Here is a 57,671-nt window from a genome sequence, read left to right on the forward strand (position 1 = left end):
TCGTTAGCTGCCCTCGCCAAAGGCAGGTCCGGGTTGATCGTCGACGATGTCGCCGGCCACCGGCGCCTTGCCAGGCGAAGTGCAATCTCCCGGGTAGCCGGCCCGAAACGTCTTGTTTACGGGCAAAACCGGGGACTGTATGACGAGCTGAAGGCCAACTCTGCCAACGCGCAGAAGGTCGGCGGCATCCTCGACAAGAACCTGACCGAGCGCCGCGAAACCTCGGCCCAGCAATGGGCGGAGACGGTGCAGGCGGCTGACGACGCCATGCGTAGCATTGGCGATGCCATCCGCCCGGCCACTGACATGGCGGCCAGAGGATTGACCGCTGTGGCCCAAGGCATCACCAAACTGTCGGACGGGTTCCCGGCGGTCGTGATAGGCATTGGCGGCGTTGTGGCGGCCATTCTGGCGTTCAAGACAGCGTCCAGTGCCTTCAAGATCGGGCGGGGTGTGCTTAATATCGCGTGCGGCCGCCGGCTGGGGCGTGCCGCTCATGAAGACAACGCGGTCACAGACTTGCCTAAAACTGGCAGCAAGGTGATCGACGCTGGTCTGGGTGTATTGGGCAATGGCTCACTGCCTTGGGTGGGGTAAGTAACAGGTAACTGACCGCTGCGCACAGGCAGCTTCCTTGATAGGCCTCTTTCACTGGCGCTTCCGTGCAGGTGGGAAGCGCCAGCGTAACTGCCCCGGCTTGATCCGTCGACTGGCCAGGGCGGCCTGTTGGCCGCTTTTCAGTGCTGCGCGCTATCCACCGCGATGCTTTCACCGGAAACGTCGGCATACCTGGCACTGCGATCGGCTATGGCGTAATGAATCAACCCGCCCAAACTGGCGCCGAAGAACCACGAGAACTGCGACAGCGTGTCGAACGCTGGCACCAGCGCCAGCACGATGGCGATCAGCGCAGCGGGGATGAACGCCGCTACGGCGCGCAGGTTGACCCCGCCCTTGTAGTGGTAGGCGGCCTCGGTGCTTTCGCTGTACAGCTGCGGCAGGTTCACCCGGCTGCGACGCACCAGGTAGTAGTCGGTGACGATGATGCCGTACAGCGGGCCGAGCAGGGCGCCCAGGCCGCCGAGGAAATACACGATTACGGACGGGCTGTTGTACAGGTGCCAAGGCAGGATCACCACCGCGATGCCGGCGCTGAGCAGGCCCGCGCGGCGGAAGTTCAGCAGGTTCGGGGCCAGGTTGGCGAGCACGTAGGCCGGGGCGACGAAATTGGCCATGATGTTCACCGCCACGGTGACGATCAGGAAGGCCAGGCAGGCCAGCACCAAACCGGCGGTGCTGGGGATGGCGGCGACGATTTCGGTGGGGCCCTGCACCAGCTTGCCGTCGATGCTGAACTGCGCACCGGCGAGTACCACGGCAATCAGCGCGAAGCCGAGCATGTTCACGGGCAGGCCCCAGAAGTTGCCCACGCTGATGGTGCGCCGGTCTGGGCAGTTGCGGGTGAAGTCGCAGAAGTTGAGGATCATGGTGCCGTACAGCGAGACCCACAGGGCGGCGGCGCCTAGCACTTTCAGCCACATTGTCGAGCCGGTCGGGGCGTTGCCGCTGGACCAGGCAATCGACAAGCCACTGCGCCAGTACATCCAGCCCGCCAAGCAGGCGAATGCGACCAGAATGATCGGCCCGGTGATGGACTCGAAGCGGCGTACCATCTCCATGCCGTAGGCGAAGATCGCCACCTGCACGCACCAGATACCGAGGAAGGTGACCCAGCCCAGTGTCGACAGGCCAAGGGTTGCGTTCTGATCGTAGGCCTTGAGGTCTGGCACGATGGCGGTGAGCAGCACGCGCAGCACGACCGAGGCGAGGTACGTCTGGATGCCGAACCAGGCAATGGCGATCACCGCGCGGATCAGGGCCGGGATCTGTGCACCGTGGATGCCGAAGCTGATCCGGCACAGGACGGGGTAGGGTAGGCCGGTTTTCTGGCCCATGTAGCCGGACAGGTTCATCAGGCCGTAAATCACCAGCGCGCCGAGGGCGAAGGCGCCAAGGATTTGCGCGCCACTCATGCCCAGGGCGAACAGACCGATGGCGAAGGAGTAGTTGGCGATGTTGTGCACATCGTTGGTCCACAGCGCAAACAGGCTGTAGCGCCCCCAGGTGCGATTTGCCGCGCGGGTTGGCGCGAGGTCGGCGCTGTACAGGCGCGGGCTCAATGCCAGCTGAACGGGCTCGGCCGTTTCGACGGGTAGCGCGTCAAGGTGGCCAACATCGGAACGTGAAATCGACGCCATCGGAACTCCATGATGGTTGTGTACTTTTATTGTTGGATTTGTATACAAACAAGATTCGTACCAACCCGCAGGTTTCATGGGATTTGCCGTTTTCTCGATGTTTTGCTGCCTTTTGCTGCGATGGATCGGGCCTTGAAGTGGGAAGTTCGTGCACATTCGTGTGTGCAGTTGTTACCGCTGGCGCAGGTTGACGCAGTGAACGGCTGGCTTTACGGGGCGTGTTCCGACTAAGCTGGGGGCAGGGTTCCAAGGGGGCAATTCGATGTTGCATGTATCGCTCGGACTGGGTCTGTTAATGGCCGTCGCCTTGGTCGAAGCGGCTCCCCTGCAGGTCCCCACCCCGGCCCAACTCAGGAGCCAGCTCGACAGCCTCAAGCCTGGACAGTTTCTCTGGTACCCGCAGGTCTCGCCGGTGGGGCCGGTGACTGTCGTGGTCAGCCTCACCGAGCAACGTGCCTATGTGTACCGCAATGGCATCGCCATCGGCGTCAGCACCGTGAGCAGCGGCAAGCCTGGCCGGGAAACCCCCACCGGGGTATTCAGCATTCTGCAGAAAAAGGTTGAGCATAAATCCAGCCTCTACAACAGCGCGCCGATGCCGTACATGGAGCGCCTGACCTGGGACGGCATTGCCCTGCACGCTGGACACCTACCGGGGTACCCCGCCTCGCATGGTTGCGTGCGGCTGCCCATGGACTTTGCCAAGAAGCTGTACGAAGTGACCGGTTTCAGTTCGACCACGGTCATTGTTTCCGACACCCACAGTGCTCCGGTGGAGGTCTACCACCCCGGGGTACTGGCGCCCACGGTCAGCGATGGTAAAGCCCAAGGCCCGTTGGTATTGAGCAATCAACAGTTCTGGAACGACCCCGACCCGACGGCAGGGCCGCTGTCGATCCTGATCAGCCGCGCCGACTTGCGGGCCTACGTGTTTCGCGGTGGCCAGCTGGTCGGATCGGCACCGGCACTTTCGCTTGAAAGCAGCCCGCATCGCAGTGGCATGGCGGTGTATTCCCTGCTGCAAAAGCCATCCGCCCCGGCACTCGATGGCGCGCTACCCTTGCATTGGTCGGTGGTGGGCCTGAGCAACCCGGAGTACGGGAGCACGCCCTATGAACAATTGGGCCAATTGAGTATCAACCCGGAATTCCGCCGCCATTTACGGGCGGCGATGGACGTTGGCACGATGCTGGTGATCACCGACTGGGCATCCACCCGGGATACCCGTAGCAATGGACAATTCACGGTAATCAGCACCGAAGGCAGTGAAGACGTTAAACCATTGGTCAAGAAATGATCGGCAATGCTGCAGGAATCAAGCAAAGTAGCCGCTTTTGGCTGCAATCACGGCAACAACGGCCAGGTTTTCATCAGGGTAATCCATGTCGATCTTCAAACCATTGCGGGGAGCCGCGCGGCTCTCGTTGGCCAGTATTGGCCTGTTTTTTCTCAGCGCCTGGCAAGCTGCCCACGCGCAACCTCTGCCGAGTGCCGCCGAGCTGCAGCAGTTGGCACCGAGCGCCAGCCTGTCGACCCTGGCCCTGGCACTCACCGCCTATGCATGCGCCAGTCACAGCGATGCGCAGAAGTTGCTGACGGTGATCGATTACTCCAAGGCTTCGCGTGACAAACGCTTGTGGGTGTTCGACCTGCGTGCCAGGAAGCTGTTGTTCGAGGAATGGGTCGCCCATGGCAAGAACAGCGGCGCCGATGTACCGACGGCGTTCTCCAACGCGCCGAACAGCTACCAGTCGTCTATCGGCCTGTATGAGACCGGCCAGACCTACAGTGGCAAGCACGGCCGCTCGCTGCGCTTGCAGGGTCTGGAGCCGGGGTTCAATGACAACAGCATGTCGCGGGCGATTGTGATGCATGCCGCAGCGTACGCCGACCCCAAGGTGGTGCCTGGCCTCGGTCGTCTGGGGCGCAGCCAGGGGTGCCCGGCTGTTCGGCCGGCCATTGCCGGCAAGCTGATCGAGACGCTGCAACGCGGTAGCTATGTGTTCGCCTATTACCCGCAGCGGGACTGGCTGCAAACATCGCGTTTTCTTAACGCCCAGAGCTGCCCGCTGGCGAATCAGTCGATTGCCAGCAAGTAGGGGAAGTGGCGGGCCAATCCTGTCCGTCCAGCGTAATGAGCTGCATGAGCCCCTAAACGCTACGTGTCACGCCGCCATCAACCCTGATGTTCTGCCCCGTGATGTAGGCCGCGCCGTCGCTGGCAAGAAACGCAATGGTGGCGGCGATTTCCTCGCTGGTGCCATAACGCTTGAGCGGCACGCTGTCGCGGCGTTGTTCGGTGGCCGGCAGGCTGTCGATCCAGCCGGGCAGGACATTGTTGATCCGCACGTTATCCCCGGCGAAGTTGTCGGCGAAGATCTTGGTGAATGCGGCCAGGCCCGAGCGGAAAACGGCAGACGTCGGGAACAGCTCACTAGGCTCGAACGCCCAGGCGGTGGAAATGTTGATGATCACGCCACCCTTCTGGCGCTGCATGAAAGGCGTTACCAGACGCGTCGGGCGAATGACATTGAGCAGGTAAGTGTCCATGCCCTTGTGCCAGTCCTCGTCGCTGATCTCCAGGATCGGCGCGCGCGGCCCATGGCCGGCGCTATTGACCAGCACGTCGATACGGCCCCATTTTTCCACCACGGCGTCGACCAGGCGTTGCAAGTCTTCGACCGACTGGTTGCTCCCGGTTACACCAATGCCGCCAAGCTCGGTAGCCAGCGCCTCACCCTTGCCCGATGAAGAAAGGATGCCAACCTTGAACCCGTCAGCGGCCAGGCGACGTGCTGCTGCAGCGCCCATGCCGCTACCGCCGGCGGTAATAATCGCAACTTTTTCTACTGACATGCTGCCTCCAGAACTGAAATGGCTGATTGCTTAGGTGCACTTACCTTAGCAGTAGCCCCAGTGGCGAGGGAGGCAGGCGAACTTTATCGTGACAGTAGATTAACTATTGCCAACCTGCTGCCTTAGCCAGTGTTGAACCACGTCAAGCGACTCAGGCTGCTGCAGCTTGCGCGGCCACACCAGGTAGAACGACTTGTCCAGCCGGAGCGGCTGGTCGAAGACCTGAATCAGCCTGCCTGCGGCAATGTCGTCACCGACGAATGCCAGGCTGGCCAACGCAATGCCCTGACCACTGATGGCGGCATCAATAGCCAATGAAGTCTGGTTGAACCGCAGGTTTCTGGCGGTCGGTTGGGCGTGGTGTGGGAACACGGCTGCAAGGTACCGGGGCCAGAAGTCATGGGCATCGTGAAGCATGATGAACGCTTGCAGCTGTTCGAAGCAGGTGGGGATGTTGGTGCCCTCGAACAACGCTGGGCTGGCCACGGCGACGATGTGCTGTTCCATCAACAGTTCGCTGTTCAACCCCGCGCCAATTTCGGGCTTTCCATAGCGCACCGCGATATCTACGCCGTCGGTACTGAAGTGAGACAGCCGATCGGTGGCCAGGACCCGCAGATCGATGTCCGGGTGGCTTTGCGCAAAGTTGCCGAGCCTGGGAATAAGCCATTTCGAGGCAAAGGTGGGGGTAACGCTGACCGTCAGGTGAGACGTCTGCGGGCGCAACAGGCGGGTTGCCTCATCGATCATCGCCAAGGCACTGCGAATGCTGCCGCTATAACCCAGGCCCGCATCGGTCAGTGCCAGGCCCCGGGGCAGGCGCTCGAACAAACGAAGGTTCAGGCTTGCTTCCAGCCCGCGTATCTGCTGAGCAACGGCTGCCTGGGTCACCCCCAGCTCCTCGGCAGCCAAGCGGAAGTTGAGGTGGCGGGCAACCACTTCAAACACACGTAGCGCGTTGAGTGAGGGTAAGTCAGGGAAACCGTTTGGCATGACGATGGAGGTGGCCGGGCTGCAAAGATTCAATGCCGAGGCTACTCCCTGAGCACCATTAAAGAAACCCACGCCACCGCAGCCAATCCAGCGCTGTTTCCCTTAAGCCACGCCGTTATCGGCTGCACATTTGCATCGCTGTGCTTGACTCGTGAATTTTTTCATGTAATTTTTCATGAAAAATAACTCTAAAAATTTCACGGCAGTCCGAAACGATGAAGATGCACGAAGAGGTTGAAGCCCTCGCGATCCTTATTCACGACCTGCGCAAATTCAAGAACCTGACCCTGGGTGAGCTGGCCGAGCGCATCAACCGCTCGGTTGGGTTCCTCTCTCAGGTCGAACGCGGTGTTTCGCGCCCGACCGTGGCCGACCTCACCGCCATCAGCGAAGCGCTCGGCGTGTCGACCGCGTACTTTTACAACCTGAGCAAGCCCCGCAGCATCGGCTGGGTCACGCGCCCCCACGGGCGGCGCACGCTGTACCTGGAGTCGGGCATCACCGATGTGCTGGCGTCGCCCACCATCGCCGGCGCCTTCTCCATGCTCGACAGCCATCTTGAACCCGGCGCCACCAGTGGCGAGGCGTACCTGAGCGACCGTTCCGAGCAGGGCTGCTTCGTGCTCGAAGGTGAGCTCACGGTATGGCTGGACCAAGGCGAGGCCGTGACCCTGCAGGCCAACGACTGCTTCCAGCTGCAACCCCACGCGCAGTTCCGTTACGCCAACCTGACGGCAAAACCCACCCGCGTGCTCTGGGTCTTCAATTGAATTCGTTCAACTCACAAGGATAAGAAGATGAGTGTCATCTTTCCGGATCTGCTGACTGAAGTGCGCGCGTTCCGGGCGCAGCACCCGGCCATACGTTATGTCGACCTGATTGCGCTGGATATCCCCGGGCACTTCTACGGCAAGCGCTACCCCATGGACATGCTGGAAAAGGTCGCCGCCGGCGCCCCTCTGAAGCTGCCACAGAACTGCGTGCTGCTCGGTACCCAGGGTGGGCTCTACCCGATTGGTGACTACTGCTTCGCCGACGGCGACCCGGACGCCGCCCGGCGCCTGGTGCCCGGCACCCTGAAACCGGTGCGCTGGGAAAAGGAAGCGATCGCCCAGATGCTGATTACCTCCGACGGCACCGCCCAGCCGATCGAGTTCGAGCCCCGTGAGGTGCTGGCCCGCGTTATCGAACGCCTGGCCAAGCGTGACATTCGCCCGGTGGTGGCGTTTGAGCTGGAGTTCTACCTGTTCGACCGCCAGCTGGATAACGGCCTGCCGCAGTACCCACGTGACACGGCGACCGGGGATGAAGACGATCAGCCGAACATGCACATCGAGCGGCTGTCGCGTTTCTCGTCAGTGCTGCACGAAATGGTGGATGGCGCCAACGAACAGGGTGTGCCAGCGAACGTCATCACGGCGGAGCTGGGCCCAGGCCAGTTCGAGATCAACTTCTCCCACAGCGACGATGCCCTGAGTGCGGCGGACTGGTCGGCGCTGTTCTGCCGCAGCACCCGGGGTATCGCGATGAAGCACGGCTACCGTGCCAGCTTCATGAGCAAGCCGTACCTGGATGCACCAGGCAGCGGCATGCATGTGCACGTCAGCCTGTACGACAGCGCTGGCAATAACATCCTTGCAGGTGCCGAACAACGCAAGCTGCGCCATGCGGTAGCGGGGTGCCTGGAATTGCTGCCGCACTGCATGCCGATCTTCGCCCCCAACCACAATGCTTATCGCCGCTATGGCGCCATGGTCAACGCGGCGAGCAAGGCCAGCTGGGGCTTCGAAGACCGTGATGCGTGCATTCGCATCCCCGAGTCCGACCCGCGCAACCTGCGCATCGAACACCGCCTGGCGGGCGCCGATGCCAACCCGTACCTGGTGCTGGCGGCCATCCTGACCGGCATGGAGCATGGCCTGGACCGCGGCGTTGAGCCCATCGCCCCGCTGAACGACAACCGCCAGAGCGGCATCGACTTCCCCAAGGATGCCCTCGGTGCGTTGGCCGCCATGCGTCACCACCCGGCGGTCAACCAGGGTTTGGGCAGTGAGTTCGTGATGGTGTATTGCGAAAACAAATACCAGGAGCAACTGGACTTCATGCGCCACATCGATGCCCGCGAATACCGCTGGTTCCTGTAGCTGGCGCCGTTCGTACAGCGATGCCTTTCAACGTTCAAACACCACGCGCAATACCGATTTGCCGGAGGAAGATATGCCACGTGTGCCCGTTATTGGCATTACCGCATGCACCAGCATGATTGAGCAGCATGCCACCCAGACCATCGCCGAGAAGTATGCACGCGCGGCGGCCAAGGCGGCCTGTGGCTTGCCCATCGTGATACCCAGCCTCGGTGAGCTGATGGACAGCGCCGATATTCTCGACGTGGTGGACGGGCTGATCTTCACCGGCTCGCCGTCCAACATCGAGCCGTTTCACTACAACGGCCCGGCCAGTGCCGAGGGCACCCATCACGACGCTCTGCGTGATGCCACCACGTTGCCGCTGATGCGTGCGGCTATCGCTGCCGGTGTGCCGGTACTCGGCATTTGCCGCGGTTTTCAGGAAATGAACGTGGCACTGGGCGGCACCCTGCACCAGAAGGTGCACGAGGTCGGGGTGTTCATGGACCACCGTGAAGGCAAGGGCGAGCCCATCGAAAAGCAGTATGGCCCGCGCCACACCATGCATGTAGAGCCTGGTGGCCTGCTCGACCGCATGGGTTTGCCGGCGATCTTCGACGTCAATTCCATCCATGGTCAGGGCATCGATGTACTGGCCCCGGGGCTTAGGGTGGAAGCGCTGGCACCCGATGGCCTGGTGGAAGCCATTTCGGTCGAGAACGGCAAGGGTTTTGCCCTTGCGGTGCAATGGCACCCAGAGTTCCAGGTCATGGACAACCCGCACTACCTGACCCTCTTCCAGTCCTTCGGCAAGGCCTGCCGGCAGCGCTCGGTATTGCGCCAGAAGCTGTTGCTGTCTGCCTGAAAGCGACCTTTCCCAACTAGAAAACGTACCTGCGCAGCCTGGCTGCGCAACGCGATGGAGTGAAAGCAATGAGTGAACAGAATTCGCAAACCCTGGCCTGGCAGGCCATGAGCCGCGACCACCACCTGGCGCCGTTCAGCGATGTGAAGCAACTGGCCGAGAAAGGCCCGCGCATCATCACCTCGGCCAAGGGCGTGTACCTGTGGGACAGCGAAGGCAACAAGATTCTCGATGGCATGGCCGGCCTATGGTGCGTGGCGGTTGGCTATGGTCGCGATGAGCTGGCCGAAGTCGCCAGCCAGCAGATGAAGCAACTGCCTTACTACAACCTGTTCTTCCAGACCGCTCACCCGCCTGCGCTGGAGCTGGCCAAGGCGATCGCCGATGTGGCCCCGCAAGGCATGAACCATGTGTTCTTCACCGGCTCCGGCTCCGAAGGCAACGATACCGTGCTGCGCATGGTTCGCCATTATTGGGCGCTGAAGGGCCAGAAGAGCAAGAAGGTGATCATCGGCCGCATCAACGGTTACCACGGCTCTACCGTGGCAGGCGCCGCCCTGGGCGGCATGAGCGGCATGCACCAGCAGGGCGGGGTGATTCCGGACATCGTGCACATCCCGCAGCCTTACTGGTTCGGCGAAGGTGGCGACATGACCGAGGCCGACTTCGGCGTGTGGGCGGCCGAGCAGCTGGAGAAGAAGATCCTCGAAGTTGGCGAAGACAACGTTGCCGCCTTCATCGCCGAGCCGATCCAGGGCGCCGGTGGCGTTATCATTGCGCCGCAGACCTATTGGCCGAAGGTGAAGGAGATCCTCGCCAAGTACGACATCCTGTTCGTCGCCGACGAAGTGATTTGCGGCTTTGGGCGTACCGGTGAGTGGTTCGGGACCGACTACTACGACCTCAAGCCCGACCTGATGACCATCGCCAAGGGCCTGACCTCTGGCTACATCCCCATGGGCGGGGTGATCGTGCGTGACGAAGTGGCCCAGGTACTCAGCGAAGGTGGCGACTTCAACCACGGTTTCACCTATTCCGGCCACCCGGTGGCGGCGGCGGTGGGCCTGGAGAACCTGCGCATCCTGCGTGATGAGCAGATCATCCAGCAAGTGCACGATAAAACCGCGCCGTACCTGCAACAACGCCTGCGCGAGCTGGCCGACCATCCGCTCGTAGGCGAAGTGCGTGGCCTGGGCATGCTCGGTGCGATCGAGCTGGTGAAAGACAAGGCCACCCGCGCCCGTTATGAAGGCAAGGGCGTGGGCATGATCTGCCGCCAGCACTGCTTCGACAACGGCCTGATCATGCGCGCCGTGGGCGACACCATGATCATCGCGCCACCGCTGGTGATCAGCATCGAGGAGATTGACGAACTGGTGGAAAAGGCCCGCAAGTGCCTGGACCTGACGTACGAGGCTGTTCGCTAAGCGGCCGTTGGCTGCACCGGGGTCGCAAGGCGGCCCCGGTTTGCCTGGCTGGCAATAAGTACACCTGTGAAGCATTTTGCTTTGTGAGTCGTATCATGTACTTTTCAGGGCATTCATTTCCTGTCTGAAAGTCGCGATTCAACTATGAAAGTGCACGAAGAAATCGAAGGCCTGGCAGTACTGATTCGCGACCTGCGCAAGTTCAAAGGCCTGACCCTGGGCGATCTGGCCCAGCGAATCGGCCGTTCGGTGGGCTTTTTGTCCCAGGTCGAGCGGGGCGTATCACGCCCGACCGTGGCCGACCTTACCGCCATCAGCGAAGCGCTGGGTGTCTCGACCGCCTATTTCTACAAGCTGGAAAAACCCCGCGAGCTCGACTGGGTCACCCGCCCGCACGAGCGTCGCACGCTTCACCTGGCGGGCGGCATCACCGATGTACTGGCGTCCCCCACCATATCGGGCGCGTTCTCCATGCTCGATAGCCATCTGGAACCGGGGGCCAGCAGCGGCGAGGAGTACCTGGACGACAGCTCGGAGCAGGGCTGCTTCGTGCTCGAAGGTGAACTGACCGTGTGGCTGGGCGGCGGTGAGCCGGTAACGCTGCGCGCCAATGACAGCTTTCAGCTGCAACCCCACGCCAGTTTTCGTTACGCCAACCTCACCGACAAGCCCACGCGGGTACTCTGGGTATTCAGCTGAGAGGCCCGCTCGGCGTGTCTCGGTTGGCCAGGAAAGATGACCTGCAAACACTGTCAGGGCTGCATAGGGTATCCTTGCGCCACGCAATCAACTTCTAAGCAGTGAACTGAACGATGGGTTTTGAACAACTAGCAGCGCTACGCGACCGCCTGCGGGCGGAAAAACAGCAGGTAAAGGCCGAGAGCCCGAAACAGCCAAAGCGCAAGCCGTCCCCGCAGGCGAAACCGCGCGAGCAGGATCCGGCGGTCGCGGCGATCTGGCCATTGCAGAAGCATTTTCCGTTGGCCTTCCCGGTCAACCCGGCCCCCAAGGTGCCGCTCAAAGAGGGCATTTTCAAGGATGCCGAGCAACACCTGGAGCTGCTCGGGCTAACCCGTGAGCAGCTCAAACTGGGCATCTCGACCTGGTGCCGGGGTGCCCGGTACTGGGCAAGCATGGTCGAAAACGCACCACGCGTGGACTTGACCGGCCAAGCCGCTGGCACTGTGACCGCCGCTCAGGCACTGCATGCCAAGCAGCAGGCATCGCGGCAGCGCAGCCAGGACCGTCGCAACCGTGCGAAGTCGAAAGCACAGGCTCCGGCCCCCGCCGCTGACACCGCAGCGACGTCCGCCGCCGACTGACACGCCCGGGCGGCTTGCCTGGTGCAAGGCCAACGTGAATAAGGCAGTGGCGTAGGCCTTCACTCGACCAAGGCAAGCCATGGCCAGCGCTCGCGATAGCTGGCGGCTTTTGCCTTGAACAAATCGGGGCGGGGACTCAACGCGTTCATCCTCAGCTCGTTGTCTGTGTTGCGGCCTTGGGCAACCAAGATGGGCCGAGAACATGGCGACGCAAATGGTCACCGTTAACGGGGCCTGACGACGGCCAGCTGGCAGGTGTTGAGCTGGCCATCGGCAAACCACTGGCCGCTGCCGTCGGCCCGGACTGTGAAGATCTGTTGCGCAAAGCGATGCCAGTCCAGCGCGGCGACCTGTTTACGCCAGAATCCCTCGGGGTCGTCGGCAGCGCGGGCGTAGGCCTGCTGTAATCCTCCCAGTCAGTGCGGATGGTCGCTTGGCGGGGCTTCTCAGGCGTGCTGTTGCGGGGGCAACAGTGGATCGACAGTCTGCTGCCTGAAGTGCACCTGGACAGGTTTTTATTTTCTTTAACTTACTGATTTATATGTATTTATAGGTTGGCATGTTTGCTGCTCCCGCCTCCTTGAACCCCAAGGATTCTCAAGGAGCCTCCCCATGAGCCACGCCCCAATCAAATTCGCCTACTGGGTCCCCAACGTCAGCGGTGGCCTGGTGGTCAGCACCATCGAGCAGCGCACCAGCTGGGACATCGACTACAACCGCAAGCTGGCGCAAATCGCGGAAAAATCCGGTTTCGATTACGCCCTGTCGCAAATCCGTTTCACAGCGGGCTATGGCGCCGACAACCAGCATGAGTCCGTCACCATCAGCCACGCGCTGCTGGCCGCCACGGAAAAACTCAAGGTCATCGCCGCCATCCTGCCAGGCCCGTGGAACCCGGCGCTGGCGGCCAAGCAGCTGGCGAGCATCGACCAGTTCACCCAGGGCCGTATCGCCATCAACGTGGTTTCGGGCTGGTTCAAGGGCGAGTTCCATGCCATCGGTGAGCCTTGGCTGGATCACGACGAGCGCTATCGCCGTTCCGAAGAATTCATCCGCGCGTTGAAGGGCATCTGGACCCAGGATAACTTCACCTTCAACGGCGACTTTTACCGCTTTCGTAACTACAACCTCAAACCCAAGCCGCTGCAGCAACCGCACCCGGAAATCTTCCAGGGCGGCAGTTCGCGTGCGGCACGGGACATGGCAGCGCGTGTGTCGGACTGGTACTTCACCAACGGCAACAGCGTGGAAGGGATCAAGGCCCAAGTGGACGACATCCGCACCAAGGCGGCGGCCAACGGCCACTCGGTAAAGATCGGGGTGAATGCCTTCATCATTGCCCGCGATACCGAGGAAGAGGCGCGTGCGCTGCTGCAAGAGATCATCGACAAGGCCAACCCCGAGGCGGTGCGAGCGTTCGGCCAGGAGGTCAAGCATGCCGGTTCGGCCAGCCCGGAGGGCGAGGGCAACTGGGCCAAGTCCAGCTTCGAGGACCTGGTGCAATACAACGACGGCTTCAAGACCAACCTGATCGGCACACCGCAGCAAATTGCCGAACGCATCGTCGCGTTGAAGGCGGTGGGGGTGGATTTGATCCTCTCCGGCTTCCTGCATTTCCAGGAGGAAGTGGCGTACTTCGGCGAGCACGTGTTGCCGCTGGTGCGGGCGCTGGAAGCCGAGCGTGGCCTGGACAAAGCAGTAGCCTGAGGCCGGGGGCAGGGAGGGCTTGGCACCCTGCCAGTATTGTCGGATTGTCGTGCAGGGGTTAGGTTGGCGGGCTTACTTCAAGGAAGACTACCCCATGAAACGGACCTTACCGCTCCTGTTCGCCTGCGCGATTTTCCCCTTGCAAGCCTGGTCGGCGCTTGAAGTTGGCCAGTTTACCCTCGGCATGCCCAAGGCCCAGGTCCTGGCCATTCTGCAGCAGCAGTTCGGCGAGGTTGAGCATTTCACGGGCTATCACTATCAGGTGCCCACCGAGTTTTATCAGGGCGCCAATCCCAAGGGCGACTACAGCCTGGGCGGTGTTCCCGTTTCACAGGTGAAAGCGTCGTTCAATGAAGCCGACCAGCTCCGCCAGGTCGAGGTACGGCTGGATACCACTGACGAGGCGCGGGTCCAGCAACTGCTGCCGATGACGAAGCAGGCCAAGCGGGTGCCGAATACCGGTGGCCGGCTGGAAGCGTTTTCTGCAGAGGGTGAGCTGGTTTACTGGGTCTCCAAAGACTGGGACTGGACCGTGGTGACCATTGCCGACAAGGCCAGCTCGGCCGGGAACATCAAGGCCCGGGCCAAGAGTGACGAGAAGTTTGCCCAATTGAACCGCAAGTTCGACAAGCTGATTGAAACCGCCAAGGCGGTGGAGGGGAAAGGCGCGCCTTGATCGCAAGCCCACCCCCTTGCCGACCTTGGCCATCGCCTGGGACGTTGCGGGAGCCTTCTGACGTTGTTGCTGGGCGGGCCGGTCTTTAGCGGCCAGCCTAAACGCTTTGTTTATTGGCCTGGCCGCTCGGACCCGCTAAGTTAGCGCCCCCTGCAAGGATGCATTCCAGGAGTTGTCATGTCGCCCTTTGGCCTGTTCATCGGCCGTCTATTCAACCCGTCCCCTGCGTTGAAGCCCCTGCTCGACGGTTATTCCGAACTTCAGGTACCCGACGCGCAAGCGGTCTGTGCCTTGGGTGAAGTCGACCTCGGTGAGGCCGTGCAGCTCAAGCGCTTCTATCTGGATGATGAAGATTACTGGCTGCAAGTGCTGATGAACGGCAACGAGGCCGGCGATACCGTGCTGTTTGGCTACCACAGCGCGATACCGGTCCGCGATCAAGCCCACTTGCAGCAAGTGGTTGGCAGCCAATCCAGCGTCGGCATGCCGATCTTCGAGCACGATGGCTATTTGTACTCCCGCCAGTGGGGCCGTGAGCAAGGCAAGGCGCCTTTGGTATCCCTGCATGAGCAGGTCGTCAACCAGAGTGCCCGCTACGGTATCAGCCACCTGTCGATGCTTTACGCCCGCGACACCGGCCTGCCGGAGCGCCGCGAATTCCTGCTGTTGTCGATCGAGGAAGATGAGCAGGGCAGCCTGACCTTCACCACTTCGCTTGGCGCCACCCTGTTCCCCAGCGATTTTCACGTAACCTGACAAGGATTTCCCATGCTCGACGCACTGCGCCTGTCGCTCAACGCTTCAGCGGTGACCGGCTTCATTCTCTATATCAGCGTGGCCCTGTTGGTGTTCTGGCTGTTCCAGTTCATCTACACCCGGCTCACCCCTCACCGTGAGTTTGCGCTCATCCGCGAGAACAATCCGGCGGCAGCCGTTGCCCTGGGTGGCTCACTGATCGGCTTTTCGTTGCCGGCCAGCAACATCATCGCCTACAGCGTCGGCATTCTCGACTTTATCGCCTGGGTGGTCATCGCCGCCGTGGTGCAACTGGTGGCCTTCGGCATCACCAGCCTGGTGCTGCGCGACTTGTCCAGACGCATCGTCCAGGGTGAACTGGCGGCGGCCATCTACGCGGCCAGCGTGGCAATCAGCGTGGGCTTTCTCAACTCGGCCTGCATGACCCCATCGGCCTGACGCGCCAGGAGCCTTGATGAACACCCCTATGCGAAGAAGCTCCGTCAAGCTGGTGCTAGCCGGCTCGCTGCCGCTGGCCTTGTCTGCCTGCGGTCCGCACGAAGATTTGTACACGGTCAGCCAGCAGGTCAATTACGACAGTGTCGAAGCCTGTGTCAGTGACAAGGTGCCTGCCCAGGCCTGTGCTGATGCCTACCAGCAAGCCTTGGTTGAATATCGCCGCAGCGCGCCGAGCTATGCCTTCAAAACGGCGTGCGAGGCAGACTTCAGCCCGGACGGCTGCCAACCAGCGCGTGATGGCCGGTACATGCCGCGCATGAGCGGTTTCGAATTGCAAACCAGCGGTGAAGTGACCCAGTCGCAGCTCGATGCGGGGTATGCCCAAGGCGGTGGCTATGGCCATGTCGCGTCGGCTGCGGTGGCCGGCATGTTGCTGGGACAGATGGCCAGCAGCGCCGGTCGCCGTTATAGCGCCCAGCCGCTGTATGCCTACCGTGAGGGTACGGGCCAGCGAATGGGCCTGCTCGGGCGGCGTTATGGTTCGGCCGGTGGTATCCGTGGCGTTGCCAGGGAAGAGGAAAGTGGCACGACGTCGGGTGGCGGCGGCGGCGGGGGTTCCGGCGCCTGGGGGCGCAACGAACCTCGCTCGGCGCAGTCGGCGTCGATCACCCGTGGTGGCTTCGGCGGCCAAGCCACTGCGCGCAGTGGTTGGGGCGGCCGCTCCGGCAGTTTCTTCGGGGGCTGAACATGCACAAGGTCGAGCTGGATGAACGCCCAGGCTGGCGTGCCACTGCCCTGCGCGAAGGGTTTGCCTTCCATACCATCGAGGGGGAGCGTTACTGGGACGAGCGCAGTTACTACCTGTTTTCCGAAACCCAGGTCGTGCGTGACTTGCAGGCCCCGACAGAAGAACTGCACGCCATGTGCCTGGACGCCGTTGATCGCATCGTCGACAGCGAGGCACTGATGACGCGGCTGGCGATCCCGCCTGCGTTCTTCGACCTGGTGCGCCGTTCGTGGAAGGCGCGGCAGCCGCACCTTTATGGGCGCTTCGATTTCAGCTACGACGGCCAAGGGCCGGCCAAGCTGATCGAGGCCAACTATGACACGCCCACCTCGCTGTACGAAACGGCAGCCTTCCAGCTGATCTGGCTGGAGGAGCAGATCGAACGGGGTGTGCTGCCAGGCCATGCCAGCCAGTTCAACACCCTGGCCGAAGACCTGGTGCAAGCGTTCATCGCGCTGCCGGGGCAGGGCACGTTTTACTTTTCCACCATCGCAGGTTCGGTGGAGGACCGCGGCACCACGGACTTCCTGCGCAAGATGGCCGGGCACGCCGGCATTCCTACCCGGCACATCGACCTGGAAGACATCGGCCTGGACGGCGACGGGCGTTTTGTCGACCTGGCCGGCAGGCCGATATCACGGTTGTTCAAGTTGCATGCCTGGGAGCACATTTTCCGTGAGCAATTCGGCCAGGCCATCCCCGGCTGCAACACGCAGTTTTTCGAGCCGCCGTGGAAGGCTTTGATCTCCAACAAAGGCATCTTGCCGTTGCTGTGGGAGTGGCATGCCGGGCACCCCAACCTGTTGCCGGCGTTCGTGGATGACGCCCCGGCTGGCCCGGTGCCCAAGGGCTGGGTGCGCAAGCCTTACTTTTCGCGAGAAGGGGCGAATGTCGATATCCATACTGCCGATGGCCGGCGGGTATTCGAGGACGGCCCGTACAACGATGCGCCATACATCCTCCAGGCCTTCGCACCGTTGCCCAGGTTTGCCGACAGCTACACCCTGATCGGTTCGTGGGTGGTGGGCGACCGCGCGGCGGGGATCGGCATTCGTGAGGATGACTCGCTGATTACCAAGGAAAGCTCGCGGTTCTTGCCGCATGTCGTGCTTGGCTAAGCCATCACCGCAGGTCGGTTTCAGGATGCGCCTGGTCGTTCGCATGCATCCCTCTGGCGCCACAAGTGCCATGCTTGCAGGATGCCTTCGGACCAGTGCACGCAGATGCACGGCCGTCGGCAAGGAGGCCGCCAGACCGCGCAACCGTGACGTGGCCGGCGCGCCGCAGCAGAACACGCCGGACACCTGCCCCACAATAATTCAGGCAGGGTCCGTGATGCCGAGGTCCGCTGTATGCCTGATGAATTGCTCCACCTGCCCGTTATCCAGCGCATTCTGGCCCGTGACAAGGCTACCCCAGGCGCGCTGTTGCCGATCCTGCATGCCATCCAGCATGACATCGGCTATATCCCCGATGCGGCTGTTCCCGAAATCGCCCATGCCCTGAACCTCAGCCTGGCCGAGGTGCGCGGCGTGATCAGCTTCTATCACGACTTCCGCACCACGCCGCCTGCGCGCCACACCTTGCGCCTGTGCCGCGCCGAGTCGTGCCAGAGCCGTGGCGCCGAGGCCCTGGCCGCGCAGTTGCGCGAACAGCTGGCACTGGACGACCACGGGACCAGCGCCGACGGCGCCATCAGCCTGCGCCCGGTGTACTGCCTGGGTGCCTGCGCCTGTTCGCCGGCGCTGGAACTGGACGGCCAAGTGCATGCGCGGCTCACCCCTGAGCGCCTGCGCGCATTGGTCAACGGTTGCCGGGAGGACGCAGCATGCTGAAGCTCTATATCCCCTGCGACTCGGTGGCCCGTGCCGTCGGGGCCGACCAGGTGGCTGATGCCTTGCAACGCGAGGCCGAGCGTCGCCAGCTACCGCTGGATATCCAGCGCACCAGTTCACGCGGGCTTTACTGGCTGGAGCCGCTGGTCGAGTGCGACAGCGCACAAGGGCGCCTGGGTTTTGGCCCGGTCACCCCGCAGGAGGTGCCTTCGCTGCTCGATGCCCTGGCCGGTGAACCCGGTGGCCACTCGCTGGCGCTGGGGCCGGTCGAAGACATCCCCTACCTGAAAACCCAGCAGCGCCTGCTGTTCGCCCGCGCCGGCATCACCCGCCCGTTGTCGCTGGACGACTATCGCGCCCAGGGTGGTTTCGCCGGCCTGGAAGCTGCCGTGGCAATGGACGGCGCCGATGTGGTCGCTGCCGTGCTCGATTCCGGCCTGCGTGGTCGTGGCGGCGCGGCGTTCCCCGCCGGGATCAAGTGGCGCACTGTGCGTGATGCCGTTGCCGGGCAAAAATACGTGGTGTGCAACGCCGACGAGGGCGACTCCGGTACCTTCGCCGACCGCATGCTGATGGAAGGCGACCCGTTCCTGCTGATCGAAGGCATGAGCATTGCAGGCCTCGCTGTGGGCGCCGACAAAGGCTACATCTACGTGCGTTCGGAATACCCCGATGCCATTCGCGTGCTTGACCAGGCTTTGGCCATCGCCCGCGATGCCGGCTATCTCGGCACTGACGTGGCCGGCAGCGGCCAGTCCTTCGACCTGGAAGTGCGGGTTGGCGCCGGCGCCTATATCTGCGGCGAAGAAACCGCGTTGCTCGAATCCATCGAAGGTAAGCGGGGCATCGTCCGCGCCAAGCCTCCACTGCCCGCGCTGCAAGGCTTGTTCGGCCTGCCGACGCTCGTACATAACGTGCTCACCTTGGCTTCGGTTCCCATCATTCTGGCCAAGGGGGCGGCGTTTTACCGCAACTTCGGCATGGGCCGTTCGCTGGGCACCATGCCGTTCCAGCTGGCCGGTAATATCCGCCAGGGCGGTTTGGTGGAGCGCGCATTCGGCCTGACCCTTCGTGAGCTGGTCGACGGCTATGGCGGCGGCACCGCCAGTGGCCGGCCGCTGAAAGCTGCGCAGGTCGGTGGCCCGCTCGGCGCCTGGGTTCCGCCCAGCCACTTCGACACCCCGCTGGATTACGAAGCCTTCGCCGCCATGGGCGCGATGCTTGGCCATGGCGGTGTAGTGGTGGCCGACGACACACTGAACATGGCCAGCATGGCGCGCTTTGCCCTGCAGTTCTGCGCTGAAGAGTCCTGCGGCAAATGCACCCCGTGCCGCATCGGCTCTACCCGTGGCATGGAAGTGGTGGACCGGTTGATTGCAACCCAGGATTTCACTGAACGCCACGACCAGGCCCTGTTGCTGCGTGACCTGTGCGACACGATGCAGTACGGCTCGCTGTGCGCCATGGGCGGCATGACCGCCTACCCGGTGGCCAGTGCCCTCAAGTACTTCCCCGCCGATTTCGGGCTGACCACCACGGAGGCCGCGCAGTGATCAATTTCTTCGACCCCGCTTCTGATAAAAGCAGCGACCTCGGCACCCCGGCCCGTGACAGCGACGTGCAGGTCAGCCTGAGCATCGATGGCCGTGCCATCAGCGTGCCCGCCGGCACTTCCGTCATGCGTGCTGCCGCCATGCTCGGCACCAGCATCCCCAAGCTCTGCGCCACCGACAGCCTCGAAGCCTTCGGCTCGTGCCGCATGTGCATGGTGGAAATCGAAGGCATGCGCGGCTACCCGGCGTCCTGCACCACGCCCGTCAGCGAAGGCATGGTGGTACGCACCGAAACCCCACGCCTGGCTGGCCTGCGCCGCAACGTGATGGAGCTGTACATCTCCGACCACCCGCTGGACTGCCTGACCTGTTCGGCCAACGGCAACTGCGAGCTGCAGACCGTGGCTGGCCAGGTGGGTTTGCGCGAGGTGCGCTACGGCTACGACGGCGCCAACCACCTGGCCGAGAAAAAGGATGTTTCCAACCCGTATTTCGACTACGAGCCCAGCAAGTGCATTGTGTGCAGCCGCTGCGTGCGCGCCTGCGAGGACATCCAGGGTACCTTCGCCCTGACCATTACCGGGCGCGGTTTCGAGTCGCGGGTGGCGGCGGCGGGCGGAGACAACTTCCTGGCCTCCGAGTGCGTCTCCTGCGGCGCCTGCGTGCAGGCCTGCCCGACTGCAACCCTTACGGAAAAAAGCCTGGTGCAGCTTGGCCAACCTGAGCGCTCGGTCATCACCACCTGCGCCTATTGCGGTGTCGGTTGTTCGTTCCGCGCCGAAATGAAAGGCGACCAACTGGTGCGCATGGTCCCGGACAAGAACGGCGGCGCCAACCACGGCCACGCCTGCGTCAAGGGCCGTTTCGCCTGGGGTTACGCCACCCACCCGGATCGCATCACCAAGCCGATGATCCGCAAGCGGCTGGAAGACCCGTGGCAGGAAGTGAGCTGGGACGAGGCGGTGACGTATGCTGCCAGCGAGTTCCGCCGTATCCAGCTCAAGTACGGGCGTGACTCGATTGGCGGTATCACCTCCAGTCGCTGCACCAACGAAGAAGCCTATCTGGTGCAAAAGCTGGTGCGCACGGCGTTCGGCAACAACAACGTCGATACCTGCGCGCGGGTGTGCCATTCACCCACCGGCTATGGCCTGAAGCAGACCCTGGGTGAATCGGCCGGCACACAAAGCTTCGATTCGGTGATGCAGGCCGACGTGGTGCTGGTGATAGGTGCCAACCCCACCGATGCCCACCCGGTGTTCGGCTCTCAGCTCAAGCGCCGTCTGCGCCAGGGCGCGCGGCTGATCGTGATCGACCCACGGCGCATCGACCTGGTCGACTCGCCCCATGCCCGCGCCGAGCTGCACCTGCAACTGCGCCCAGGCACCAACGTGGCCATGCTCAACGCCCTGGCTCATGTGATCGTCACCGAAGGCCTGCTGGCCCAGCGCTTCATCGATGCGCGCTGCGAAACAGAAGACTTTGCCCGCTGGCGTGACTTCGTCAGCCTGGCAGACAACGCCCCTGAAGTGCTCGGCCCGGTCTGCGGCGTGCCCGCCGAACAGATCCGTGCCGCTGCCCGGTTATATGCCACAGGCGGCAACGCGGCAATCTACTACGGCCTGGGCGTGACCGAGCACAGCCAGGGCAGCACCGCAGTGATGGGCATCGCCAACCTGGCCATGGCCACCGGCAACATTGGCCGTGAAGGGGTAGGGGTGAACCCGCTGCGCGGGCAGAACAACGTGCAGGGCTCTTGCGACATGGGCTCTTTCCCCCATGAACTGCCTGGCTACCGGCACATTTCCAACGAAGGCGTGCGTGCCGAATTCGAGCGCGCCTGGGGCGTGACGTTGCAGCCCGACCCAGGCCTGCGCATTCCCAACATGTTCGAAGCCGCGCTGGACGGCAGCTTCAAGGCGTTGTACTGCCAAGGCGAGGACATCGCCCAGAGCGACCCCAACACCCAGCATGTCACGGCGGCCTTGCACGCCATGGAATGTGTGGTGGTGCAGGATATTTTCCTCAACGAAACGGCCAAGTTTGCCCATGTGTTCCTGCCAGGCAGCTCGTTCCTGGAAAAGGACGGCACCTTTACCAATGCCGAACGGCGCATTTCGCGTGTGCGCAAGGTGATGGAACCGTTGGCAGGCAAGGCGGACTGGGAGGCGACCGTGGCCTTGGCCAACGCCTTGGGCTACCCGATGAACTACCGTCACCCGTCCGAGATCATGGACGAGATCGCCCGCCTGACGCCGACCTTCCGCCGCGTCAGCTATGCCGAAATCGACCGTCACGGCAGCTTGCAGTGGCCGTGCAACGACGCCGCACCCGATGGCACGCCGACCATGCACATCGACCAGTTCGTGCGGGGCAAGGGGCGCTTCATGCTTACCGGTTACGTGCCCACCGACGAGAAGGTCAGCAACCGCTACCCGCTGCTGCTGACCACCGGGCGCATCCTCAGCCAGTACAACGTCGGCGCCCAGACCCGGCGTACCGGCAACGTGGCCTGGCATGACGCCGACCGCCTGGAAATTCACCCGACCGATGCCGAAAGCCGTGGCATTCAGGACGGTGACTGGGTGGGTATTGGCAGCCGCGCCGGGCAGACTGTACTGCGGGCCAAGGTCAGTGCGCGGGTGGCGCCGGGGGTGGTGTACACCACCTTCCACTTCCCCGAGTCGGGGGCCAACGTGATCACCACCGACAACTCCGACTGGGCAACCAACTGTCCGGAATATAAGGTAACGGCGGTGGAAGTGGTGAAAGTGTTTCAGCCGTCGCAGTGGCAGAAACGCTATCAGGACTTCAGTGACGAACAGCAGCGTTTGCTGAAGGAGCGCCGTACAGCGGAGAAAGTCGAGGTGCGCCGATGAGCAGCGACAACCTGGTCAAGATGGCCAACCAGATTGCCCATTACTTCGACAGCGAGCCGGACCGGGCCTTGGCGGTACAAGGGGTGCGGCAGCATTTGCAGAGCTTCTGGACACCGGCGATGCGCCGGCAACTGGCGGAGTGGAACAAGGCCAATGCGGGGGAGGGCCTGGACCCCAAGGTGCGGGAGGCGTTGGCGTAAATTTCGGGGCAAAAGACAGGCCCTGTGGGAGCGGGTTTACCCGCGAATGCGTCATTCGACTTACCGACGCTTTCGTGGGTAAACCCGCTCCCACACAGATCGCGTTTGCTTCAGCCGCGGGCCAACTCGGCTTGGTGGGCGATGGCTTCTTCGCTTTTCAGCACCAATACATCGCCTTCCAGAGCATCCAGTACCACCTCCGAAGTATTTCCAATCAACGCCCCGGTAATCCCCGTGCGGCACACCGTCCCGATCACCGTGACCACGGCGTCCAGCTTCTGCTCGGTATGCGGGATCAGCACGTCCGCCGGCCCTTCGGCCACATGCAGGCGCTCTTCGCTAATGTCGTACTCGGCCTGGAACGCTTTGCACGCCTCGCGATAGCGCTTTTCGATGGTCTCGCTCAACTGGTAAGCCGGGTCCGACGCCGACAGCATCGGTGACGGATGGGCGCTGATGACATGCAGTTCACCCTTGGCCAGTTTGGCAATCTCGAAGCCATGGTCAATGATGCTGGCATGCAGGCGGCGGTGATCCTCGTCCTGGTTGCCCACGTCCACCGCTGCCAGGATCACGCCACCCGTCCAGGGCCGCTCACTCTTCACCATTAGCACGGCACACGGGCACTGGCGCAGCAGCTTCCAGTCGCTGGGGGTGAGCAGGGCCTTTTTCAGCGGGTTGTCCGGGCGGTGTTCCTTGATCACCAGCTCGCAACCCTCGGCCTGCTGCACATAGATGATGGTGTCGTGCAGGTTGCCGCGCCAGGCCTCTTCATGGGTGACATTGTCGTAGCCGTCATCGTGCAGTTGACTACTCAACAGGCTCAGCAGCGCATGGTGATCATGCCGCTTGTCGCACATCAGCAGGTGCAGGCGTGCGCCGGTCACGCCGGCAATCAGCTTGGCCCGGGTCAGCGCCCGGCTGTGGGCGTGCTCGGGGTCGAGGACGACAAGGATGCTGCGGACGGCTTGCATGGGCGTTAGCTCCCTTCAAAGGTGGCGACCAATGCCTGACTATAGACGGCCCGCCCCCCGCTGGCGCTTGATGTACATCAAGAAGCATAGTCACTGACGCCGCCCGCCGCCGCCGCTATAATCGCCAGCCCTGCCTGTTCTGTGTGGTTGCACGCTTATGTCCCTGATCCCCGAAATCGACGCCTTTCTTGGCTGCCCGACGCCAGATGCCTGGATCGAAGCGGCGCTGGCCGACCAGGAAACCCTGCTGATCGACCACAAGAACTGCGAATTCAAGGCCGCCAGCACGGCCTTGAGCCTGATGGCCAAGTACAACACCCACCTCGACCTGATCAACATGATGTCGCGCCTGGCCCGTGAAGAGCTGGTGCACCATGAACAGGTGCTGCGGCTGATGAAACGCCGTGGCGTGCCACTGCGCCCTGTGTCGGCGGGGCGCTATGCGTCGGGGCTGCGCCGCCTGGTGCGCGCCCACGAGCCGGTCAAGCTGGTGGATACGCTGGTGGTGGGGGCATTTATCGAGGCACGCAGCTGTGAGCGCTTTGCCGCGCTGGTGCCGCACCTGGATGAGGAGCTAGGCCGCTTCTATCACGGCCTGCTGAAAAGCGAAGCACGCCACTACCAGGGCTACCTGAAACTGGCGCACAACTACGGTGATGAGGCAGACATCGCTCGTCGTGTGGAGCTGGTGCGTGCCGCTGAAGTCGAGTTGATCCAGTCACCGGACCAGGAACTGCGCTTCCACAGCGGCATCCCGCAAGCGCTGGCCGCCTGATTCGCACCAGGCGGCCCAGCCGTCAGTTGCGCCGGCCCAGCAGCAGGCCCACCACCAGGCCAAGGCCTGCGGAAATGGCCACGGTCTGCCATGGGTGGCCACCAATGTAGTCCTGGGTGGCGTCCACCACCGGTTGCGCCTTGCTGCGCATATTGCTGGCCGCCTGGCGGGCCTGGCGCAGCTTCAGGTTGACCTGCGCGCGTAACGTTTCGGCTTCTTCGCCCACCAGGGCGGCGCTGTCGTTTAGCAGCTTTTCCGATTCTTCGATCAGCGATTGCAGTTCGCTGAATACCTGGTCCTTGATCTGATCGCTGTCTGCCAGTGCGGCGTTTTTCCGGGCCATGAACTCTTCCTCGTCGATGGGGTGGTTTGAACAATGGATGCCGCCGCGTCGGGAAAGTTGCGCCGGCTTACCGATGTTGCGTTGCCTGGGTGTAAGATAGCGGCCATTTTCAAACCTGCAGGTACCTTCATGAGTTTCAATCTGGCCAACAAGAGCTTCGAGGAACGGGCGCAGATCGAGGCAGAGAAGGCGCGGTTGTTCGAGCTGTGGCAAAACAACCTGGGCAAGGCCAAGGGCGAAGCGGCCCGGCTGATTGCCGAAAAACCGCGTCGCAAGGGCAAGTGGGCCGAATGGGTACGCGCCGAGCTGGAAGGCATGACGCCCCCCGAATACGCCAGCATGGTGCGCAGCGAAGTCAACAAGCTGATGGCCGCCGCCAGCGCCAGCCGCTGAACACACTCTCCCGGTGCTTACCAGTAGGTGCCCTTGGGCAGGTCCAGCTTGCCCTCGTCGGTAAAGCGCACAGTCCCCAGCGGCCCACCGGCCAGCTTGCCGCGCAGCTTATAGGGCAGGCCCTGTAGCGAGTCCACCTTGCCCAGCCCATAGGCCTGGCGCAGGAAGGAAAATGCCGTGATGCTAACCGGCACCACGATCACTGCCTCGTCATAACGGCCAATGTGCCCCTGCTGGTCGCTGACCCCGGCGGCCAGCGGCTGGCCGTTCACTTCCAGGTTGAGGGCAATGCCGTTGTAGTCGATGGGGGATTCGTTGGGGTTTTGCACCCGCATTTTCACGGCCATGCGCAGTTCCAGTTCCTGGCCGGGCAACGGTTCGATGCCGATCACACTGATGTTGATCGGGTCACGTGGCTGGAACAGTGCACAAGCGTTCAGGCCATAGGCCATCAGTAGCACGAGCATTAACCGGGTAAAGCGGTACAGGCGGGCAGTCATGAGGGCGACCTTGCCAGAGTGAGCGAAGTGTCAGTGTGGCAAATGCAAGTGGGCGTTGAAAGTGCCCCACAGGATGAAAGATACTGTTTCTCATTAACGCCCGATAACTCCTCCTACTGGCTGTTCCCAAACCCATGCTGACGTCACCCGTGTCGGGGCTGCTGGCGAGTTTCCAGGAGCACTACGACGACCTGCTGCAGTTTCTGACCCGGCGCATGAGCGACCGCCAGCGCGCCGCCGATGTGGCTCAGGAAACCTACCTGAAGCTGGTCAAGATCGATGAGCAGGCGCTGCCAGTGCTGCATGCGCGCAGGTTCATCTTCCGCGTGGCCGGCAACCTGGCGATCGATGCCTTGCGCCGCGAACAGCGCCTGGCGGCCAGCCATGACGACTGTGACGGGGCAGGGGAACTGGCCTGCCCGGCGCCAGCACCCGAGGCGATGTTGTTGGCCCGGGAGCGCTTGCAAATCCTTGACGATGCGCTGCTGAAACTGCCCGACAATGCCCGCCAGGCGTTGTTGCTGAACCGCGTCGAAGGCCTGACCCAGGCGCAGATTGCACAGCGGCTGGGGGTCTCCGAGAGCATGGTGGCCAAGTACATCGGCCAAGCCCTGCGCCATTGCCGCGACTGGCTCAAACAGGCGGGTGTGGCGGCCTCCGTGGTGTTGCTGGTCGCCGCTACGGCTGCTTGGCAACAGGCGCCGATGCTGTTGGCGGATTACCACACCGCAGTGGGCGAGCGGCAGGTGATCACCCTGGCAGATGGCACCCGGGTGACATTGAACAGCGCCAGTGCGCTGAGCGTGGTGTTCAACGAGCACGAACGCCGAGTGGTGCTGGATGCCGGTGAGGCCTTGTTCGAGACCGCTGATGACGCGCGGCCGTTTGTGGTCGAGACGGCGGGTGCGCGTGTGCAGGGTGGTGCAGCCACGTTTAGCGTGCGCCGCGATGGCCGTGTGGTGCTGGCGCGTGGTGAGGCCAAGGTTGGCGAACGTCCATTGGGGGTAGCGGCCGATGCCGGAACGCAGATGGCCTGGCAGCGCGGCAAGCTGATCTTCAACGGCAAGCCGCTGGGGCAGGTGCTGGCGGAACTTGAACGTTACCGGCATGGACGGATTGTGCTGTCGGACAGCAAGCTGGCAGCCATGGAGGTGAGCGGGGTGTTTGACCTTGACGAGCCTGAGGCGCTGTTGCGCACGCTGGAGCAGCGGTATGGCCTGAAGGTGACCTACCTGCCGTGGTTGGCCGTGGTTCACTGATCCGGTACAGAAATAAAAATATTTTCCATTTGCCACTGCAAGTTCCTGCAAGCCAGATCGTCGTAGTGGGACTGATCAGCAACCCATTCTCATTTACGACTTGTCAGGAAGCTCATTCGTGCCTCTGATGCTCAAGCCCCTGCACCGCCGTCGCGGTTCACTTCACCATGCCCTGATGTCCTGCAGCGCCCTGGCCATGCTGGCCGGCCCGCTGTCGGCATGGGCGTCTACCGCTGCCGACCAGGCCCAGGTCCAGGCCCGTCAGGTTCAGCTCGACCTGCCAGCCCAGCCGCTGGACCAGGCCCTGACTGCCTTCGCCGACCAGGCCGGCCTGCACCTGCTGTACACCACGGGCGATGTTGCAGGCCTGGCCAGCCCTGCGTTGCACGGCAGCTACAACGTCGAGCAGGCCCTGCAGCAGTTGCTGGCCGGCAGCGGTATGGGCTGGCAGTTCAGCGATGCCCGCACTGTCACCCTGCGCAAGGCCGAGGCTGCGCCGCAGGCGGTCAACCTCAAGCCGATCGAAGTCAGCGTGGCCTCGCGTACCAGCACTGCAATCAGCGAAATCCCCGGCACGGTCTGGGTGGTCGACCAGCAGCAATTGCGCGAACAGATCGACAGCGGCGTTAGCCTGAAGGAAGCCATCGGCAAGCTGGTACCCGGCCTCGACCTGGCGCCGGAAGGGCGCACCAACTACGGCCAGAACATGCGCGGACGCAACGTGCTGGTGATGATCGACGGGGTCAGCCAGAACAGCTCGCGCGGCCTGTCGCGCCAGTTCGACAGCATTTCGCCGTTCAACGTCGAGCGTGTCGAAGTATTGTCGGGCGCCAGCGCCATCTACGGCGGCGGTGCCACCGGCGGCATCATCAACATCGTCACCAAGAAGGGCGAGCCCGGCCCGGCGCGCTTTGAAACGCAGCTGGGTGCCAGCAGCGGTTTCAACAACAGCGATGACCTGGCCACTCGCTTCGCCCAGTCGATTAGCGGCGGCAACGAGCGGGTCAATGCCCGCCTGGGTATCTCCGGTGAGCAGAACGAAGCCTTCTACGACGGTGCTGGCGACCAGATTTTCATCGACAACACCCAGACCGACCTGCAGTACAACCGCACCCTCGATGTGCTCGGTACCTTGGGCCTGCAATTGAACGACCAGCAGAGCCTCGACCTGCTGGCCCAGTACTACGACTCGGGCAACCACGGCAGCACGGGTATCTACTTCCCCAACCTCAACTACAACGCACCGTCCGACCTGGAAGATGCCGAACTGCGCAGCGGCTACTCGTCCGGCCTGGAGCCGCGTACCCGGCGCCTGCTGCTCAACGCCAACTACCACCACACCGATGTGCTCGGCCAGGACTTCTACCTGCAGGCCTCGTACCGCAAGGAAGACGACAACTTCTACCCGTTCCCGTACTACAACCGCGCCACGCCCACCGGGTCGCGCGGGGTGTACTTCGCCGCCTCGCAGCAAAATTTCGAGGTCACCAGCCTCAAAGGGCTGTTCGCCAAGCAGTGGGACACGTTGAAACTGACCTACGGCATCGACCTGGACCGTGAGCGTTTCAACGCCGAGCAGACCACGTTCAATGCCCTGACTTCGTCCGAGTCGGGCGGCCTGGAACTGGAAAAGGACAGCAAGGCCCCGCGCTATCCCAGCTACCGTGTCGATGGTGTGTCGGTGTACGCCCAGCTCGACTGGCATGCCACCGACAACCTGACCCTCTCCGGTGGCGCCCGCCGCCAGCAGATGGACGTGGACGTCAGCGACTTCAAGGGCGTACCGGGCGGCAGCAACGATTACCAGGTCAACCTGTTCAACGTCGGTGCCATTTACGACTTCAAGAACGGCCATCAGGTGTGGACCAACTACGGCGAAGGCTTCGACCTGCCGGACCCGGCCAAGTACTACGGCAAGCCAGGCCTGAGTGTGGCCGACAACCCGCTGGCCGGCATCAAGAGCCGCCAGGTGGAACTGGGCTGGCGCTATGCCGATTTGGACTGGGATGCTCAGGCGGCGCTGTACTACATCTGGTCGGACAAGATCATCAACGTCGATTCGCAAACGCTGACCATCAACGTGGAAGAGCAGAAGAGCCGCGACTTCGGCTTTGAAGGTGCGCTGACCCGGCATTTCCAGACCGGCTGGGAGGCAGGCGGTACCTTGCACCTGACCCGCTCCGAGGAAGAGGCTGCCGACGGTGGCTGGATCAAGCGTGATGCCCGTTATGCCTCGTTGTCCAAGGCCACTGCATTTGTCGGCTGGAAGGGCGATGGCCGCAGTGCGCGGCTGCAGGCCAACCATGCCTTCAGCCTGAAGGACGACGCCGACCACGAGATCGACGGCTACACCACCTTTGACCTGCTGGGCAGCCAGGACACCGGCTTCGGCACCTTCAGTGCCGGCATCCAGAACCTGCTGGACAAGCAGTACAGCACGGTCTGGGGGCAGCGTGCGACGTTGTTCTATTCGCCGACCTACGGGCCGGCGTATCTGTATGACTACCAGGGGCGCGGGCGTACCTACACCTTGACCTGGAGCATGGCTTACTGATGGTTTTCGCCTGAACTGGCCTCTTCGCGGGCAAGCTCGCGAAGAGGCCAGTTCAGGCAAACGCTGCCAGCAAATCCTGCGCAAACGCCTGCTGTGCCTCGCCAACCCCCTGTGCCCGGTGCCTGGCCAAAGTAAACGGCACCACAAAATCCAGCCCCGGGTCCAGCGCCCACAACGCCCCCCCGGCCTCCCACTCCTGCGCACAATGGCGCGGCAGATAGCCAATATGCCGCCCCGACAAAATGAACGTCAGTACACTCTCGATCTGCTCTGCCACCGCCATGCTGCGCCGGCTCTGGAATGGCTCACCGCCTTTGAGAAACCGGTACGGGTGGCGCACCTGGTCGGTCTCCAGCAACCGCTCAAGCGCAACTTCCGCCTCGCCGAACAGCTCATGGCCTTTGCCGCAGTACAAGCGTTGCCGCTCCTCGAACAGCGGCTGGTAGTCAAAGGCCGCCTGGTTGCCAGAGAAGTAGCTGATGGCATAGTCCAGCCGCTGCTCCAGCAACAGCCGTTCCAGCTCCGCTGGTGGCGCACTGATCAGTTCCAGTTGTACCGCTTCTTCACGCGTGCGAAATGCCGAAATGGCTGCCGCCAGCTTCAGGCTCACCGCCTTGTCCTGATTCTCCGCCATGCCGATGCGCACGGTCCCCAGCAACCGCCCGGCAACCCCATTGGCTTGCTGGCGAAACTGCTCGATGTTCAGCAGCAGCCCGCGTGCCGCCTCCAGCAGCAACGCGCCTTTCTCCGTCAGGTGAAAGCCGCCTTTGCCCCGGCTGCACAGGCGATAACCCAGGCGGGCTTCCAGCTGTGCCATGCGCTGGCTGATGGTGGGCTGGCTCAGGCCCAGCACGCCTTGTGCGGCGCTGAAGCCGCCGGCCTCGACTACAGTGACGAACAGCCGCAGCAGGTGCAGGTCGGGGTCGTGCACTTGTCCGAGCATTACATTGCTCCTTTTGAATGTCAGCTTTACAAACTTGCCATTCCTGCAATGTAACCCGGCTGGCATGCTCGCGGCATCCACCCATTTGCCGAGGTGTCCGCCATGCGTCGATCGTTGTGCCTGTTGTCCCTGGTTCTGGCCTTGCCGCTGCAAGCCGAAGAAAAGGTCGTCAATCTCTACAGCTGGGCCGACTACGTTGCCCCGCAAACCCTCGAGCGTTTCGAGCAGGAAACCGGCTACAAGGTGCGCTACGACACCTTCGACACCACCGAAGTACTGGAAACCAAGCTGCTGACCGGTGGCAGTGGCTACGACGTGGTGGTGCCATCGTCGACCGTACTGGCACGGGCGCTGAAAGCCAACGCCCTGCAACCGCTCGACCCTCAGGCCATGCCCGGCTACAGCAACCTCGACAAGGACCTGCTGGCCAAGCTCGCCGAGGCCGACCCCGGGAACCGCCATGCTGTGCCGTACACCTGGGGCACCTTGGGCCTGGGTGTGAACGTGGAAGCGGTGCGCCAGCGCCTGGGTGATGTGCCGCTGGACAGCCTCGACCTGCTGTTCAAGCCCGAATACGCCAGCCGCCTGAAGGATTGCGGCATTGCCATGCCCGATTCACCGCAGGAGGTGATTGGCGTGGCCCTCAACTACCTGGGCAAGGACCCGTACAGCCAGAACAAGGATGATCTGGCGGCTGCGCAGCGCCTGCTGAGCCAACTGCAACCCTCGATCAGCTACGTCGCCAATGGCCGGCAGATCAGCGACCTGGCCAATGGCAGCGTGTGCCTGGCGCTGACCTACAACGGCGATGCGGCGATGGCCGCCGACCAGGCGCGTCGTGCCGGCAAGCCGTTCGAGCTGATCTACCGTATCCCCCGCGAGGGCACGCTGGTGTGGCAGGACAACCTGGTCATCCCTAAGGACGCCCCGCACCCCGAGGCAGCTCGGGCCTTCATCGCCTTCATGCTCAAGCCAGAGTCGGTGGCTGCGCTGACCAACACGCTGTTCTTTGCCAACGCCAACCAGGCGGCCACGCCGCTGCTGGACGAAGCAGTGCGCAACGACCCCGACATCTACCCGCCGGCTGAAGTGCGCCAGCGCCTGTTCGCCGACCGCAGCATGGCCCTGGCCGACCTGCGCCAGCGTAACCGCCTGTGGACGGCCTTCCGCACCCGGCAATAACCCATAACAACCCAGGAGCCCGACCGTGGACCAAGCCGCAAGCAACGACCAGGCGATGACCCGCGACAGCCTGTACGGCACTGCCGCAGAAAGTACCTACGCCGGCATTACCAGTTTCTCCCGCCGCCGCTACAGCCGCGACCTGCGTGGTGTGGATGTGGTGGTCAGCGGTGTGCCGTTCGATACCGCCACCAGCAACCGCCCTGGCGCACGCTTTGGCCCGCGAGCGATCCGCGCCGCCTCGGTGCAGCAGGCCTGGGCCCGGCACTGGCCGTGGGCGTTCGACCCGTTCGACCACCTGGCAGTGATCGACTACGGCGACTGCGCCTTCGACAGCGGCACGCCACAGTCGGTGCCGGACAGCATCGAGGCCCATGCCGAGCATATCCTGCAGGCGGGTTGCGCCATGCTCACCTTGGGCGGCGACCACTTCATCAGCTACCCGCTGCTCAAGGCTCACGCTCGCCGGCATGGCCCGCTGGCGCTGATTCACTTCGATGCCCACAGCGATACCTGGCCGGACGAAGAGGGCAAGCGAATCGACCATGGCACCATGTTCTGGCATGCGGCCCGTGAAGGCCTGGTCGACCCGGGCAGCTCGGTGCAGATCGGCCTGCGCACCACCAACGACGACAGCCAGGGCTTTGCCATCCTGGATGCCCGGCAGGTACACCGCCAGGGCACCGAGGCGATCATTGCGGCGATTCGTCAGCGGGTGGGCGACCGGCCGGTGTACCTGACGTTCGATATCGACTGCCTCGACCCGGCTTATGCGCCTGGCACGGGTACGCCGGTGTGTGGCGGGCTGAGCACGGTGCAGGCGCTGGAGATTCTGGGCGGGCTGCGCGGCATCAACCTGGTGGGCATGGACCTGGTGGAAGTGGCGCCGGCCTATGACCATGCCGACATCACCGCATTGGCCGGGGCGACGTTGGCGATGGAGATGCTGTGCTTGTATGCGGCGCGGCACAAGGTAGACAAAGCCCAGTAATCGGGGGCCGCTTTGCGGCCTTTTCGCGACACAAGCGGCCTTGTGTCGCGAAAGGGCTGCATGGCAGCCCCAAGGTCCATACTGAAACATCAGGAATCAACTCCACCCGCATTCACACTTTTGCCGCGAACCCTTCGCGCCTTACGCTATCAAAACCCCCAGGCGCGGCATTTTCGTACAGGAGGTGAAGCATGAACCCGTCATTGCCCATCCTGGCGCTTGGCCTGGCCTTGTGCCTGCCCGCGCACGCTGCTCCGCAGCCACCGTTGCAGCTCGCTGCCGGCAACAACAACCCCTACAACAGCCCGATCCAGCGCGCCAACCCCAACAGCCGCCAAGGCAGCATGCCTGCCACGCCGCCCGTGCGCGGCCCATCCACCGACCCGTACCAACGCACGCCCAGCCTGGACAACCGGGGCATTGGCAATGGCGACAACCTGCGCCGCCAGCAGCAAACCCCGAATCTGGAACCCACCCGGCCACCGCGCGACAGCACGCGTGCGCCATAAGCCCATACGAAAGGAATCCTGCATGCCCAGAGCAACCTGGCTGGTCAGCGTGACCGCCGCCGCACTCATGCCCTTGTTGGCACAGGCGGCGGCCGAGCAACAGTTTCGCAGTGAAGAAGGCACCTTGACAGTCAGTACCCTGGCTGACGGCCTGCGCAACCCCTGGGCATTGGCATTTTTGCCGGGCGGCAAGGACATGCTGGTGACCGAGCGTGCCGGCAATTTGCGGCTGGTCAACGCCGAAGGCAAGGTTGGCCCGCCCATCAGCGGTGTGCCCAAGGTCTGGGCCGAGGGGCAGGGTGGCCTGCTGGATGTGGTGCTGTCGCCCGCATTCGACAACGACCGCACCGTGTACCTGTCCTTCGCCGAGGAGGGCAGTGACGGTAAGGCCGGCACCGCAGTCGGCCGTGGCCAGCTGTCCGAAGACCGGGCCCGGCTGGAAAACTTCACCGTGATCTTCCGCCAGCAGCCCAAGCTGTCGGTGGGTAACCACTTTGGCTCGCGGCTGGTGTTCGACCGCAACGGCTACCTGTTCATCGCCCTGGGCGAGAACAACCAGCGCCCCACGGCCCAGGACCTGGACAAGCTGCAAGGCAAGATCGTGCGCATCCTTCCCGATGGTGAAGTGCCCAAGGACAACCCCTTTGTAGGCAAGGACAACGTGCGACCGGAAATCTGGTCGTTCGGCCACCGCAACCAGCAAGGCGCCGCGCTCAACCCATGGACCGGCAAGCTGTGGACCCACGAGCACGGCCCGCGAGGTGGTGACGAAATCAACATCCCCGAGCCCGGCAAGAACTACGGCTGGCCGATTGCGACCCACGGCATCAACTACTCGCTGCTGCCGATCCCCGAGGCCAAGGGCAAGCATGTCGATGGCATGGTCGGCCCACACCATGTGTGGGAGAAGTCGCCTGGCATCAGCGGCATGGCGTTCTACGACAGCCCGACGTTCAAGGCTTGGGACCACAACCTGTTCATTGGTGCACTGGCAACGCAGGAGCTGATTCGCTTGCAGCTGGACGGCGACAAGGTGGTGCATGAAGAGCGCCTGCTCGTGGACCTGAAGGCCCGAATCCGCGATGTGCGGGTAGGGCCGGATGGGTACCTGTATGTGCTGACCGATGACAAGGACGGTGCATTGCTCAAGGTAGGCCTGGTCGACTGACGCGCTCCTACACGAATAGCATCTGCCGTGTAGAATTCGTTATGGCCATTGACCCCCAATCCCTGTACCAGAAAGCCTTGACTACTCAGGGCTACGTCGTCGACCCTGCCCAGGCCCGTGCCGTCGATGCCTTGCAAGCCTGTTTCCAGGCAGTCGAACACAGCCGCTCTACCCAGGGCATCTACCTTTGGGGCCCGGTTGGCCGTGGCAAGACCTGGTTGATGGACCAGTTTTACCGCTGCCTGCGCATCCCCAGCCGACGCCAGCACTTCCACCACTTCATGGCCTGGGTGCATCAGCGGCTGTTCCAGCTCAACGGCACTGCCGACCCATTGTTGGCGCTGGCCCGGGAGTTGGCCGGGCAGATCCGCGTGCTCTGCTTCGACGAACTGTTCGTCAACGACATCGGCGATGCGATCATCCTCGGCCGCTTGTTTCAGGTGCTGTTCGATCAGGGCGTAGTCATTGTCGCCACATCCAACCAGCCCCCTGAGCAGCTCTACCGCGACGGCTTCAACCGTGAGCGGTTCCTACCGGCCATCGGCGCGATCCAGCGGCACATGCAAGTATTGTCGGTGGCGGGTGAGCAGGACCATCGCCTGCACCCCGGCGCAGCGCGGCAACGCTATTGGGTGGCAGAAGCGGGACAGGTGAGCCAGCTGGGGGAGGTGTTTCGCCAGCTCAGCCCGGACGCTGCAGGCAGTGACCAGCCGTTGGCCATCGGGTCTAGACAGGTGCAGGTCGTGCGGCGCAGCGAGCAGGCTATCTGGTGCCGCTTCACCGACCTGTGCGAACAACCCCTGGCGGCCATGGAGTTCATGGCGCTTTGCGACCGTTTTCCGGCCATTCTGGTGTCGGGTATTCCGGCATTGGGCGGTGAGCAGCAAGCCGGTCGCATTGCCCGTGGCACCGAAGACGGCGCAGCGCGAGTGGTGGCGGGCGACCGTGAGTTGCCAGCACTGTCACCCAAGGACGATGCGGTACGCCGCTTCATCGCCTTGGTTGACGAATGCTACGACCGCCGGGTGGCGTTGTACCTGGAGGCAGAGGTGCCGCTTGAAAGGCTCTACACGCAGGGGTATCTGGCGTTCCCGTATCAGCGGACCTTGAGCCGGTTGCGGGAGATGCAACTCCAGCGGTTTGGCTGAAAGGTGCAGGGGCGCTAAGCGCCCCCGGTTTCATTTGCCCAGCCACTCCACCAGCGTGCGATTGAACCGCACGGGCTCTTCGATCTGTGGCGCATGCCCCATGCCTTCAAAGGTGATCAGTTCAGCTTTGGGAATCAGCTTGGCCACCTGTGGCCCCAGCACTTCATACTTGCCCAGCTTCGCCTTCACGTCTGGCGGCGCAATATCACTGCCGATGGCGGTGGTGTCCTTGTCGCCGATCAGTAGCAGCGTCGGCATCTGCAGGTCCTTGAACTCGTGGTACACCGGCTGGGTAAAGATCATGTCGTAGATCAACGCCGAGTTCCAAGCCACCGCTTCATGCCCCGGCCCTTTGTTCAGGCCCACCAGCATCTGCACCCAGCGTTCGTACTCCGGCTTCCAGCGCCCGGCGTAGTAAGTCTTGCGCTCATATTCGCGCACACCATTGGCATCCAGCTTGAGCTCGCGGGCATACCACTGGTCCACGGTGCGGTAGGGCACGCCGAGGGCTTTCCAGTCTTCCAGGCCAATCGGGTTGACCATGGCCAGGCGTTCCACCTGCTGCGGGTACATCAGCGCATAGCGTGTGGCGAGCATGCCGCCCGTGGAATGGCCGAGCACGATGGCCTGCTTCACGCCCAGTTGTTCAAGCAAGGAATGGGTATTGTGCGCCAGTTGCTGGAACGTGTACTGGTAATACGCCGGTTTGCTGGAGGTACAGAAACCGATCTGGTCGGGCGCGATCACACGGTAGCCGGCCTTGCTCAGGGCGTCGATGGTGGTTTCCCAGGTGGCGGCGCAGAAGTTCTTGCCGTGCATCAGCACTACGCTGTGGCCGTTGGCCTGGCCTTGCGCGGGGACGTCCATATAGCCCATCCGCAGGGCCTGGCCCTGGGACTTGAAGTCAAAATGCTTGAGCGGGTGTGGGTAGCTGAAGCCTTCGAGCTGAGGGCCGTAGGTGGGTGACTCGGCGGCGATGGCCGGGCTGCCGACAAGGCAGGCCAGGGCCAGGGCGGTTGCGCGCAGCATGGGGGCACTCCATGTAGGGCCATGTAGGAATAGGCGACTTTAGCAGCCAGGCGCATGTCGGGAACGTGAAAGGTGTTACCAGGCGTGAAACCAGCCCAGGGTGATCATTGCCAGCACCGCATAACGGCCAGCCTTGGCCAGGGTGACCAGCAGCAGAAAGCGCCAGAACGGCTCGCGCAAGATCCCGGCGATCAGCGTCAGCGGGTCACCGATCACTGGCATCCAGCTGAGCAGCAGCGACCACTGGCCCCAGCGCTGGTAGCGCTGCTGCGCACGCGTCAGCTGGGCTGCGCTGAACGGGAACCAGCGCTTGTCGCGCAGGTGCTCGATGGCCCGGCCCAACAGCCAGTTCACCACTGAACCCAGCACGTTGCCCAATGTGGCCACCAGCAGCAGGGTCGCCCAAGCCTCGGGCTGGCGCAGCAACAGGCCGACCAGCACGGCCTCCGATTGCAGCGGCAGCAGGGTGGCGGCGCCAAAGGCGCTGAGAAACAGCGCCCACAGGCTCAGCATCAGTAGGTGGCGACCACGGTGTCCTGGCCATCCTGGGTCACGCCGATAACCTGGTAGGCGTCCTTGTGGTCACCCATTTCCATGCCTGGCGAACCCATGGGCATGCCCGGTACGGCCAGGCCCTTGAGGTCATTGCGTTTGGCCAGCAGGCGCACCTGCTCGGCCGGTACGTGGCCTTCGACGAACTTGCCGTCGATCACCCCCGTGTGACAAGACGCCAGGCGTGGTGCCACGCCCAGGCGTTGCTTCACCGCGCTCATGTTCGGCTCGACGTGGTCATTGACGGTGAAACCGTTGTCACGCAGGTGGCTGATCCAGGCCTTGCAGCAGCCGCAGTTGGGGTCACGGTAGACATCGATGGTCTCGGCGGCCTGGGCCAGGCCGGTGATCGCCAGCAGCCCCACGGTCAGCAGGTGTTTGCGCAGCATGGTAAAGCACTCCTTCCAGCATTGGTTCAGCAGCATAGCGTAAGCGGCTGGCCACTGAGTTGCACGTTACAGTACTGTCAGCTTGCTGCCTCGTCGGCACCGAGGTCGCGCATCAGCAGGGCATGCTCGAGCGCGACCTGCTCCGGAATGGGCAGGTACACCACATGGCCATCGCCCGGCGCCACCTCGATGGCCTGCTGCTGGCTGTTGCACAGGCGGTGCAGGTCGAAGTGGTAGTTGCCGCGCGGGGTCATCAGCTCCAGGTGGTCACCCACGGCGAAGCGGTTCTTAACCTTGACCTCGGCCAGGCCATCGACACGCACGCCGGTCAGCTCGCCAACGAACTGCTGGCGCTCCGAGACCGAATTACCTCGCTGGTAGTTCTGGTACTCATCGTGTACGTGACGGCGCAGGAACCCTTCGGTGTAGCCTCGTTGCGCAAGGGACTCCAGGTTGCCCATCAAGGTGCGGTCGAACGGCCGCCCGGCCACGGCGTCGTCAATGGCCTGGCGATATGACTGCACCGCGCGGGCACAGTAGAAGTGCGACTTGGTGCGCCCTTCGATCTTCAGCGAATGCACGCCCATGGTGGCCAGGCGCTCGACGTGCTGGATGGCACGCAGGTCCTTGGCGTTCATGATGTAGGTGCCGTGTTCATCCTCGAAGGCTGGCATTTCAGTGCCGGGGCGGTTGCTTTCCTGCAGCAGGAACACCTGCTCGGTCGGGGCGCCCAGGCCAAGGGTGGGCTGCACTTCGCGCACGATGTCGCCGGTGGCGTTCTCGGTGGCCGGCGTGGCGTCGTACTTCCAGCGGCAGGCGTTGGTGCAGGTGCCCTGGTTGGCGTCACGCTTGTTGAGGTAGCCCGACAGCAGGCAACGGCCGGAGTAGGCCATGCACAGGGCGCCGTGGACGAACACCTCCAGCTCCATGCCCGGCACCTGCTGGCGAATTTCCTCGATTTCTTCGAGCGACAGCTCGCGTGAAAGGATGACCCGGCTCAAGCCCAGTTGCTGCCAGAACTGTACGCTGGCCCAGTTCACCGTATTGGCCTGCACCGACAGGTGAACCGGCATCTGCGGGAAGTGCTGGCGCACCAGCATGATCAGGCCGGGGTCGGACATGATCAGCGCATCCGGCGCCATGTCGATCACTGGCGCCAGGTCTTTGAGGAAGGTCTTGAGCTTGGCGTTGTGCGGAGCAATGTTGACCACCACGTAAAAGCGCTTGCCCAACGCATGCGCCTCCTGGATGCCCAGCGCGAGGTTGGCATGGTCGAACTCATTGTTACGCACCCGCAAGCTGTAGCGCGGCTGGCCTGCATAGACCGCGTCGGCACCGTAGGCAAAGGCATAGCGCATGGTCTTGAGGGTGCCGGCGGGGGCCAGCAGTTCGGGCTTGGCAGTCGGGTTCATGTGCGTACCGGGGCAAAAGGCGCGGATGCTAGGGCTGGCGCAAAAAACGCGTATTGATTTGCATCAAAGGAGTGGTGGCACTTTTACCCACGCGGCGCGCACTAATATCCCAGAAGCCATTCGAGGACCTGCGATGAACGAAGCTGCGCTACAGAACAAAGCCCTGGCCGTACTTTTGGCGCTGGTGACCATCGCCTTTTTCTGGATATTGCTGCCTTACTACGGTGCAATCTTCTGGGCGGTGATACTGGGCATTCTGTTTGCCCCGCTGCAGCGGCACCTGCTGATCCGCTTTGGGCGCAGGCGCAACCTGGCCGCTGCCACCACGATGCTGGTGTGCCTGCTGGTGGCGATCCTGCCAGTGATCATCACCAGTGCACTGTTGGTGCAGGAGGGGGCCACGCTGTACCAGCGTATCGAAAGCGGGCAACTGGACATCGCCGGTTACGTCGAGCGCGGCAAGGACATGCTCCCGGCGTTCGCCCAGCATGGCCTGGACAACATGGGTATGGGCAACCTCGACGCGTTGCGCGAAAAAATCACCAAGTGGGCAACCCAGGGTAGCCAGGTATTGGCCAGCCAGGCCTTCAGCTTCGGTCAGGGTACGTTCGAGTTCGTGATCAGCTTTGGCATCATGATGTACCTGCTGTTCTTCTTCCTGAGAGAAGGCGCCGAGGTGGCTCGTCGTGTGCGCCTGGCCGTGCCACTGCCCGAACCCCAGAAGCGCCGTTTGCAGCTGAAATTCAACCGGGTGGTGCGGGCGACGGTGAAAGGTAACGTGCTGGTGGCCATTACCCAAGGGGCGCTGGGCGGGTTCATCTTCTGGGTGCTGGATATCCCCAGTGCGTTGGTGTGGGCGGTGCTGATGGCGTTCCTGTCGCTGCTGCCGGCAGTGGGCGCTGGCATCGTCTGGGCGCCGGTGGCCGCGTATTTCCTGCTGACCGGGGCCATATTGCCGGGGGTGATCCTGACCGCGTTCGGGGTGCTGGTGATCGGCCTGGTGGACAACCTGCTGCGGCCGATCCTGGTGGGCAAGGACACGCGCATGCCGGACTATCTGATCCTGGTGTCGACGTTGGGTGGGCTGGCGGTCTTTGGGCTCAACGGTTTCGTAATCGGGCCATTGATCGCAGCACTGTTCGTGTCCAGCTGGGCAATCTTTGCCTCGACCAAGCCGCAAGTGCAGTTGCCGCAGTAGACCGTGCATGGGGGCCGCAAAGCGGCCCCACTTGCCGGCTCAGGAGGCCTGCGGCATCTCGCCCTTGGCCAGGCGCCGGTTGATGTCGGCGATCACTTCGGGCAGCTCGTTGATGGTGTCGATCAGGTAGTGCGGGCGGGAGCCTGCGAACAGCGTGTGAATGCGCGTGCGCTCGCTTTCCAGCTTCTCGGCGCTCAGTGCACGGTAGCCTTCCCAGGTCAGCCCCAGGGCATTGCCCGAACACACCAGGGCCACGGTCCACATGCCGGCGCGTCGGCCTTCGAGAATGCCCGGCACGGTGTCATCCACCTTCACGCAGGCCGCTACGTCGTCGATGCCAAGGGCAATCACGTTGGCCAAGGCCTGGGCTGGCCAGGGGCGACCGTTCGGGGTTTCATCGGTGGCTACCACATGGTCGGCCACGTAGCCATTCTGCGCGGCCAGCTCCACCACCTTGTCCATCACCACTTTCGGGTAACCTGAGCAGGAGCCGATCTTCAGGCCGTTCTGGCGCAGGCCGGTCAAGGTTTCCAGGGCGCCGGGGATCAGTGCCGAGTGCACGGCGATCTTCTCGATCTGCAGTGGCATGAAGCGGTTGTAGATGGCGGTGACATCATCGTCGGTGGGGGTGCGGCCGAACACCTTGCGGTAGCGCTCGGCAATTTCCGGTACGTCGCACAGGGTGCGGATGTGGTCCCATTTGCCCATGCCCATCGGGCCTCGGGCTTCCTCGATGGTCACTTGCACGTCGAATTCGGCGAACGCCTCGACGAAGATCTGGGTCGGCGCGAAGGAGCCAAAATCGACCACGGTGCCGGCCCAGTCGAGGATGGCGGCTTGCAGCTGGGTAGGGTTGCTGTAGTTCATGTGCGCTAATTCCTGAAGTCGGGTGGGCAAAGGGTCAGATGTCCAGCACTTCCATTTCCCGCAGCACTTGGGCCACGGCATTCACGGCGGCTTGCATGCCGTCGGCTCCGACCACGCCGATGCAACCGACGCGGAAGGTTTCGACCTGGGTCAGCTTGCCCGGGTAAAGGATGAAACCCTTGGCCTTGACCCGCTCGTAGAAGTCTTTGAACTGGTAGCGGGCATCGTTGGGTGCATGGAACGTGACAATGATCGGCGCCTGGATCTCGGCCGGCAGGAAGCTGCGCAGGCCGATGGCTGCCATGCCGTCGAGCAGGGTCTTGCAGTTGTCGGCGTAGCGCTGGTGGCGGGCCGGCAGGCCGCCTTCCTCATTGTATTGCTGCAGTGCTTCATGCAGGGCCGCGACCACGTGGGTGGGGGGTGTGAAGCGCCACTGGCCGGTCTTGGCCATGTAGGCGTGCTGGTCGTGAAGGTCCATGGCCAGCGAGTGGGCATTGCCTTCGGCGGCGGCCAGGGCTGCTTTTTCGGCGAAGACGAAGCCCATGCCGGGTACGCCTTCCAGGCACTTGCCGGAGGCGGCGATAAGTGCTTCGAAGGGGATTTCGCGGGCGTCGATTGGCAAGGCGCCGAACGAGCTCATGGCATCGATGATCAGGCGTTTACCGTGGCGCTTGACGACCTGGGCGATCTCGGGCAGCGGGTTGAGGATGCCTGTGCTGGTTTCGCAGTGGATCAATGCCACGTGGGTCACGGCCGGGTCGGCAGCCAGCAGGCGGTCGACATCAGCGGCGGTAGTTGGCTGGTCTTCGGCGGTTTCGAAGGTGTTGTACGTGCGGCCCAGCACTTTGCAGATTTTCGCCAGACGCTGGCCGTAAGCGCCGTTGATCAGCACCAGAACCTTGCCATCGCGTGGCACCAGGGTGCCGATGGCCGCTTCCACGGCAAAGGTGCCGCTGCCTTGCAGGGGCACGCAGTGGTGGCTGGCGCTGCCGTCGATGATCGCCAGCAGCTGCTCGCACACGCTGGCCGTCAGTTGGTTGAAATCGCGGTCCCAGGAGCCCCAGTCCACCAGCATGGCTTGGCGGGTGCGGATTGATGTGGTCAGGGGACCGGGGGTCAGCAGAATCGGGGGGGTGCTCATTCCGTTATTCCTCACAAGCGGTGGGCTGAAACGACGGGGCCTAGGTTGCAATTCACGCTGCCATCAATCAAATTGTTTGTTGTTATCTCAGCTATAAGTCAGGCCGATAGAAATGAACCTGTTCCAGCTCCGCGCCTTCGACGCCGTGGCCCGTGAGGGCAGCTTTACCCGTGCCGCCGAGCGGCTGTTCATCAGCCAGCCGGCCGTGACCGGGCACGTCAAGGCGCTGGAGGAGCACTACCAGATCACCCTGCTGCGGCGTACCGCTCGGCGGGTGGAGTTGACCGAAGAGGGCACTCGCCTGGCAGCCATCACCCGCGCCATGTTCGGCCTGGCCGAAGAGGCACAGGCCATGCTTGAAGCCAACCGGCAATTGCTGACCGGGCGCCTGGAGGTGGCGGCCGATGGCCCGCATCGGGTCATGCCCATGCTGGCGCAACTGCGCGAGCGCTACCCCGGCATCACGGTCAACTTGCGGCTGGGCAATGCCCAGGAAACGCTGGCTGCGCTGTTGTCCGAACACGCCGACGTGGCGGTGCTGACCGAGATCGAGCCGCGCAAGGGCCTGTACCTGCAGAACCTCTGCGAATCACGCCTGTGTGCGTTGTTGCCTGCGGGGCATGGCTGGGCCCACGACGACGGCGATTTGCCCCTGGCCGAACTGCACCAGCAGATCATGGTGCTGCGCGAACCCAGCTCCACCACGCGGCGTACCTTCGACAAAGCCTGCGTCAGGGCGGGCGTGCAGCCGCGTGTACTGCTGGAGCTGGACAGCCGTGAGGCGGTAACCGAGGCGGTGGCTTCGGAGCTGGGTATTGGTGTTGTTTCTTCCACAGAAGTGGCCAATGATCCGCGGGTGGTCGCACGGCCATTGTCTGGCGAGGGCCTGGTCAACCAACACCTGGTCGGTTGCCTGGAGCGCCGTCGCGAATTGCGCCTGATCCAGGCGTTCCTGGGTCTGGCGGTGGGGCTGTGATGGCTGTTTTCAGCAAGGCGGCCTAAGATGGCCGGCAACACGCCGACAGGACCGTCGATGAGCGACAAAGACACTATTTCCATGCAGCTGGTGCGCGAAGCGCTGTTGCAGACTTGCCCCGCCGGTGAGCCCGATAGCAGCTTGCTGGCCCGGGCGGGCATCGCCGTTGAACACTTGCACTTGCCTGAGGCGCGTGTCAGTGCCGAGTCCTATGCCCGGTTGTGGCGCCTGCTGGCACGTCGCTGCAATGACGAGTTCTTCGCTATGGACCCGCGCGGCCTGCCCAGCGGCAGCCTGGCCTTCATGTGCCGTGCCAGCATGGGCCAGCCGACCTTGGGTGCGGGCCTGGAAACCTCGCTGGCATTCCTTTCGCTGATGCTCCAGGACATGCAGCCCAGCCTGGTGCGCCAGGAAGGTTTGGCCGAGATTGTCATCAATGAGCCGCGTGACGAACCGCGCCGCGCGTTCACCTATTTCACGTTCTGGATGATCGTGCATGGGGTGGCGTGCTGGCTGGCCGGGCGGCGTATCCCGATTCTGAGCATTGACCTGCGTTGTGCCGAGCCACCCTTTTGTGACGACTATCGGGTGATGTTTTCGGAAAACCTGCATTTTGAGCGCCCGCGCACACGCATGATCGTTGCCTCGGCGTGCCTTGACCTGCCACTGAAGCGCAACGAGGAGGAACTGCAGCGATTTCTTGCCGAAGCGCCGGGCAACATCCTGGTCAAGTACCGGGACCCGGCCAGCCTCGGGCGACGTATCCGTACCGATTTGCTGCGCCTGGCCCCTGAACATTGGCCAGATGCTGACAGCCTGGCACGGCAGCTGTGCCTGTCGCCTTCGACCCTGCGCCGGCGCCTGGCCGAAGAGGGGCAGAACTACCAGGGGTTGAAGGACAGCGTACGCCGCGAGTTGGCGATCGCCTGGTTAAGCCGGGAAGAGCTAGCCATGGGCGAGCTTGCCGAGCAGTTGGGGTTTGCCGACAACAGTTCGTTCTACAAGGCGTTTCGCAAATGGTTTGGCTGTAACCCTGGGCATTATCGGGCATTGATTCAGGCGCGCGGGGCTGGGCACTGAGGGACCAACGCTTCCGGCTGTGGCGCGGTAAACGGTAAGGGCAAGGTGGCAGGTCGAATCATGCCTGAGGATCCTGACCATGCCCCAACCGACGATTCACCCGAAACTGCTGCACCCGGCCAACGACTTTATCGCCGAGCAGTTGCCCACCTGGCTGAGGGGTGCCGGACCAAAACCACTGGCGTTGCTGCGGGCCTGCATGACAGCACATTTGCAGAGCCAGAAACGCATGGCGGCGGCCTCGCAGCAGCTGCAACCGCTTGAGCGGTTTGCCGCTCTGCACTTCGAGCAGGCGATGAAGTCGCAACTGAAGCTGGAAATGGATCTGACCAACGTCAACTGGCGTGAAGAGCGACGGCGTTTGAAGGTCAGCCAAGGCCAGCTTCAGGCGTTCGAGGCCTATTTCGTGACCGTTCCGGCCTTGCAGAAGCTGTTGCAGAACTTCAAGGAAGGTGAGTCGTTCTTTACCGATACGGCGCTGATCGATGCAACCGCTGCGCCTGGCGAGCCAGTGCGTGTCATCACGCAGCGCATCGACGATGTGGTGCAGCTGTGCCGTAGCGCAGATGTCGGTCAGGCCTATCAAGACCATCTTGATCAGGTATTGACGGCAAGTTTCAAGCGCCAGCTGGCCATCGACAAGCGCCTTGAACTCGCGGTTGCAATCGAGATTGCGGCCGTCAAAGGGCAACTTGCAGGTAGTGACCTGCGAATGCTGCGTGAAGTCGGGCAAGGCAAGCGTCCAGAGCTGTTTTCGGACCATGAGCTCAACATGAGTACGCTGCAGATCCTGGGGCACCGGGTGGATGGCGCCATTGCGTTCCAGCTGGTGGGAACACCAAGCGGGTTCCCCGGTCTGGTCTTCAACCCCAGACGTCTGCTGAGCGTGCTGCTTTATCTGCCAGACGACCCCGTTCAGCCGCTGCGCCGTTACGATGACTGGCGTTCGGCTAACCGAGGCCTGGTGGCTGCCATGGGCAATGCCCGGTTCCGCCAGGCGATTGGACGTCGGATTGCACTTGGCGGGCAGGCGGATTATCAGCAGACGCTGGGCAAGCGCCTGCTGGATGACCAACCGGACCTGGAACCCTGCTCCGTTGCTGCAGGAAACGAAGCGTTCATCGACTTGGCCGTCGGGCATGTTCAGCGCATCAAGGATGATGCGGCTTTCCTGGCCGTGCCGACGGCGCAGGCGAACGCCAGGGCTGCGGCAGAACGATTGCGAAAGCTGGAGACTGCGGGGCTGGTACTGCTGAACCTGGTCGGATTTTTCGTGCCGGCCGTTGGCGCACTGCTCTTGGCTGATCTGGCCCGGCAGGTGCTGGGTGAAGTATTCGAAGGTGCGCGTGACTGGGCTCAGGGGCACCAGCACGAAGCACTGGAGCACCTGCTTCAGGTGGCCACTACAGTGGCTGCCGGCGCTGCGGTCGCCACGGGCGTGCAGATAGCGCGAAGTACGTTTGTCGAGCAGTTGGAGCCGGTCCTCACCGAGGCGGGCAAGCAACGTCTATGGCATTACGACCTACGTCCTTACCAGGCACACGCGACCGTGCCGAGCTTGGCTGAACTGGATAACGGGCTGCTCAGCGATGGCCAGGCCCATTGGTGGCGGCGCGAGGGTGTGCTGTACCGGGTGCGCCGCGATACGGCGGGCACCTGGCGATTATTGCACCGTGGGGGCGCGAGCGTGTTTGGCCCTTCTCTGGAGAGTAACGGTGAGCGTGCCTGGCGGCTCAGTTACGAGCGGCCGCTGGAGTGGCAGGGCAGTGAGCGACTACTCATGCGTCTATGGCCTGGCGCAGCTGAATTGAGCCCGGAGCGCATCTCCCAAATCCTCACCGTTGCGGATGTCAATGAGGCGCATTTGCGCGGTTTGCTGGTAGAGGGTCGGCGCCTGCCGGTAGGGCTGCGCGATACCTTGGAGCGGTTTGCCGTTGATGAGAGGATCGAGGTGTTCTTTGCCGAACTTGGAGGGCAGGACCACGATGCTGAAGCCTTGCAGTGGTGTATCGACCGATTAGGGCTGCAAGGGCTGCAATCGCCAAAACAGATAAAGGCAATTCGGGCGTCTGCGCAAACCCTGCGGGCCCCGATGCTGGAGCATTTTGCAAAAGCCTACCTGGTTGATGATCCGCTGTTGGCCACGCTGAAGGGCAGTTTCGCGGGGCTGCCTGACGCCTATGCGCTGGATTTGCTCAAAAACGCCAGTGTTGAGCTACGCCAACGCATGGTGAGTGAGTCTCGCGTGCCGATGGCGTTGGCCGAGCAGGCGCGTGCGCTGCTGCAGCAGGCTCGCCTTACACGGGTACGCGAGGCTCTGTTCTTGCGTAATGGATACAACGCCGACTGGGTGGCCTTGGTATTCGCCTTGCTGCGTCGCCGGGGTTTGGCGCCTGGACGCATCAACCTGATATTGCGCGAGGGGTCAGCCTTTGGCCCCGTACTGGAAAAACTGTTCCCTGAGCAAGGCGGGGCAGAGCAGGGTACGGTGATGGTGTGGCGTGACGGCAGCTTTGATCTCTACGACGAGATGGGCCAGGAAAACGAGATAGAGGTGGCGCAGCCCCACGGGCTATTCGAAGTGCTGGCCGCCTGCCTGCCGTCCACTTTCCTGCAGCGTGAAGGGTGGGCTGGTGAAGGCGCCGCAGCGCGCATCCGTGTGTCGATGCAAGGCTGGCTACCGCCTGATCGCCTTGAGTTGATCCGTTTGCTAGGGTGGCGTGAAGCCAGGCCCGTTGCTTCTACCTTGCACCGTTTACCCGATGGGCGGGTTGGCTATTTGCTCAGCGGCCGGGGCACTTCGCCAGCGACTCAAAGGCAGGTGCTGCTGCGTCGGATTCGTAGCCTGTACCCTTCGTTCGATGACGATGCCGTCGAACGCTTCTTGCAGATGCTCTTGAGGAGCACGCACTCGGCTTACGCCAATCTGCTGTATCAGGAGCAACAGTATCGCAGGCTTGATGAGAGCCTTGTTCGCTGGACCGATGCTGTATCCGAGCCTCAGCGTGGGCAGCGGCAGCTGGTAGCAAGTGCGTTTCGCCACGCGTGGCGCCTGGAGGGTGATCGGGTTCATTTTCCCGATGATGCGCAAAGTGGATTGAGACTTGGTGTTCTCAATGTGCCGGCCGGCGGCTTGCCTGTCCTACCAGTAGGTACTGACTTTGGCCACATCACGGACCTTGTGCTGGTGGGGTTGCGGCTACACGCTTTGCCGACAGGCTTTCTGAACTTTTTCCCTGGCTTGCGGCGCCTGGACCTGAGCAGAAATGCCTTGCCTGCGATTCCGCAAGGGCTCGAAATGTTGCCCCGGTTGCGCTATTTGCACCTGGCCAGCAACCGGATTCGGATGACGGCGCCGCATGCGGGGGCCTTGGCGCAGCTCGTCAACCTGCGCACGTTGGACCTGAGTGGCAACCCGTTGGGTGCGATCAGCTTGCGTTTCAACCAAACTTCCCGGTTGCGCGAGCTGCATCTGTATCGCACGGGTCTGCAGGTGGTGCCGGATGGCCTTGAATGGTGTGGCCTGCTTGAGCATGCCGACCTGCGAAACAACCAGATTTCCAGTTTGCCCCAGGCATTGATCGATGCTCCGCTGGCGCTGCGCCAGCGGCTGCTTGTAGAGGGTAACGCGCTGTCGGTGGCCGATCGCGAGCGCTTGTACGCGGTACAGCCGGGACCGGGCCACTTGCAAGGGGAGGAGGCGGACATTCTGCATGCCAGGACGGCCTGGCTGGCGACACTGGATGAGCATGGTCAGTTAAACAGGTCTGGGCAGTGGGACGCGTTGAGGCAGGAATCAGGCAGCACGCAGTTCTTCCTGCTACTGGCTGAGCTGATTGACAGCGCCGATTTTCGGCTCGCGCGTGAAGACATTTCGCGAAGAGTGTGGGGGATGGTGGAGTCTGCCTCGCAAAATACCCGGATCCGTGAAGAGCTTTTTGACCGCGCGGCGGACCCGCGTACATGCGTTGATAGTGTGGCGCGTTGTTTCAGCCAGCTCGAAGTCCGCATGAGAGTGCTGCAAGTGACATTCGGGGGCGACCCGATTGCCACGCGTGATGCCCGCTTGTTATTGGCTCAGCGCATGTTTCGGCTTGATGAGGTGGAACGTATCGCCCGTGCCGACTGCCTTGACCGGTTGGCCGAAGGGCACGCTGTGGATGAGGTCGAGGTCAGCCTGGCGTATCGCACGGGGTTGGCGAGCCGCCTGAACCTGATAGGGCAACCGCGGACCCTGCAGTTTCGTGCCATTGCCGGGGTTACGCAGGCCCACCTCGATCAGGCGTATGCGACCGTGCTGGCTGCCGAAACGGGTGTAGAGCGGGTTCGCTACATCAGTCAGCGAGACTTCTGGGCGCCGTACCTGCGTGCCAGGTATCCCGAGGCGTATGCGCGGATCTCCGACGATTTCGACACGCGGATCAATACCCTGGATCAGGAGAAGGAAATCCTTGGCAGTGGTGAGTATGTGCAACGCTGTGAGCAGCTGAAGCGGGAAACGGAACTGGCGTTCGATGCGCTTGCCTTGCAGCTTACCGAGCAGGAACTGAACATGCCGTTGCAGGGCCGCCCGCGCCAAGGCGTTTGATCTGCCCGCACCCGTTCCCTCTGCATCCTGGTCGGGCACTTGAGCAACATGGTTGGCTTCGTCCAATAGCTGGGGAACCAACCATGATCGCCAACGCGACTGGCCACGATCAATTCATGGCAGCCAGATTACCTGAGTGGCTCAAACGCGCTTCAAAGGGCCAGATCAATACCTTGCGTACTAGCCTGAACGCGCATCATGCCAGTCAAGCGCGCTTGCGTGGGCTCACGCTCGAGCTACTGCCGCTCCAGCCGTTTGCCGAGAAGCACCTGATGACACTGCTGGATGCACCGTTGCCTGACGGGCAGGCCTTTGCCCAGCTCGAATGGCTGAGGGTTGCTCCGCGCTTCGGCACACTGTCAGGCACATTGCAGCAGACGTATGCGTACAGCCAGACACGTGAAAACGGGTTGCTGCGGCTGATGCGCAACTTCGCTGCGAATACAAGTTACTACACAGGTACCGGGCTGGTTTTGCCAGGCAGCGATAAGCCGTTGAACGCATCGCTGGACGCATTGATAGCGGCTTGTCGCGATCTGGACGTTGGCCAGAAATATCAGGACGAGCTGGAAAGGATCTTTCATCCGGCTACTCAAGCGATGCTGGCTGCAGACAAACGTTCGGGGTTGAAACTGGCCACCGAAATTGCAGCTTTGCAGGGAAACATAAGCGCCGATGTACAGATCGCCTTGCGTGAGGTGGTGGACCACGGTGAGCCACACCGACAGCAAGGATTGACGGGTGACCCTATGCTGCTGAAGGCGCTAGGGCAACCTGTGGCCGACGGGTTGCTGATTCACCTGCGTGACAAGGCAGGGAATGAACGGGGTATCGTCCTTTACCTGGCGAGTGATCCTCGGCAAGCGCTGCGTTTCTTCGACGATGCAACCGCCATGAACAGCATGCTGGCATCGCTGTTGAAGGAGCCATCGTACTGGCAGTACTTCACGCAGCTGATCAGCATCGAGCACCGTGCAGCTTTCGTCAGCACCCTTGGCATGCGCCTGAAGGACGCACTACCGGACCTGGCGCTTGAAGGCACGGCACCGGGCGGGGGGATTTTCACGGAACTGGCGACCCGGCAAGTGCACAGGGTCAAGAATGATGCCCGCTTGTTGCTGGTACCAACCGCCGACGCTGATAGCCAGGCCATAAGCGCCAGACACGCGCAATGGAAGGCTGCGGGTCTGGACCTGATAAACCTCGCCGGATTGTTCATTCCCGTCGTGGGCGCCTTGTTGTTGGGTCAGTTGGTTGCCCAGACCTGCTCGGAAGTGTTCGAAGGGATAAGGGACTGGTCGAGCGGGCACCAACATGAAGCGTTGGAGCATTTGCTAGGGGTGGCCGAGACCTTGGCGGCCACGGCTGCGACAGTGGCGGCGGTCAGTTTTGTGCGCAGTGCGTTTGTCGCGCGCCTGGAGCCGGTAAGCCTTGGGAATGGGCGCGGTCGGCTATGGCATTTCGATCCCACGAATTATCGCTCCATGCCGGGTTCTATCGGTCTGCTGGAAGAGGGACGGTATGGTGAGGATGAACGTCGCTGGGTCCGCATTGACGGGCGCTATCATGAAGTGCATCAGCCGATCGCTGGCGGCCCCTATCGCTTGCGTCATGCCGCGGGTGAGGGTGGCTACGGGCCGGTGGTGTTGCACAACGGTGAGCGTGGCTGGCGCCTGATGCGCGAGCAACCGCTTGGCTGGCAGGATCCTGCACACATGCTGGATGCTTTGTGGCCACAGCATCCCGCTGTCGATGCGCATCAGGCCGAGCAGATACTGCGGGTCGCCGATATGGATGAAGATGAGTTGCGCGGGGTGCTGGTGGAGAACCGACCGGCCCCCGTGAACCTCGGGCAAAGCTTGCGCGCCTTCCAGGCACATGCGCGTATTCAGACATTTTTCGAGCGCGCTCGGCTGAAGGCATTGATGCCATCCGACAGTGAGCTGTTGACCTGGAGTGAAGGCCGGCCAGACGTTGGGGAGGGGCTGGAGCAGTTACTGGCGCACGAGGCCGAGTTGCGCCCGCAGCTGTTTGCCCACCTGACAGAGCAGCCGCTTGTGCAAGGTCCCTTGAGCCTGTTGGTCAAACGGGACTTCCCTGGCCTGCCGGCCGCCTACATAAACGAGCTGGCCGGCCAGGCAGGTGAGCTTGAGCACGAAATGGCGCGGGTCGAGCAGCGCTTGCCCTTGTCTTGCACGAAGCACGCCCGTTCGCTCCTGCGCCTGGCGCGGTTGAACCGGGGGCTGGCCGGATTGTATCTGAGCACAGCCTATAGCGATGTCACAGGCGCGCTGGCCCTTGCGTTGCTGGATACCTTCGAGCTTGAGCAGCTCGACATCGACTTGCGTGAAAGCGCGTTTGATGGACGGTCTGTCAAGCACCTCGGTAGCGGCGGGCAGAGCGAGGCGGAAAGGGTACTGGTCCGCCATGAAGGCAGGTTTCAGATCTACAACGGGTTGGGTGAGCAACAAGCGGTTCCGCCCGGCGAGCCGGGCTGTATCTTCGAGGCACTCGTTGCCGCCCTCACGTCTGAACAGCGCGCGGCGATGCAGTTGATGGGCAGTGGTTTGGCCGGCCAACTGCGTACGCAGCTTCTGGAGCGGTTACCCGGTACCCATTGGGGGATTGCACGCATGCTCGGCTGGCCGGAGCAGGGTGCGTGGTTCAACCCAGGGCACCGCCTGGAGGACGGGCGCGTGGGTTACACGCTCAGTGGCCGCTCTTCAGCTGCGCCCCGCGATGAGCGGGCAATCGTTCGTAACCAGCTACGATCGCTTTATCCTGGCTTGGATGAGGCCGCGCTTGACGTGGAGCTGGCGCGTTTGCAGGAAAGCGCGCAGCCCGTGCTGGAGCGCCTCGTGGCGCTGCAGGATGACCATGATCAGCTGATGCAGCACCTGAACCGCTGGGTCAGTGCCGAGCTGCAGGAGGGGCGGCAAGCCGCACGCAGGTTGACGGCCGACAGCATATTGCGCGCCTGGCGACTGCAGGGCGAGCCTGTCTCGACCGGTCAAGAGCAAACACAGGAGCAGCGCTTGTCGCTGAGCGGTTTGCATTTGCGTACGCTGCCGGCACTGCCACCACAAATCGACTTCCATCGCATTACCCTGCTCAGCGTGAACGACACTTTGGTCACTGACATTCCGGTCGATTTCCTTCGTCCTTTCACGGCCTTGACGCACCTGAATCTCAACAACAACGGTTTGATGCGCATGCCGACGGTGCTTGCGTACCTCCCAGGTATTCAAACGCTCAGATTGGCGCGTAACCAGATACGGCTTGACGCCCAGGCAATCGGTATTCTGCATGGGATGCCAAACCTTACGCATCTTGACCTCAGCTACAACCGGCTGGAAGCGCTGGACATGAGCTTCCATCATCTCTCCCGACTGAGAAGCCTGAACCTGCGCCATTGCCGTCTCGACGCCTGGCCGCGACGCCTGGAGCTGTGTGGCCTGCTTGAGTGTGCTGACCTGCGCGACAACCAATTGCGTGAGGTGCCGGCGGAAATCCAGCAGATGCCGCATGCGGTTCGGCGTGCCATTCTGATAGAGCGCAACCCCTTGTCGCCCATGCAACTCCGTAGATTTTACGCGCTCGATGTGATCGAGGAGCATCGGCACTCGCCTGAGCAGTCATGGACATTTGACCTCACCCGGACTCGCACGCTTTTGGCCGAGCATGAGGATGCGGCGGTTCGGGCGACGCGAGAGGCCGTGTGGCAGCGTTTGCTGGCGCAAGCGAATAGCAGTGGGTTCTTCAGGTTGTTGGCTCGCCTGGAAATGACGGCTGACTACACGGGCGCTGGCGAAGGACGGGTTGCGCTGGTTGACGGAGTATGGACATTGCTGGCCGCACTGGACAACGACCCCGTGCTCTGCCGGCGAATTTTCGAATGGGCTGACGCGCCGCTGTCGTGTTCGGATGCTGTCGCCAGCCGGTTCAGTGAATTGCAGGTACAGGTCAGGCAGGCGCAGGCTGAAGCGAACGCGGTCAATCCTGAAAGCAGCAACCAGCTGCTGGAACTGGGCCGGCAACTGTTCCGGCTGGATCAGGTGGAAGGAATTGCCCGCCAGGATTACCGGCAGCGTCTGGCCGCGGGTGAGTCCGTTGATGAATTGGCATTGGGACTTGCCTACAGGGTCCGACTTCGCAGCCGTTTGCAGCTGCCTGGTCAGCCGTACGCCATGCGCTATCCCGATGCTGTCACGCTTGCACAGGCCCGGATAGAGGATGCATTTCGGCGGGTTAACCACGCGCAGACCATCGAGAACTTGACCGATAGCCTGAGTCAGCGGGCGTTCTGGAACCGTTACCTGCGCCAGCAGCATGGCCGCATGTTTGATGCCATCCGTGCAGACTACTCGCAGCGCATGCTTCGGCTGCAGGCTCAGCGGCCTGCGTTGTCGGCGATGGCCCTTGATCAGCAGCAAACTCGACTACGGGAGCAACAGGGCGTCGATATCGAGCGCCTGGTCGCGGCGCTCACCCAGTCTTACCTGCGCGCCGCAGAGCGCGGGCAGGGGTAACGAGAGGCGGCCAAACCGGTCATCCAGATTGACAGCTTTGGCCATTGCCGCCGCGCTTGAGCGGCGCGAACATCGTTGGACCGATGGTTTAACTCCAAAAACAAGAAACCAGGAGTCTGACGATGCGCGATTACGCCGAGGCCGCCCGTGCGTTCGACCATGCCAATGCTGTTACGGCGGCATTGCATGGCAACCTCGAAGCCCTCAATGCCTGTGTCGAATGTTGTGATCGGCATGCCGGAAGCGGCAAGCTGGCGCTGATTTACGAAGACCGCGATGGCAACAGCGCGCGCTACAGCTTCGATCAGCTCAAGGCGCAGGCAGCCCGGTTTGCCAATGTGCTCAAGGCGCAGGGGGTGGAGGCTGGAGACCGGGTGGCCGGGTTGATGCCGCGTACGCCCGAACTGCTGGTCACCATCCTCGCCACCTGGCGCCTGGGGGCGGTTTACCAGCCGTTGTTCACGGCGTTCGGCCCCAAGGCCATCGAGCACCGGCTTGAACAATCCCATGCCCGAGTGGTCGTCACCGACAGCCAGAACCTCGCCAAGCTGGACGATGTGCAGGCCTGTCCGACCATCATCACCGTCAGGGCCCGCAGCGGTGAGCTGGACTTCCAGCAATGCCTGGAACGCGCAGCGGATGCATGCGAGCCGGTGATGCGCTCAGGCAACGATCCGTTCCTGCTGATGTTCACCTCTGGAACCACCGGCCCGGCAAAACCATTGGAAGTGCCACTGCGGGCGATTGTCGCGTTCCAGGGCTACATGCGCGATGCCATCGAACTGCTTCCCGAGGACAACTTCTGGAACCTGGCCGACCCGGGTTGGGCGTATGGCCTGTATTACGCCGTAACCGGCCCGTTGTCGCTAGGGCACGCCACCACCTTCTACGATGGCCCGTTCAGTGTTGAAAGCTGCGCCCGGGTGATCGACAAGCTGGGCATCACCAACCTGGCTGGCTCGCCCACTGCGTACCGTTTGCTGATTGCTGCGGGCAATGAATTCTCGGCGCCGATCAAGGGCCGCCTGCGGGTGGTCAGCAGTGCTGGCGAACCGCTTAACCCGGAAGTGATCCGCTGGTTCTCCGACGAACTGGGCGTGACCATTCACGATCACTACGGCCAGACCGAGCTGGGCATGGTGCTGTGCAACCACCATGGTTTGAAGCACCCGGTGCACCTGGGCTCGGCCGGCTTTGCCATCCCTGGTCACCGCATCGTGGTGGTGGACGAGCAGGGTAACGAACTGCCGGCCGGCCAGCCGGGCATCCTTGCTGTCGACCGTGAGCAATCACCGTTGTGCTGGTTCGGTGGCTACCAGGGCCTGCCGACCAAGTCCTTCGTTGGCAAGTATTACCTCAGCGGCGACACCGTCGAGCTGAACCAGGACGGCAGCATCAGCTTCGTCGGCCGCAGCGATGATGTGATCACCACCTCCGGTTATCGGGTTGGCCCGTTCGATGTGGAAAGCGCGCTGATCGAGCACCCGGCGGTGATCGAGGCGGCGGTGATCGGCAAGCCCGACCCGGAGCGCACCGAGCTGATCAAAGCGTTCGTGGTATTGGCCCGTGGCTACAACGGCAGTGCCGAGCTGGAGGAAACCTTGCGTCAGCACGTACGCCAGCGGCTGTACGCGCATGCCTACCCCAGAGAAATCGAATTCGTCAGCGAGCTGCCCAAAACCCCGAGTGGCAAGCTGCAACGCTTCATCCTGCGTAACCAGGAAGTCGCCAAACAAAACGCGCAACAGGCCACCCCTGCCAGCGCTTGAAAGGAAACCGATCATGCAGATAGCCAACAAACACTTCATCGTCAGCGGCGCCGCCTCCGGGCTGGGTGCTGCGACTGCGCAGATGCTGGTCGAAGCCGGCGCCAAAGTCATGCTGGTCGACCTCAATGCCCACGCTGTCGAGGCCAAGGCCCGCGAGCTGGGTGACAACGCCCGCTTCGCTGTGGCTGACATCAGTGACGAGCAAGCGGCCCAAGCGGCTGTCGATGCGGCTGTCAGCAGCTTTGGCAGCCTGCATGGGCTGGTCAACTGCGCAGGCATCGTCGGTGCCGAGAAAGTGCTGGGCAAACAGGGCCCGCATGGCCTGGCCAGCTTCGCCAAAGTCATCAATGTCAACCTGGTAGGGAGCTTCAACCTGCTACGCCTGGCTGCGGCGGCCATGGCCGAAGGGGGTGCCGATGAAGGTGGAGAGCGTGGCGTGATCATCAACACGGCGTCGATTGCCGCCTATGACGGGCAGATAGGCCAGGCCGCTTACGCCGCATCCAAGGGCGCCATCGCTAGCCTGACCTTGCCGGCCGCCCGTGAGCTGGCGCGCTTTGGCATCCGCGTGATGACCATTGCCCCAGGCATTTTCGAAACACCGATGATGGCCGGCATGACCGAAGAAGTGCGTGCTTCGCTGGCTGCCGGTGTGCCATTCCCGCCGCGCCTGGGCCGTCCACAGGAATACGCTGCACTGGCCCGTCACATCATCGAGAACAGCATGCTCAACGGCGAGGTGATCCGCCTCGACGGCGCACTGCGCATGGCAGCCAAGTAAGGAGAGCGAACATGACCCTCGCCAATGACCCGATCGTAATCGTCAGCGCCGTGCGCACGCCCATGGGTGGCCTGCAGGGCGACCTCAAAAGCCTGACCGCGCCACAACTGGGCAGCGCGGCCATTCGCGGCGCCGTGGAGCGCGCCGGCATCGACGCTGCCAGCGTCGAGCAGGTGCTGTTCGGCTGCGTGCTGCCGGCCGGCCAGGGCCAGGCACCAGCGCGCCAGGCGGCGCTGGGTGCCGGGCTGGACAAGCACACCACCTGCACCACCCTGAACAAGATGTGTGGCTCGGGCATGCAAGCCGCGATCATGGCCCATGACCTGCTGCTGGCCGGTACGGCTGACGTGGTGGTTGCCGGCGGCATGGAAAGCATGACCAACGCCCCCTATCTGCTGGACAAGGCCCGTGGCGGTTACCGCATGGGCCACGGCAAGATCATCGACCACATGTTCATGGACGGCCTTGAAGACGCCTACGACAAAGGCCGCCTGATGGGCACCTTCGCCGAGGATTGCGCCCAGGCCAATGCCTTCAGCCGCGAAGCCCAGGACCAGTTCGCCATCGCCTCGCTGACCCGTGCCCAGGACGCGATCAGCAGCGGCCGCTTTGCCGCCGAGATCGTGCCGGTAGAAGTCACCGAGGGTAAGGAAAAACGCGTCATCAAGGACGACGAGCAGCCGCCGAAGGCGCGCCTGGACAAGATTCCGCAGCTCAAGCCTGCCTTCCGCGAAGGCGGAACGGTGACCGCAGCCAACGCCAGCTCGATTTCCGATGGTGCTGCCGCGCTGGTGCTGATGCGCCGCTCCGAAGCCGAGAAGCGTAGCCTCAAGCCGCTGGCGGTGATTCATGGCCACGCCGCATTCGCCGACTCCCCGGCGCTGTTCCCGACCGCGCCGATCGGTGCCATCGACAAACTGATGAAACGCACCGGCTGGAACCTGGCCGAGGTCGACCTGTTCGAAATCAACGAGGCCTTCGCGGTGGTCACCCTGGCGGCCATGAAGCACCTCGACCTGCCCCACGACAAGGTCAACATTCACGGCGGCGCCTGCGCCCTGGGTCACCCGATCGGTGCCTCTGGCGCTCGCATTCTGGTCACCCTGCTGTCAGCCCTGCGCCAGAACAACCTGCGCCGCGGCGTGGCGGCCATCTGCATTGGCGGCGGCGAAGCGACGGCCATGGCCGTCGAATGCCTGTACTGAGGTGAACCATGCTGGTAACTGACGAGCAACAACAGATCGCCGACGCCGTGCGCGCTTTCGCCCAGGAGCGCCTGAAACCGTTTGCCGAACAATGGGACAAGGAACACCGTTTTCCGAAAGAGGCCATCGACGAGATGGCCGAGCTTGGCCTGTTCGGCATGCTGGTGCCGGAGCAGTGGGGTGGCAGCGATACCGGTTATGTGGCCTATGCCATGGCCCTGGAAGAGATCGCTGCGGGTGATGGCGCCTGCTCGACCATCATGAGCGTGCACAATTCGGTAGGTTGCGTGCCGATTCTGCGTTTTGGCAGCGAGCAGCAAAAAGAGCAGTTTCTCACCCCGCTGGCCACGGGGGCGATGCTCGGTGCCTTCGCCCTGACCGAACCGCAGGCAGGCTCTGATGCCAGCAGCCTGAAAACCCGTGCAAAGCTTGATGGCGACCACTACGTACTCAACGGCAGCAAGCAGTTCATCACCTCTGGGCAAAACGCCGGGGTAGTGATCGTGTTTGCCGTGACCGACCCGGACGCCGGCAAGCGTGGCATCAGCGCCTTCATTGTGCCGACCGATTCGCCGGGGTACCAGGTGGCGCGGGTCGAGGACAAACTCGGCCAGCATGCCTCCGACACTTGCCAGATCGTTTTCGACGATGTGCGTGTGCCCGTGGCCAACCGCCTGGGCGCGGAGGGCGAAGGCTACAAGATCGCCCTGGCCAACCTTGAGGGGGGGCGCATCGGTA

Annotated in this window: 51 protein-coding genes and 1 pseudogene (1 of these 52 running past the window's edge); 37 read left to right on the top strand and 15 right to left on the bottom strand. The window is 62.8% G+C overall.

Going from position 1 to position 57,671, the window contains the following annotated elements; genetic code table 11:
• On the top strand, positions 1-597 hold a 597-nt coding region (locus PM2_RS23490; protein ID WP_042132501.1), incomplete at its 5' end, for a phage tail tape measure protein.
• On the opposite strand, the pseudogene PM2_RS31630 reads toward PM2_RS23490, so the two are convergent.
• Positions 569-682, bottom strand: a pseudogene (locus PM2_RS31630) (GFA family protein); the annotation flags it as partial. The gene PM2_RS23490 and the pseudogene PM2_RS31630 sit on opposite strands and share 29 nt — an antisense overlap.
• 55 nt (positions 683-737) lie before the next feature.
• Positions 738-2,258, bottom strand: coding sequence for an NCS1 family nucleobase:cation symporter-1 (locus PM2_RS23495; RefSeq protein ID WP_028699767.1), 1,521 nt, complete (start codon positions 2,256-2,258; stop codon positions 738-740).
• Positions 2,259-2,520: 262 nt separating this feature from the next.
• On the opposite strand from PM2_RS23495, the gene PM2_RS23500 reads away from it, so the two are divergent.
• Both PM2_RS23500 and PM2_RS23505 read left to right on the top strand, forming a co-directional pair.
• Positions 2,521-3,555, top strand: a complete 1,035-nt coding sequence (locus PM2_RS23500; protein WP_028699768.1) for a L,D-transpeptidase — start codon at positions 2,521-2,523, stop codon at positions 3,553-3,555.
• An 85-nt stretch (positions 3,556-3,640) separates the two neighbouring features.
• Entirely contained in the window at positions 3,641-4,357 is a 717-nt protein-coding gene (locus tag PM2_RS23505) for a murein L,D-transpeptidase catalytic domain family protein (RefSeq protein ID WP_028699769.1), read from the top strand.
• A gap of 52 nt (positions 4,358-4,409) precedes the next feature.
• Here the strand turns inward: PM2_RS23505 and PM2_RS23510 are convergent, their stop codons facing one another.
• Both PM2_RS23510 and PM2_RS23515 read right to left on the bottom strand, forming a co-directional pair.
• A complete protein-coding gene (locus tag PM2_RS23510; protein WP_016714934.1) occupies positions 4,410-5,114 on the bottom strand; it encodes an SDR family oxidoreductase in 705 nt (234 codons plus the stop codon).
• 99 nt (positions 5,115-5,213) lie between these two features.
• Complete coding sequence (locus PM2_RS23515) at positions 5,214-6,107, bottom strand: LysR substrate-binding domain-containing protein (protein WP_033740782.1); 894 nt, start codon at positions 6,105-6,107, stop codon at positions 5,214-5,216.
• A 215-nt stretch (positions 6,108-6,322) separates the two neighbouring features.
• On the opposite strand from PM2_RS23515, the gene PM2_RS23520 reads away from it, so the two are divergent.
• From PM2_RS23520 to PM2_RS23545, 6 genes are all read left to right on the top strand, one after another.
• Entirely contained in the window at positions 6,323-6,877 is a 555-nt protein-coding gene (locus PM2_RS23520; RefSeq protein WP_028699771.1) for a helix-turn-helix domain-containing protein, read from the top strand.
• Between the two features lie 27 nt (positions 6,878-6,904).
• A complete protein-coding gene (locus PM2_RS23525; protein WP_028699772.1) occupies positions 6,905-8,251 on the top strand; it encodes a glutamine synthetase family protein in 1,347 nt (448 codons plus the stop codon).
• A gap of 73 nt (positions 8,252-8,324) precedes the next feature.
• Complete coding sequence (locus tag PM2_RS23530; RefSeq protein WP_028699773.1) at positions 8,325-9,098, top strand: gamma-glutamyl-gamma-aminobutyrate hydrolase family protein; 774 nt, start codon at positions 8,325-8,327, stop codon at positions 9,096-9,098.
• Between the two features lie 68 nt (positions 9,099-9,166).
• Positions 9,167-10,525, top strand: coding sequence for an aspartate aminotransferase family protein (locus PM2_RS23535; protein ID WP_016714939.1), 1,359 nt, complete (start codon positions 9,167-9,169; stop codon positions 10,523-10,525).
• A 144-nt stretch (positions 10,526-10,669) separates the two neighbouring features.
• Positions 10,670-11,224 carry a helix-turn-helix domain-containing protein gene (locus PM2_RS23540; RefSeq protein WP_016714940.1) on the top strand — a complete coding sequence of 185 codons (555 nt, stop codon included), beginning with the start codon at positions 10,670-10,672 and terminating at the stop codon, positions 11,222-11,224.
• 113 nt (positions 11,225-11,337) lie between these two features.
• Complete coding sequence (locus tag PM2_RS23545; RefSeq protein WP_028699774.1) at positions 11,338-11,847, top strand: ProQ/FinO family protein; 510 nt, start codon at positions 11,338-11,340, stop codon at positions 11,845-11,847.
• A 224-nt stretch (positions 11,848-12,071) separates the two neighbouring features.
• On the opposite strand, the gene PM2_RS30295 is transcribed toward PM2_RS23545, so the two are convergent.
• On the bottom strand, positions 12,072-12,263 hold the full coding sequence (locus PM2_RS30295) for an acetyl-coenzyme A synthetase N-terminal domain-containing protein (RefSeq protein ID WP_231115651.1): 192 nt from the start codon (positions 12,261-12,263) through the stop codon (positions 12,072-12,074).
• A gap of 196 nt (positions 12,264-12,459) precedes the next feature.
• Between PM2_RS30295 and sfnG the strand changes: the two genes are divergently transcribed.
• From sfnG to PM2_RS23600, 10 genes are all read left to right on the top strand, one after another.
• Positions 12,460-13,554 (top strand): dimethylsulfone monooxygenase SfnG, encoded by a 1,095-nt coding sequence (gene sfnG / locus PM2_RS23555; RefSeq protein ID WP_028699776.1) that lies wholly within the window; start codon positions 12,460-12,462, stop codon positions 13,552-13,554.
• Positions 13,555-13,648: 94 nt separating this feature from the next.
• Positions 13,649-14,230, top strand: coding sequence for a hypothetical protein (locus PM2_RS23560; RefSeq protein WP_016714944.1), 582 nt, complete (start codon positions 13,649-13,651; stop codon positions 14,228-14,230).
• Positions 14,231-14,407: 177 nt separating this feature from the next.
• The gene (locus tag PM2_RS23565; protein ID WP_016714945.1) at positions 14,408-14,986 is read left to right on the top strand and encodes a DUF2491 family protein; all 579 of its coding nucleotides are present in this window, start codon (positions 14,408-14,410) and stop codon (positions 14,984-14,986) included.
• A gap of 12 nt (positions 14,987-14,998) precedes the next feature.
• Positions 14,999-15,424 (top strand): DUF350 domain-containing protein, encoded by a 426-nt coding sequence (locus tag PM2_RS23570; protein WP_016714946.1) that lies wholly within the window; start codon positions 14,999-15,001, stop codon positions 15,422-15,424.
• Positions 15,425-15,440: 16 nt separating this feature from the next.
• On the top strand, positions 15,441-16,169 hold the full coding sequence (locus PM2_RS23575) for a DUF1190 domain-containing protein (RefSeq protein ID WP_051564716.1): 729 nt from the start codon (positions 15,441-15,443) through the stop codon (positions 16,167-16,169).
• A 2-nt stretch (positions 16,170-16,171) separates the two neighbouring features.
• Positions 16,172-17,329, top strand: a complete 1,158-nt coding sequence (locus PM2_RS23580) for a glutathionylspermidine synthase family protein (protein WP_028699778.1) — start codon at positions 16,172-16,174, stop codon at positions 17,327-17,329.
• Positions 17,330-17,563: 234 nt separating this feature from the next.
• Positions 17,564-18,046, top strand: a complete 483-nt coding sequence (locus PM2_RS23585; protein WP_019098738.1) for a formate dehydrogenase subunit gamma — start codon at positions 17,564-17,566, stop codon at positions 18,044-18,046.
• On the top strand, positions 18,040-19,599 hold the full coding sequence (locus PM2_RS23590) for a formate dehydrogenase beta subunit (RefSeq protein WP_016714950.1): 1,560 nt from the start codon (positions 18,040-18,042) through the stop codon (positions 19,597-19,599). The genes PM2_RS23585 and PM2_RS23590 overlap by 7 nt, the downstream gene beginning before the upstream one ends.
• On the top strand, positions 19,596-22,478 hold the full coding sequence (gene fdhF / locus PM2_RS23595) for a formate dehydrogenase subunit alpha (protein WP_016714951.1): 2,883 nt from the start codon (positions 19,596-19,598) through the stop codon (positions 22,476-22,478). Before PM2_RS23590 ends, fdhF begins: the two co-directional genes overlap by 4 nt.
• Positions 22,475-22,678: a formate dehydrogenase subunit delta gene (locus PM2_RS23600; protein WP_016714952.1), complete on the top strand. Its 204-nt coding sequence runs from the start codon at positions 22,475-22,477 to the stop codon at positions 22,676-22,678. The genes fdhF and PM2_RS23600 overlap by 4 nt, the downstream gene beginning before the upstream one ends.
• A gap of 110 nt (positions 22,679-22,788) precedes the next feature.
• On the opposite strand, the gene PM2_RS23605 is transcribed toward PM2_RS23600, so the two are convergent.
• Positions 22,789-23,652, bottom strand: a complete 864-nt coding sequence (locus PM2_RS23605) for a universal stress protein (protein WP_016714953.1) — start codon at positions 23,650-23,652, stop codon at positions 22,789-22,791.
• A 157-nt stretch (positions 23,653-23,809) separates the two neighbouring features.
• On the opposite strand from PM2_RS23605, the gene PM2_RS23610 reads away from it, so the two are divergent.
• Positions 23,810-24,427, top strand: a complete 618-nt coding sequence (locus PM2_RS23610; protein WP_016714954.1) for a MiaE family protein — start codon at positions 23,810-23,812, stop codon at positions 24,425-24,427.
• Between the two features lie 22 nt (positions 24,428-24,449).
• On the opposite strand, the gene PM2_RS23615 is transcribed toward PM2_RS23610, so the two are convergent.
• Positions 24,450-24,770 (bottom strand): ElaB/YgaM/YqjD family protein, encoded by a 321-nt coding sequence (locus PM2_RS23615; protein WP_016714955.1) that lies wholly within the window; start codon positions 24,768-24,770, stop codon positions 24,450-24,452.
• A 129-nt stretch (positions 24,771-24,899) separates the two neighbouring features.
• On the opposite strand from PM2_RS23615, the gene PM2_RS23620 reads away from it, so the two are divergent.
• Positions 24,900-25,163 (top strand): hypothetical protein, encoded by a 264-nt coding sequence (locus tag PM2_RS23620; protein ID WP_016714956.1) that lies wholly within the window; start codon positions 24,900-24,902, stop codon positions 25,161-25,163.
• A gap of 17 nt (positions 25,164-25,180) precedes the next feature.
• Here PM2_RS23620 and PM2_RS23625 read toward each other — a convergent pair whose 3' ends face one another.
• Positions 25,181-25,663, bottom strand: a complete 483-nt coding sequence (locus PM2_RS23625) for an LEA/WHy family protein (protein ID WP_016714957.1) — start codon at positions 25,661-25,663, stop codon at positions 25,181-25,183.
• A 134-nt stretch (positions 25,664-25,797) separates the two neighbouring features.
• Here PM2_RS23625 and PM2_RS23630 point away from each other — a divergent pair, with 134 nt between their 5' ends.
• Entirely contained in the window at positions 25,798-26,922 is a 1,125-nt protein-coding gene (locus PM2_RS23630; protein ID WP_028699779.1) for a sigma-70 family RNA polymerase sigma factor, read from the top strand.
• Between the two features lie 127 nt (positions 26,923-27,049).
• Positions 27,050-29,476: a TonB-dependent receptor gene (locus tag PM2_RS23635; protein ID WP_016714959.1), complete on the top strand. Its 2,427-nt coding sequence runs from the start codon at positions 27,050-27,052 to the stop codon at positions 29,474-29,476.
• Positions 29,477-29,528: 52 nt separating this feature from the next.
• Here PM2_RS23635 and PM2_RS23640 read toward each other — a convergent pair whose 3' ends face one another.
• Positions 29,529-30,419: a LysR family transcriptional regulator gene (locus tag PM2_RS23640; protein ID WP_016714960.1), complete on the bottom strand. Its 891-nt coding sequence runs from the start codon at positions 30,417-30,419 to the stop codon at positions 29,529-29,531.
• A 102-nt stretch (positions 30,420-30,521) separates the two neighbouring features.
• On the opposite strand from PM2_RS23640, the gene PM2_RS23645 reads away from it, so the two are divergent.
• The 5 genes from PM2_RS23645 (at position 30,522) to zapE (ending at position 35,417) form a co-directional block, all read left to right on the top strand.
• Entirely contained in the window at positions 30,522-31,601 is a 1,080-nt protein-coding gene (locus PM2_RS23645) for a polyamine ABC transporter substrate-binding protein (RefSeq protein ID WP_016714961.1), read from the top strand.
• Positions 31,602-31,626: 25 nt separating this feature from the next.
• Positions 31,627-32,592, top strand: coding sequence for an agmatinase (gene speB, locus PM2_RS23650; protein ID WP_016714963.1), 966 nt, complete (start codon positions 31,627-31,629; stop codon positions 32,590-32,592).
• 191 nt (positions 32,593-32,783) lie between these two features.
• Positions 32,784-33,101, top strand: a complete 318-nt coding sequence (locus tag PM2_RS23655) for a hypothetical protein (RefSeq protein WP_016714964.1) — start codon at positions 32,784-32,786, stop codon at positions 33,099-33,101.
• Positions 33,102-33,123: 22 nt separating this feature from the next.
• A complete protein-coding gene (locus tag PM2_RS23660) occupies positions 33,124-34,269 on the top strand; it encodes a PQQ-dependent sugar dehydrogenase (protein WP_016714965.1) in 1,146 nt (381 codons plus the stop codon).
• Between the two features lie 41 nt (positions 34,270-34,310).
• Positions 34,311-35,417, top strand: coding sequence for a cell division protein ZapE (zapE, locus tag PM2_RS23665; protein WP_016714966.1), 1,107 nt, complete (start codon positions 34,311-34,313; stop codon positions 35,415-35,417).
• Between the two features lie 30 nt (positions 35,418-35,447).
• On the opposite strand, the gene PM2_RS23670 is transcribed toward zapE, so the two are convergent.
• The 4 genes from PM2_RS23670 to trhP all read right to left on the bottom strand — a co-directional run bounded on the left by PM2_RS23670 (position 35,448) and on the right by trhP (position 38,799).
• Entirely contained in the window at positions 35,448-36,446 is a 999-nt protein-coding gene (locus PM2_RS23670) for an alpha/beta fold hydrolase (protein WP_028699780.1), read from the bottom strand.
• Positions 36,447-36,521: 75 nt separating this feature from the next.
• Positions 36,522-36,959, bottom strand: a complete 438-nt coding sequence (locus PM2_RS23675) for a YqaA family protein (protein ID WP_016714968.1) — start codon at positions 36,957-36,959, stop codon at positions 36,522-36,524.
• On the bottom strand, positions 36,959-37,387 hold the full coding sequence (locus tag PM2_RS23680) for a DUF411 domain-containing protein (protein WP_016714969.1): 429 nt from the start codon (positions 37,385-37,387) through the stop codon (positions 36,959-36,961). The genes PM2_RS23675 and PM2_RS23680 overlap by 1 nt, the downstream gene beginning before the upstream one ends.
• 77 nt (positions 37,388-37,464) lie before the next feature.
• Positions 37,465-38,799, bottom strand: coding sequence for a prephenate-dependent tRNA uridine(34) hydroxylase TrhP (gene trhP / locus PM2_RS23685; protein ID WP_016714970.1), 1,335 nt, complete (start codon positions 38,797-38,799; stop codon positions 37,465-37,467).
• 133 nt (positions 38,800-38,932) lie between these two features.
• On the opposite strand from trhP, the gene PM2_RS23690 reads away from it, so the two are divergent.
• Complete coding sequence (locus PM2_RS23690) at positions 38,933-39,997, top strand: AI-2E family transporter (RefSeq protein WP_016714971.1); 1,065 nt, start codon at positions 38,933-38,935, stop codon at positions 39,995-39,997.
• 39 nt (positions 39,998-40,036) lie between these two features.
• Here PM2_RS23690 and phnX read toward each other — a convergent pair whose 3' ends face one another.
• Complete coding sequence (gene phnX / locus PM2_RS23695; protein ID WP_016714972.1) at positions 40,037-40,864, bottom strand: phosphonoacetaldehyde hydrolase; 828 nt, start codon at positions 40,862-40,864, stop codon at positions 40,037-40,039.
• 34 nt (positions 40,865-40,898) lie between these two features.
• A complete protein-coding gene (locus PM2_RS23700; RefSeq protein ID WP_016714973.1) occupies positions 40,899-42,005 on the bottom strand; it encodes a 2-aminoethylphosphonate--pyruvate transaminase in 1,107 nt (368 codons plus the stop codon).
• Positions 42,006-42,117: 112 nt separating this feature from the next.
• Here PM2_RS23700 and PM2_RS23705 point away from each other — a divergent pair, with 112 nt between their 5' ends.
• The 8 genes from PM2_RS23705 to PM2_RS23740 form a co-directional block, all read left to right on the top strand.
• Positions 42,118-42,981, top strand: a complete 864-nt coding sequence (locus PM2_RS23705) for a LysR substrate-binding domain-containing protein (protein WP_016714974.1) — start codon at positions 42,118-42,120, stop codon at positions 42,979-42,981.
• Positions 42,982-43,038: 57 nt separating this feature from the next.
• Positions 43,039-44,061: an AraC family transcriptional regulator gene (locus tag PM2_RS23710; RefSeq protein ID WP_016714975.1), complete on the top strand. Its 1,023-nt coding sequence runs from the start codon at positions 43,039-43,041 to the stop codon at positions 44,059-44,061.
• Positions 44,062-44,140: 79 nt separating this feature from the next.
• Entirely contained in the window at positions 44,141-48,649 is a 4,509-nt protein-coding gene (locus PM2_RS23715; RefSeq protein ID WP_028699781.1) for an NEL-type E3 ubiquitin ligase domain-containing protein, read from the top strand.
• A gap of 83 nt (positions 48,650-48,732) precedes the next feature.
• On the top strand, positions 48,733-53,178 hold the full coding sequence (locus PM2_RS23720; protein ID WP_016714977.1) for an NEL-type E3 ubiquitin ligase domain-containing protein: 4,446 nt from the start codon (positions 48,733-48,735) through the stop codon (positions 53,176-53,178).
• A gap of 122 nt (positions 53,179-53,300) precedes the next feature.
• On the top strand, positions 53,301-54,947 hold the full coding sequence (locus PM2_RS23725; protein ID WP_028699782.1) for an acyl-CoA synthetase: 1,647 nt from the start codon (positions 53,301-53,303) through the stop codon (positions 54,945-54,947).
• Positions 54,948-54,960: 13 nt separating this feature from the next.
• The gene (locus PM2_RS23730; RefSeq protein WP_016714979.1) at positions 54,961-55,728 is read left to right on the top strand and encodes an SDR family NAD(P)-dependent oxidoreductase; all 768 of its coding nucleotides are present in this window, start codon (positions 54,961-54,963) and stop codon (positions 55,726-55,728) included.
• Between the two features lie 11 nt (positions 55,729-55,739).
• Positions 55,740-56,933, top strand: a complete 1,194-nt coding sequence (locus PM2_RS23735) for an acetyl-CoA C-acyltransferase (protein ID WP_028699783.1) — start codon at positions 55,740-55,742, stop codon at positions 56,931-56,933.
• A gap of 8 nt (positions 56,934-56,941) precedes the next feature.
• A protein-coding gene (locus PM2_RS23740) for an acyl-CoA dehydrogenase (protein WP_016714981.1) crosses the window boundary here: on the top strand, positions 56,942-57,671 show its 5' portion. It continues 398 nt past the right edge of the window; only the first 730 of its 1,128 coding nucleotides appear in the window; it begins with the start codon at positions 56,942-56,944; its stop codon lies beyond the right edge, outside the window.

The sequence above is a fragment of the Pseudomonas monteilii NBRC 103158 = DSM 14164 genome (assembly GCF_000730605.1).
Lineage (GTDB): Bacteria > Pseudomonadota > Gammaproteobacteria > Pseudomonadales > Pseudomonadaceae > Aquipseudomonas > Aquipseudomonas monteilii.

Coding starts and splice junctions, on each gene's coding strand:
- PM2_RS23680 (WP_016714969.1), bottom strand. CDS start 37,387: ATGCTGCGCAAACACCTGCTGACCGTGGGGCTGCTGGCGATCACCGGC.
- sfnG (WP_028699776.1), top strand. CDS start 12,460: ATGAGCCACGCCCCAATCAAATTCGCCTACTGGGTCCCCAACGTCAGC.
- PM2_RS23560 (WP_016714944.1), top strand. CDS start 13,649: ATGAAACGGACCTTACCGCTCCTGTTCGCCTGCGCGATTTTCCCCTTG.
- PM2_RS23610 (WP_016714954.1), top strand. CDS start 23,810: ATGTCCCTGATCCCCGAAATCGACGCCTTTCTTGGCTGCCCGACGCCA.
- PM2_RS23645 (WP_016714961.1), top strand. CDS start 30,522: ATGCGTCGATCGTTGTGCCTGTTGTCCCTGGTTCTGGCCTTGCCGCTG.
- PM2_RS23730 (WP_016714979.1), top strand. CDS start 54,961: ATGCAGATAGCCAACAAACACTTCATCGTCAGCGGCGCCGCCTCCGGG.
- PM2_RS23655 (WP_016714964.1), top strand. CDS start 32,784: ATGAACCCGTCATTGCCCATCCTGGCGCTTGGCCTGGCCTTGTGCCTG.
- PM2_RS23675 (WP_016714968.1), bottom strand. CDS start 36,959: ATGCTGAGCCTGTGGGCGCTGTTTCTCAGCGCCTTTGGCGCCGCCACC.
- PM2_RS23535 (WP_016714939.1), top strand. CDS start 9,167: ATGAGTGAACAGAATTCGCAAACCCTGGCCTGGCAGGCCATGAGCCGC.
- PM2_RS23515 (WP_033740782.1), bottom strand. CDS start 6,107: ATGCCAAACGGTTTCCCTGACTTACCCTCACTCAACGCGCTACGTGTG.
- PM2_RS23710 (WP_016714975.1), top strand. CDS start 43,039: ATGAGCGACAAAGACACTATTTCCATGCAGCTGGTGCGCGAAGCGCTG.
- PM2_RS23690 (WP_016714971.1), top strand. CDS start 38,933: ATGAACGAAGCTGCGCTACAGAACAAAGCCCTGGCCGTACTTTTGGCG.
- PM2_RS23600 (WP_016714952.1), top strand. CDS start 22,475: ATGAGCAGCGACAACCTGGTCAAGATGGCCAACCAGATTGCCCATTAC.
- PM2_RS23660 (WP_016714965.1), top strand. CDS start 33,124: ATGCCCAGAGCAACCTGGCTGGTCAGCGTGACCGCCGCCGCACTCATG.
- PM2_RS23580 (WP_028699778.1), top strand. CDS start 16,172: ATGCACAAGGTCGAGCTGGATGAACGCCCAGGCTGGCGTGCCACTGCC.
- PM2_RS23725 (WP_028699782.1), top strand. CDS start 53,301: ATGCGCGATTACGCCGAGGCCGCCCGTGCGTTCGACCATGCCAATGCT.
- PM2_RS23630 (WP_028699779.1), top strand. CDS start 25,798: ATGCTGACGTCACCCGTGTCGGGGCTGCTGGCGAGTTTCCAGGAGCAC.
- PM2_RS23700 (WP_016714973.1), bottom strand. CDS start 42,005: ATGAGCACCCCCCCGATTCTGCTGACCCCCGGTCCCCTGACCACATCA.
- PM2_RS23670 (WP_028699780.1), bottom strand. CDS start 36,446: ATGCTGCGCGCAACCGCCCTGGCCCTGGCCTGCCTTGTCGGCAGCCCG.
- PM2_RS23625 (WP_016714957.1), bottom strand. CDS start 25,663: ATGACTGCCCGCCTGTACCGCTTTACCCGGTTAATGCTCGTGCTACTG.
- PM2_RS23540 (WP_016714940.1), top strand. CDS start 10,670: ATGAAAGTGCACGAAGAAATCGAAGGCCTGGCAGTACTGATTCGCGAC.
- PM2_RS23505 (WP_028699769.1), top strand. CDS start 3,641: ATGTCGATCTTCAAACCATTGCGGGGAGCCGCGCGGCTCTCGTTGGCC.
- trhP (WP_016714970.1), bottom strand. CDS start 38,799: ATGAACCCGACTGCCAAGCCCGAACTGCTGGCCCCCGCCGGCACCCTC.
- phnX (WP_016714972.1), bottom strand. CDS start 40,864: ATGAACTACAGCAACCCTACCCAGCTGCAAGCCGCCATCCTCGACTGG.
- PM2_RS23525 (WP_028699772.1), top strand. CDS start 6,905: ATGAGTGTCATCTTTCCGGATCTGCTGACTGAAGTGCGCGCGTTCCGG.
- PM2_RS23510 (WP_016714934.1), bottom strand. CDS start 5,114: ATGTCAGTAGAAAAAGTTGCGATTATTACCGCCGGCGGTAGCGGCATG.
- PM2_RS23735 (WP_028699783.1), top strand. CDS start 55,740: ATGACCCTCGCCAATGACCCGATCGTAATCGTCAGCGCCGTGCGCACG.
- PM2_RS23615 (WP_016714955.1), bottom strand. CDS start 24,770: ATGGCCCGGAAAAACGCCGCACTGGCAGACAGCGATCAGATCAAGGAC.
- PM2_RS23570 (WP_016714946.1), top strand. CDS start 14,999: ATGCTCGACGCACTGCGCCTGTCGCTCAACGCTTCAGCGGTGACCGGC.
- PM2_RS23530 (WP_028699773.1), top strand. CDS start 8,325: ATGCCACGTGTGCCCGTTATTGGCATTACCGCATGCACCAGCATGATT.
- PM2_RS23545 (WP_028699774.1), top strand. CDS start 11,338: ATGGGTTTTGAACAACTAGCAGCGCTACGCGACCGCCTGCGGGCGGAA.
- PM2_RS23640 (WP_016714960.1), bottom strand. CDS start 30,419: ATGCTCGGACAAGTGCACGACCCCGACCTGCACCTGCTGCGGCTGTTC.
- PM2_RS23715 (WP_028699781.1), top strand. CDS start 44,141: ATGCCCCAACCGACGATTCACCCGAAACTGCTGCACCCGGCCAACGAC.
- PM2_RS23720 (WP_016714977.1), top strand. CDS start 48,733: ATGATCGCCAACGCGACTGGCCACGATCAATTCATGGCAGCCAGATTA.
- PM2_RS23605 (WP_016714953.1), bottom strand. CDS start 23,652: ATGCAAGCCGTCCGCAGCATCCTTGTCGTCCTCGACCCCGAGCACGCC.
- PM2_RS23635 (WP_016714959.1), top strand. CDS start 27,050: ATGCTCAAGCCCCTGCACCGCCGTCGCGGTTCACTTCACCATGCCCTG.
- PM2_RS23620 (WP_016714956.1), top strand. CDS start 24,900: ATGAGTTTCAATCTGGCCAACAAGAGCTTCGAGGAACGGGCGCAGATC.
- PM2_RS23495 (WP_028699767.1), bottom strand. CDS start 2,258: ATGGCGTCGATTTCACGTTCCGATGTTGGCCACCTTGACGCGCTACCC.
- PM2_RS23500 (WP_028699768.1), top strand. CDS start 2,521: ATGTTGCATGTATCGCTCGGACTGGGTCTGTTAATGGCCGTCGCCTTG.
- zapE (WP_016714966.1), top strand. CDS start 34,311: ATGGCCATTGACCCCCAATCCCTGTACCAGAAAGCCTTGACTACTCAG.
- PM2_RS23590 (WP_016714950.1), top strand. CDS start 18,040: ATGCTGAAGCTCTATATCCCCTGCGACTCGGTGGCCCGTGCCGTCGGG.
- PM2_RS23575 (WP_051564716.1), top strand. CDS start 15,441: ATGAACACCCCTATGCGAAGAAGCTCCGTCAAGCTGGTGCTAGCCGGC.
- PM2_RS23520 (WP_028699771.1), top strand. CDS start 6,323: ATGAAGATGCACGAAGAGGTTGAAGCCCTCGCGATCCTTATTCACGAC.
- PM2_RS23705 (WP_016714974.1), top strand. CDS start 42,118: ATGAACCTGTTCCAGCTCCGCGCCTTCGACGCCGTGGCCCGTGAGGGC.
- PM2_RS23565 (WP_016714945.1), top strand. CDS start 14,408: ATGTCGCCCTTTGGCCTGTTCATCGGCCGTCTATTCAACCCGTCCCCT.
- PM2_RS23585 (WP_019098738.1), top strand. CDS start 17,564: ATGCCTGATGAATTGCTCCACCTGCCCGTTATCCAGCGCATTCTGGCC.